The following is a 55,251-nucleotide window of genomic DNA, read 5'->3' as shown; positions in this document are numbered from 1 at the left end:
ATGGTTTCGCTGTTGAGGATGAAGCTGATCGCGTCGTTCATGCAATGCCCTGCTTTTTTTGACCGGCTGCCGAGCCGGTTTCTTGTCATTGTCCCTGCGCATCATATGCACGCCCGCAGGCGTATATCGATTTCCGTTTTGGCAATTCATTGTTTCCAAAACGGAAAGAAAATTCGGCAATTATTGCGCCGTCCAGCCGCCATCAACGGAAATATGGGTGCCGGTGATGTTGCTTGCGGCATCGCTTGCCAGAAACAGTGCGGCGGCGGCGACGTCATCGACGGTGACGAACTGCTTGGTCGCCTGCAGCTCCAGCATCACGTCGTTCTTCACCGCCTCTTCGCTGATGCCGCGCACCTTCGCCATTTCCGGTATCTGCTTTTCGACAAGCGGGGTGAGCACATAACCCGGACAGATGGCGTTAACAGTAACCCCGGTCTGCGCAAGTTCGAGCGCTGCCGTCTTCGTCAGTCCCATGATGCCGTGCTTGGCCGCCACATAGGCCGATTTGAACGGCGAGGCGACGAGACCGTGGGCGGATGCGATGTTGATGATACGGCCTTTACCGGCCTTCTTCATCAGCGGTATCGCAGCGCGCATGGTATGGAAGGAACTGGTCAGATTGATGGCGATGATCCAGTCCCATTTCTCCGGCGGAAATTCCTCGATGGGTGCGATATGCTGGATGCCGGCATTGTTGACGAGCACATCCACCGAACCGAGTTTTTCGTGCGAGGATTGAATGAGATCGGCGATCTCATCCGGTTTCGTCATATCCGCGGGGTGATAAAGCACGCGCCCGCCGCTTTCCGCTTCCAGCAAAAGGCGCAATTTTTCGATCTCGTCCTCATCGCCGAAACCGTTCAGCACAATATTGGCGCCCTCCCGCGCAAATCGCTGCGCAATCGCAAGGCCGATACCGCTTGTAGAGCCCGTCACGATAACTGTCCGATGCATGCTTTCCCCTTTTTGCATTACTTCGCACATGTTTAAGCAAGGTATGCCCAAAGGGGGCGGGCTGGCAATCGCCATTTCGGGCGCCATTTAAGGGGAGCACGGTTGCGCGGTGAAACGGGCCGCGCCCATCCATTTTTCCGAAGCTAAGCATCCAGATTTTGCGCCAGATTCTGCATTTGCCTGCGGAGGCTTCCGTCCCTATCTCTGAGACAAGCAAACAGAGGTATCATCTATGGAACTCGGTCTTTACACATTCGCGGATGTCAATCCCAACCCCGCCGATGGCCGTGGGCCGGAAGGCGCGCGCCGGCTGCGGGAACTCATCGAAGAGATCGAGCTTGCCGATCAGGTCGGGCTCGATGTCTTTGGCCTCGGGGAGCATCACCGTCCGGATTATGTCGTCTCCTCGCCCTCCACCGTTCTCGCGGCGGCGGCGGTGAAGACGAAGAATATCCGCCTGACGAGCGCCGTTTCGGTTTTGAGTTCGGACGATCCGGTGCGGGTGTTCCAGCAGTTTTCGACCGTCGATCTTCTCTCGAACGGCCGCGCCGAGATCATGGCCGGGCGCGGGTCCTTCATCGAATCCTACCCGCTGTTCGGTTACGATCTCGAGGATTACGACGTGCTCTTTGCCGAAAAGCTCGATCTGCTTTTGGCGCTGCGGGAGCAGGAAATCGTGACCTGGTCCGGCACCAAGCATCCCGCCATTAACGGGCGTGGCGTTTATCCGCGGCCGCTGCAGGACCGTCTGCCGGTGTGGATCGCGGTTGGCGGCACGCCGCAATCGGTGGCGCGGGCAGGCGCCATGGGTCTGCCGGTGGCGCTTGCCATCATCGGCGGTGAATATCGCCGCTTTGCGCCGCTGTTCGATCTCTATCATGAGGCTGCGCGCCGCGCCGGGCAGGAAAAGACCAAGCTGCGCACCAGCATCAATGTGCACGGCTTCATTGCCGACACCACCGACAAGGCGGCGGACCAGTTTTACGGCCCGCAGGCGGAGGTGATGAACCGCATCGGCCGCGAACGTGGCTGGGGGCCGACGAACCGCGCGCATTTCGACGCCGCACGCGGGCCGGAGGGCAATCTCTTCCTCGGTGAGCCGGAACTGGTGGCGGAAAAGATCATCAAGGCGCATGGCGTGTTCAGGAATGACCGCTTCCTGCTGCAGATGGCCATCGGCCTGATGCCGCACGATCAGATCATGCGCGGCATCGAGCTTTATGGTACGAAAGTCGCCCCGATCGTCAGAAAAGAATTGACGGGGAGCGCCGATCCGGTGAAAGCCACGGCCTGATGATTGCCAAGGCGGGCGTTTTGAGACCCGCCATACAGAACGACGGACAGAGACATGGTCATTTCCACCGAAGAAGAACTGGTTCTGCTGAAGGACATCGGCCGTTTATGCGCCGTCGCGATGCAGACCATGGCGGACGCGCTGGAACCCGGCATCACCACGGCCGAGCTGGATGCCATCGGCCGCAAGGTGCTGGAAGACAATGGAGCGCAATCGGCGCCGGAATTCTGCTACAAGTTTCCCGGCGCGACCTGCATCAGCGTCAATGAGGAAGTGGCTCACGGCATTCCGGGCCCGCGCATCATCAAGGCGGGTGATCTCGTCAATATCGATGTCTCGGCGGTGAAGAACGGCTTTTTCGGCGATACCGGCTCGTCTTTCGCCGTGCCGCCGGTGAAGAAGGACATCGAGCGCCTTTGCCGCGATGGCAAGCGCGCCATGTGGACGGGCCTGCAGCAGGTGAAGACCGGCCGGCCTTTCGCCGATATCGGCAATGCCATCGGCGCTTTTGCCAAGAAGAACCGCTATACGCTCATCACCAATCTCGCCAGCCACGGCATCGGCCGCTCGCTGCACGAAGAGCCGAAGGAACTGGCGACCTGGCCGGACAAGGACGAGCGGCGCATCATGCAGGAAGGCATGGTGTTCACCGTCGAGCCGTTTCTCTCGACGGGCGCCTATTGGGCCGAAGATGGCGATGACGATCCCTGGACACTCTATAGCGATCCGAGCGCGCCGACGGTGCAGTATGAGCATACCGTGGTTGCGACCAAGAACGGGCCGCTGGTGCTGACGCTGGCTGAGTGAGGAGAGCATTGCAGACGTTTGCGATGCCCAGGCGTATAGCCCGCCTAGCAGTGCGGACTTGCCGTATTCAAAACTCTTCCATCTCCTCATCCCTGTGCTTGTCACAGGGATCCAGCCAGCCCAAGTCCTTGGGCTGAAAGGAGTCTTTTCGCCGCGCGGACGCGCGTCGGCTGGATTCCTGTGACAAGCACAGGAATGAGGGTTGGAGGGCGCGGCGCGGTATCCTTCACCTTAGGTCTTGCACCGATAACGACCGCTTATAACGCCGATCAAAATAACTCGCTTGTCCCTTATCCGCCCCGTTGCGATAAGCCATGCATGAGCATCGACAAGCCACTTTCCGCCAAACATCTGACCGCACTCGGATTTTCCGGGGCGCTGATGATGGCCTCCGCCATGGGTTTCGGCCGCTTTTCCTTCACCCCCATTCTGCCCGGCATGATGGCGGATGTTCCGCTTTCGGCGGGGGATGCGGGGATCGTGGCGGCGGGTAACTTCGCCGGTTATCTGGCCGGGGCGGTTCTGGCGGCCTATTCGTGGGGTTCGGGGCGGGAACGGCTGGTGGCGCTTTGCGGCCTGTTTTCCACCGGGGCATTGTTACTTGCCATGGCGGCTTTCAATTCCGTCGCGGCTTTCACCGTCATCCGGTTTCTGGCCGGTGTCGCGAGCGCACTGACCATGATCTTCACCTCGCAGATCGTTATCGGCCATGCCGTCAAGGCGGGCAGGGACAGTGTTCAGGCGCTGCATTATGGCGGCGTCGGTGCGGGCATCGCGATCTCCTCGCTTGCGGTCTATCTGATCGGCGTCGTTTTTGACGGCGGCGGTTCCTCATGGCGGGAGGAGTGGATCGCAGGTGCCGTCTTTTCCTTCATCACATTCATTCTCGTCTGGCGGGTGCTGCCCGCAGGCCCGCCGCGACATGCATCCTCGGTGGCGGAGCCGCCGCTCAACTGGACGCGGCCGCTCTTCCTGACGACGCTGGCCTATGGGCTTTTCGGCTTCGGTTACGTCATCACCGCCACCTTCATCGTGGCGATTGCCCGCATGGCCGCCGCCGGTGCTTTCGTGGAGTTTCTGGCCTGGTTCATCACCGGCTGCGCCGCCGCCATTTCGCTTTTCCTCTGGAAACCGGTCTTGAAATCGCAGGGGTTGAAACGCGCCTTCGTCATCGTTCTTGCCGTCGAAGCCGTCGGTGTTTTCGCTTCCGTCATGCTGCCGCCGGTGCCGGGTGTTCTCGCCGGAGGCCTGCTTCTCGGGCTGACCTTCATGGTCATCACCGCTTATGGCCTGCAGCTCGGCCGGGAATTTGCCGGGCCGAGCCCGCGTCGCGCCTTTGCGCTGATGACGGCCGCTTTCGGCACGGGCCAGATTGTCGGGCCGCTTGCCGCCGGCTGGATTGCCGAGGCGACGGGAAGTTTTACCGCGCCCAGCATTCTCGCTTCCGCCGTGCTTGTCGTCAGCATTCTGCTGATGCTGCCGGTGCTCGCGACGGAGCGGCGGCGCTAGGCTGCGGCTGTCTTTTCCTGCCTTTCATCCGGTGTTTTCGGTGGCCATCACCCGCCATCTGCGCCTTACATCTTGTTAAGGTCAGCGCTTCTTCATTGCTGTGCACAAATTTCTGCCCTAGGTTCGGGCCAATAAGTGCTTCGCCAATAGTGGCTGATTTCAAACGCGCGTGAGTTCGAAACGTGTTTCATTCCTTCTTTCCCAAACCGAAAATCTTCTTCACGTCGGCCATTATCTGGGCTTTTTTCGCAATTCTCGGATGGTACTTCATCGTTGAAGGATTAGGTCGGTCTTGGGGCTATGTAATGCCTGAACAGGAACCCTACGATCTCAGCTACTTCCTGGTGCCGGCTAACCTGTTCTTTTACGCCTATCTCGCATTGTGTCTGGCGGCGTTCGGCGGCGTGTGGACCGTTATCGCCAAGGATCACCCCTGGAAATTCTGGTCCATCTGGGGATCTTTGCTGATTATCGCGGTGACCTATTTCGGCGTTCAGATTTCCGTCGTCATCAATAATTTCCGGCGGCCTTTCGGCGACCTTTTGCAAAATGCCCTGTCGAAACAGCCGGGCATCGAGGTCTGGGATTTTTACAGCCTCCAGATCGTCTTTGCCAAGATCGCCTTTCTCAGCATGGCCGTTTCGATCCTGACGGATTTCTTCACCAGCCATTATATCTTCCGCTGGCGCACCGCGATGAACGACTTCTACATGTCCAAATGGGAAAAGCTGCGCCACATCGAAGGTGCCTCCCAGCGCGTTCAGGAAGATACGATGCGGTTCTCCTCGACGCTCGAAGGGTTGGGCATCACGCTCATCAATTCGGTAATGACGCTCGTCGTCTTCCTGCCGATCCTGTTTGCGCTGTCGTCCTATGTCTCCGAATTGCCGATCCTCGGTGAAGTGCCGCATGCGTTGTTCTGGCTGGCAATCGTCTGGTCCATCTTCGGTACGGTGCTTCTGGCGACAGTCGGCATCAAACTGCCCGGCCTGAACTTCCGCAACCAGCGTGTGGAAGCCGCCTACCGCAAGGAGCTTGTCTATGGCGAGGACCACGCCGACCGCGCCCAGCCGCCGACAGTCAAGGAGCTTTATTCCAATGTGCGGAAAAACTATTTCCGCATGTACTGGCACTATCTCTATTTCAACGTCGCACGGTATTTCTACATTCAGGCCGATGCGGTGTTCCTGCTTCTGATGCTCGTTCCGACCATCGTGGCGGGCAAGATCACCTACGGTATCTACCAGCAGATCGCCACGGCCTTCGGTCAGGTCAGCAATTCGTTCCAGTATCTGGTCAATTCATGGACGACGATCATCGAGCTGCTTTCCATCCACAAACGTCTTGTGGCCTTCGAGGCCGCGATCGACGACAAGCCCCTGCCGGATATCGACGAGCGTTACCTCCAGCGGGAAGCGGAAGCCGGAGAACTGGCGGCTAACAAGCCCTGACGAAAAAAGGCGGTCGATTGGCCGCCTTCAGGTCTTGAGCACGTCCTACGGAGACGTGAACTGTCTCATCCGCACCCGTCACCCCGGACTAGATCCGGGGTCTAGCGCGATCAAGTCCTTGATCGCAAAAGACTCTTATCACGGCGCAGACGCGCCGTGGCTGGATGCCGGGTCATCCTGGGCTTGTTCCGGGGACCGGCATGACGGAGTAGGGGTGTTCGACCTTTGTCACGAACAGGAGAGTATGAGGAAGTTTACCCCTCGGTCTTCTGCTTCTTCCGCGCCTCGATCATCGGCATCGCCTCGGCATAGCTCACACAGGCGACATCCTGCCTGCCGCAGACTTCGCGCAGCAGCCGCTCATAGGCATTCCAATAGGCGCCGCCATTCATCTTCACGAAGTGAAAGCCCATCTGCAGCGGAATGCGCTCGCCATTATATTGCCTGTCGAATGCATTGCGGAAGGCCGTATAGGCGCGCTCCTCGAATTCTTTCGAACGATCCGGCGTCTCGACGCCGATGGAGTGGCGGATGAAGAGATTGTAGTCCATGGCGATGATCGGGCGGTTGCCCGGACCTTCGGGAATGAGCGGCAGGCCGAAATGCTCTATGCCGTCGCGCTCCACCGGCCATTCCGGCCCCTTGGTGATGCTGGTGGCGTCATAAACGAAACGGTGCTTTTTCTGCGCTTCGGTCAGCGCCGGCCCCTGCGAGAGATAGGGCGCGCGAAAACCATCGATCTTTTTCACCATCTCGCGCCAGCCTTCAGGTTCCTCGCCCTTCTTGCCGATCATCTGCCAGGCGTTTTCCAGCGTGCTGGTGAAGGTGGTGAATTCGCCGTCCCATTGTTCGGCGGTCCATTGCCCGCCATCGAAATGGCCGCAGGTGTGGTTGCCGATCTCGTGACCTTCGCGATAGGCCGCCCAGATGTTCCTCAGCCTTGCCTCCACCTCTTCGGGTGACTGGCCGAAACCGACATTGGAACGACCCGCCTTCTGGCCGGGTCCCTGATAGGTCTTGGCGCTGGTCTTCCTGTCCATCACCAGCGTGCAGGCTAGGAAATAGGTGAAATGCGCGCCGACTTGCTTGCCTGTCGCGCGGCTTCTTTCCCACAGCGTATTGTCGCCCGCACCGTCGAAGGACACGATGACGAGCTGCTTCGGCTTCTCAGCCTCTTCGGCAAAAGCGGGAAGGGCGGTAAGAAGCGACAGGGAAAAGGCGGCAAGTGAGCGAAACATCAGTTATCCGTCATATGAAACACCGTGGCCTTTTGCGGGTGGAATAAGGCGAAGCTTTGAATAGTCTGGCGTTTTCGTGACTTTCGGCCTAATTCCTGTTCTCAACTGCGGTGATAGGGCCGCTTCGTTCCACCGGGGGACCGTGTTCCATGCTTTTTCTCGCACTCTGTCTTGCCTTGTTCCTGCTGACGCATCTTTTGAAGGTGGTCGCACCGCAATTTCGCGCGCGGATGATCGCGACGATGGGGGAAGGGCCTTTCAAGGGCGTCTATTCCCTCGTCAGCCTCATCACGCTCGGCCTCGTCATCTATGCCTTCGGTGAAGCGCGGCAGGAAACCGGAATGTTGTGGTATCCGCCGGTCTGGATGAGCCACATTGCCGTGACCCTGATGCTGCCGGCGATGATCTGTCTTATCGCCAGCCTCATCCCGGCTGGCCACATTGCGACGAAGACGAAACATCCGCTCATCCTCTCGGTCAAGATCTGGGCGCTTGCGCATCTTCTGGCCAATGGTGAGACGTCTTCGATCCTTCTTTTCGCATCGTTCCTTGCCTGGGGCGTGGTGATGCGGATTTCGCTGAAGCGCCGGGAACGGGCGGGCGAAAAAGTGGTCCGGGACTTCGTTTCAGGCCGCTACGATCTGGTGGCCATTGTCGGCGGCATCGTCCTGTGGGGTGCTTTCATTCTGAAACTGCACGAATGGTTGATCGGCGTTCAGCCCATCGTCCTGTAGGAAATCAACGTTTCCCCCTTACATATCAGGCAAAATAGGCTAGAAGGCCGACCATGACCCGGTCGGCCTTGCTTTTGCTGACCCGGGTAAGCGGCTTGGTATGTCCGCGAACGGATGGATCGGCGACGATCTCCGCGCGGGTAACGGAGAATTTGATGGCAAACGAAAATGATACCTTTATCCGCGAAGTGAACGAGCAGATCCGTTCCGAGCAGCTGTCGCGCTTCTGGGGCCGTTACGGTATCGTGGTCGTGGGTGCGGCCGTTCTCGTGGTTCTCGGCGCCGCCGGCGCCGGTATCTACGAATACTGGAACACCAGCCGCGCTTCCAATTCCGGCGACCAGTTCCTTGCGGCGCTGAAGCTCGCTTCGGACAACAAGACGGATGAGGCGCTGAAGGCCTTCGCCGATCTCGAAACCTCCGGTCATGGCAATTATCCGGTTCTGGCGAAGTTCCGTTCCGCGACGCTGCTGTCGCAGAAGGGTGATGCGGCCGGCGCTATCGCCGCCTTCACCGCCATCGGCAACGATACGTCCGCGCCGCAGGTTTTCCGCGATACCGCCAAGGTGCGCGCGGCCTGGCTGCTGGTGGATAACGGCACCTATGATCAGGTCGTCGCACTGGCTGAGCCGCTCAGCACTGAGGGCCAGACCATGCGTGCTTCCGCCCGCGAAGCTCTGGGTCTCGCCGCCTACAAGGCTGGCGATTTCGCCAAGGCCAAACAATGGTTCGAGCAGATCGTCAGTGACACACAGGCGCCGCGCAACGTGACGAACCGCGCGCAGATCATGCTCGACAATATCACCGCTTCGGGCAAAGCTGCCTAACACGGCTGCCCGACAAAGATCGCGCCGGCATTCTCCGCATTGCCAAAGCGATCCAACTCATTATTTTACGCATGTCCTTTGCCCAAAACAGGTAACGTTTTGGGCAGACGTGCTTTAAGGAACCAGGATCAATGAGCTTCACCGTCGCCATAGTCGGGCGCCCTAATGTCGGCAAGTCCACGCTTTTCAACCGTCTCGTCGGAAAGAAGCTGGCGCTGGTGGACGATACGCCGGGTGTGACCCGCGACCGCCGCCCCGGCGAGGCGAAGCTTGTCGACCTGCGTTTCACCATCATCGATACCGCCGGTCTGGAGCAATCCGGGCCGGAAACGCTTCAGGGCCGCATGTGGGCGCAGACCGAAGCGGCGATTGACGATGCCGATGTGACGCTGTTCGTCGTCGACGCCAAGGCGGGCCTGACGCCGGCCGACGAGACGCTGGCCGAGATGCTGCGCCGTCGCGGCAAGCCGGTGGTGCTGGTGGCCAACAAGTCCGAAGCGCGCGGTTCCGACGCCGGTTTCTACGACGCCTTCACGCTCGGTCTTGGCGATCCGTGCCCGATTTCGGCCGAACACGGTCAGGGCATGATCGACCTGCGCGACGCGATTGTCGAGGCAATCGGCGAAGACGTCGCTTTCCCGCCGGAAGTGGATGAGGCGGAGACGGATATCGTTCTGCCGCGCGGCGAACCGGGCAGCGAGGATGAAGAAGACGAAGAGCCGGTTTATGACGAGACCAAGCCGCTGCGTGTCGCCATTATCGGCCGGCCGAATGCGGGCAAGTCCACGCTGATCAACCGTTTCCTCGGTGAAGACCGGCTGCTGACCGGCCCGGAAGCGGGCATTACCCGCGACAGTATTTCGGTCGAATGGGACTGGCGCGGCCGCACCATCAAGATGTTCGATACGGCCGGCATGCGCCGCAAGGCCAAGGTGACGGAGAAGCTGGAAAAGCTCTCGGTCGCGGATTCGCTGCGCTCCATTCGTTTTGCGGAAACGGTGGTGATCGTGTTCGACAGCACCATTCCCTTCGAAAAGCAGGATTTGCAGCTCGTCGACCTCGTCATCCGCGAAGGCCGCGCCGCCGTGCTGGCCTTCAACAAATGGGACCTGGTGGAAGACCCGCAGGCCTATCTGGCGGATCTGCGTGAAAAGACCGAGCGTCTGCTGCCGCAGGCGCGTGGCATTCGCGCGGTGCCGATTTCCGGCCAGACGGGTTATGGCCTCGACCGGCTGATGCAGAACATCATCGATACCGACAAGGTCTGGAACCGCCGCATCTCCACCGCCCGCCTCAACCGCTGGCTGGATTCGCAGACGACCCAGCATCCGCCGCCGGCCGTTTCCGGCCGCCGCCTGAAGCTGAAATATATGACGCAGGTGAAGGCCCGCCCGCCGGCCTTCATGATTTCCTGCACGCGGCCGGAAGCTATCCCGGAAAGCTATACGCGTTATCTGGTGAACGGTCTGCGCAAGGATTTCGACATGCCGGGCGTGCCGATCCGCGTGCACTATCGTGGGTCTGACAATCCGTTCGAGAGCAAGGCGAAGAAGAGGCGTTGATTTTGACGTGAAGGGTCGCCGCGTATTTCTTCTCCCCATCGGGGAGAAGGTGGCCCGAAGGGTCGGATGAGGGGGCACCCTCTCCGTATATCTCGACCGTCGCCCCCTCATCCCGCTGCCGCGGACTTCTCCCCCTCGGGGAGAAGAAACAAGGGGCGCCCGCTCGCTCCAATTTCACGGTTTTGAAGAGTAAAAGACCATGCTGATCAAGCAGACCGACTACCACCGGATTTACCGCGTCATCAACAGCCTGCTCATCAGCCAGAATGCCGATCCCGCCTCGGCCTCCATGTATTTCAGCACCTTCGGCGCCTTCATCCTGCAGCAGCATTATAAGGTGAAGGCGGTGCCGAAGGGCGGGCTTGCGGCCTATAATCTCGGTGGAACCGTGCTGCTATTCGCCGATCATCGCGAAGACGGTTATGTGACGGGTGCGGGCGAGAATTTCCATTGCTGGATCGAGGCGGATGGCTGGGCGATCGATTTCATGGCGCCGGCATTTTCGGAAGGCGCCGATGGGCTTTCCGTGCCAGCGAAAATGTTCCAGCGACCGCTTGCCGCCATGGCGGCATCCATCAACGATCTCGGACGATCCGGCGATTTCTTCTATCGCTCCGAACCCGAAGCCACGGCCAAGCGCTTTGCCGACTGGCACAGGCAGGCGATGATCGGCGATATGGCGAGCGTTGCCGCCAGCTGGTTCCGCAAGTCGCCGAAACAGATGGCCGCATCGCTTTCGGTAACGGATCGCGACGGCAAGGCGCGGACTGTGCCACTGTCCGGCCAGATGCTCACCGGAGCATGGTGAAGGCAGGTTACGCCGCGCAGTGTCGATCCCGAAGGTTTTGTCAGCAAAAGGTCTTTTGATTTATAAGGCCAATGTTGCTACGCAGACTGGGCTTCAACAGCGACGGGATTGACGTGTTCCTATGGCCGATGACACCATTTCAATAAGCTTCACGCCCGATCCGAAACATGTGCCCGACTATGTCCACGGCTATCAAAATCAGGCCTATGAAAATTACAGCATGATTTGTGACAAGTCCTGGAAGCGCCATTTTGCCTCGGCCAGAGCACATCTATCCTCGTTTGCGGGACTTGCTGCCGGTTTCATCTATTCCTTAAGTCTGCCGTGGTTTCCGGGCGTCTGGCCTGTGGTCGGTTATTGGGTGTTTGCACCCGCACCGTTTGTGGCCCTCGCCATATGGTTCATTATCGCGCGGGGCTCGAGAAAAGAGATGAAATCCTATTACGAGGTCCTGGCACATTGGAATATTGCCAATGATCGGATGTATTCGCCTCACACGGAGGTCGAGATAGGACCCGAGGGTTACAAGCAGGTCACAAGACTGGACACCGTGCAGCTGAGCTGGGCGCGCTACCATCTCGCACTCACGCCGCCGGACAGTCTGGTGCTGGTTTTCCACGGGACGGTGGCTGTCATACCCAACAGCGCCCTGCCGATTGCTGCAAAGGACATCATCGAGAAGATCAATCACTGGTGCGCAGCCCAGCAGAAAGAGCTTCTTCCCTTATCCTGAAGCGGCATCTCAAAATGGCGGTATCATCAGGAAACATAGGACGGCCAGCGTGTTCTCGCGGCAGCCGCCTGACGTCAATCAGCAGCCCGACCCCGTTCTAAAGATAACGGAAGTCGCGTCCTGATTGCCTTGTGACATTCCCGCTTCGTTTCGTCCACCGTTCCCGAACAGAATCTCGGGGATCGCCTCATGCAAGTTGAGAACGCGACAGCAGCGGCAGGGATTTTCCCGCCGCGTGAATGACATTGTCGAGGAATTGCCGCGAGGCTTTTTCCCAGCTGTAGCTTCTGGAAAGCGCCAGAGCCTCCTGCGGCGAACAATGAAGCGCCGCAAGACAGGCATCGCGAAGATTGTCGTCCAGCGCACCGGCTGCCGGGTTACCGCCGAGAATATCGATCGGCCCGGTGACGGGGAAGGCGGCCACGGGCACGCCGCTTGCCAGCGCTTCCAGAATGGTGTTGCCGAACGTATCGGTCTTGGAGGGGAAAACGAAGACATCGGCCTGCGCATAGGCATCGGCCAGCTCCTCACCGGTCTTGACGCCGGTGAACAGCACATCAGGATATTTCTCCTGCAATTCATGGCGGGCGGGACCGTCGCCGATGACGACCTTCGAACCCGGCAGGTCCAGTTCCAGAAATTCCGGCAGGTTCTTCTCCACCGCCACACGTCCCACCGTCATGAAGATCGGGCGCGGCAGGTCGAAAGGCAGCTTTGCTTTCGGGCGGGGATGGAAAAGCTCGGCGTCGATGCCGCGGCTCCAGCGCTTCAGATTGCGCACGCCGCGCGCTTCCAGTTCGGTCTCAAGGCTCGGCGTCGCCACCATGCAGGTGTTGCCGCCATTGTGGAACCAGCGCACGAAGGCATAAAGCCAGCTTTCCGGCACAGGGAAACGCGCCGCCACATATTCGGGAAAGCGGGTGTGATAGCTGGTGGAAAAACGCATGCGGTTCTTCACGCACCAGCGCCGCGCCATGAAGCCCAGCGGGCCTTCCGTCGCAATATGCACGAAGGAAGGCTGGCTTTTTTCGATCTCCGCCGCCACACGGCGATAACCGGCAACCGAGAGGCGGATTTCCGGATAGGTGGGGCAGGGGATGCTGTAAAAACTCTGCGGCGTGACCATGCGCACATCGACGCCGAGCCGCGCGAGTTCGGTATTGGTATTTTCTATGGAGCGAACCACGCCGTTGACCTGCGGGTGCCAGGCATCTGTGACAATCGTGATTCTCGTCATGAAACACTGATCCTGCTCATCTGCGCGCGGGCGAATCCCCATTGCCCGGCTTCTGCCCGTATATGCGGCGTGCGTGTTACAGGATCATGTCAGGGTGTGTGACGGCGGGGAAGCGTGGTTTGCGCGCAGAAGTTTGCGGTTGTCCACGGCGCTCCCCCGGTGCGGCGGAGCCTTATCCCACCAGCGGCAGCAACTCGGGGCTGATCAGCGCGCCGTGGTGACCGATGACGGTTGCGGCCGCCCTCGCTGCAAAGGTGGCCGCTTCTTCCGGCGAACTGCCGGTCACGTAACGGGCGAGGAAGGCGCCGTTGAAGCTGTCGCCGGCGCTTGTCGTATCCACCACGTCCACGGCCTTCACCGCCGGGGCGTGACTGCGGCTGCCGCCGAAATCGAGCGTCGCGCCCTTCGCGCCGTCCTTCACGACGATGTTTTCGACGCCAAGCGAACGGTAGCGGTCGATGGTCGCTTCCACGGAGACATCGCCGAAATGGCTCGCCTCGTCATCGAAGCTCGGCATGACAAGCGTTGCGGCGCGTGCGCCGTTGGAGATGGTCTCAAGCATCGTATCTCTGTCGGCCCACAGGCGCGGGCGAATGTTGGGGTCGAAGACCACCAGCTTGCCCGCCGCCTTGGCGCGGCGCAGTTCGGCGAGGAACGTATCGACATCATGGGCGGAGGCGAGAATGGCGAGCGTGATGCCGGAGAAATAGACGACATCGGCGCTTTCCACCGTCCTGCGCAGATGATCCGCATCTGCGGCGAGCTGCCTTGCGGCGGCGGCATTGCGCCAGTAGCTGAAGGTGCGCTCGCCATCCTTCAGGTTGATGAGGTAAAGGCCGGGCGTGCCACCCTTGATGCGGCGGATTTTCTCCGTGCCGATGCCGGCATCGGCAATGAAGGCCAGCATGTCTTCCGAAAGCGGATCGTCACCAAGCGCGGTGAAATAATCGACCGACCAGTCGCCCGGCAGGCAGGCCCGGGCATACCAGGCGGTATTGAACGTATCGCCGGCAAAACCCTTGCGCAGCAGCCCGTTGCCGGCCTGCGACAGTTCCACCATGCATTCGCCAATCGACAGAAACCGTCCGCCCACGCCGTCATCCTCCCGTTTTTTCCAGCCATGCGGCTTACGACGAGTGCGCGCCGCTGACAAGGGCGGTTGTGGCCGTTTGTGCATGTGCGAAGTTCCGGTTTACGCGGCGGCGCGGGCTTTATATTCTCGTGCCACGGCGCTTTCGCTTTTCTTCGAATCGCGAAAGCGCCGTGTCTCTTTTTTGCGCATGTCTCTTTCCCAAAACCGCGTCACACTTTTGGGAGACATGCGCCGGCCACCATCAGGAGATCGCCCATGCCGCTAACCCATGCCCCGGTCCACAAACCCCAAGTGCAATCGGACTGGTGGAAGGGAGCGGTGATCTATCAGGTCTATCCGCGTTCGTTTCAGGATACGACCGGCGACGGTTTCGGCGATCTTGCCGGGGTAACGAAACGCCTGCCCTATATTGCCTCGCTCGGTGTCGACGGCATCTGGCTCTCGCCCTTCTTCACCTCGCCCATGGCCGATATGGGGTATGACGTTTCCGATTACTGCAATGTCGATCCGATGTTCGGCACGCTTGCCGATTTCGACGCGCTGATGGCAGAGGCGCACCGGCTGGGGCTGAAGGTCATCATCGATCAGGTCATCTCGCACACGTCGGACCGGCATCCCTGGTTCGTGGACAGCCGGGCGAGCCGCACCAACAGCAAGGCCGACTGGTATGTCTGGGCCAATCCCAAGCCGGATGGCACCGCACCCACCAACTGGCTTTCCGTGTTCGGCGGCCCGGCATGGGAATGGGACGGCGTGCGCAAGCAATATTACATGCACAGCTTCCTCGCCTCGCAGCCGGATTTGAACTTCCACAATCGCGAGGTTCAGGATGCGCTTCTCGAAACCGTGCGTTTCTGGCTGGAGCGCGGCGTGGACGGTTTCCGGCTCGATACCGTCAACCATTATTTCCATGACAAGCTTTTGCGCGACAACCCGCCGCTTTTCGACGAGGAAAGTTTCGGTCTCGATGCCTCCGACGTCAATCCCTATGGCATGCAGGACCATCTCTACGACAAGACGCGGCCGGAAAACGTGGCTTTCCTGAAGCGTTTCCGTGCGCTGCTCGACGACTATGAGGGCCGCGCCACGGTGGGCGAGGTGGGAGACGGGGCGCGGTCGCTGAAGACGGTGGCGGCCTATACGTCCGGCAACGACAAGCTCAACATGTGCTACACTTTCGACTTGCTGGGGCCGGATTTCAGCGCGAAGCATCTGCGCGCCTCGGTCGAGACCTTCGGCAAGGTGGTGACGGATGGCTGGGTGTGCTGGGCCTTTTCCAACCACGATGTGGTGCGCCACCTCAGCCGTTTTTCCGAAAGTGCGGAGGAGCAGGTGCGGGTGGCGAAGCTTGCCATCTGCGTTCTCGCCAGCCTGCGTGGCTCCATATGCCTCTATCAGGGCGAGGAACTGGGTCTGACCGAGGCGGAACTTGCCTTCGAGGATCTGCGCGATCCCTACGGCATCCGCTTCTGGCCCGCCTTCAAGGGGCGGGACGGGTGCCGCACGCCGATGGTGTGGGAAACCGGCAAGCCGAATGCCGGTTTTTCCAGCGCTGAAAAGCCGTGGCTGCCGGTGCCCTATGTTCATGCCATGCAGGCTGTGGATGCGCAGGAGCGCAAACTGGACTCGGTTCTGAACCATTATCGCGCGGTTTTGTCCTTCCGAAAAGGTCACGGCGCGCTGCGCGATGGCGACATGCATTTTATCAAGACCAATCTCGATGTGCTGGCCTTCACGCGCCAGAAGGGCGATGAAAAACTGCTCTTTGTTTTCAACCTCACACGCGAACCGGTGGAATTCCCGATACCGAAGGCCATGCGGGTCACCGATATACTGCCGATGCCGGGTTTCGCACCGCTATTCGATGCGGGGATCGTGAAGCTCGAGGGGCTGGATGTGTTTTGTGGGGTCGTTGCATGAGCGGGCAATTTGTCATCGAGACGGCTGGTGAAGCATCGCTCGGTGAGTGGTCCCTCCTGCGGCACCGCTTGTGGCCGGATGCTTCACCCGCCGAACACCGGGCGGAATTGCAGGACGTCTCCGACAATGAGGTTGGATTTATTGCCTATGATCCGGCGGGCATGGCCATCGGTTTCGCCGAAGCCAGCCTGCGGCATGATTATGTCAACGGATGCGACACCTCGCCCGTGGCGTTTCTCGAAGGCGTTTATGTGGAGGAGGCCTTTCGCAAACAGGGCGTTGCGGCTGCATTGATTGCCGAAGTAACCCGTTGGGCGACGAGCAAGGGTGTGAGCGAACTTGCTTCCGATGCCGATATTTCCAATGTCGATTCACACCGCATGCATGCGGCGCTGGGATTTGAGGAAACGCAGCGGGTGGTTTATTTTCGCAAGTCTCTGCCTCTGGGTTCATGACCTCCCGGCACTGTTCGGCCATGGAATAATATCAGACATTGCAGGTGCGTTCTGACGATCGAATGCGGCGCCATGATCGCGCCTTGGATGTTGAATAGTGCCATTTAAGTATTGGTGAATTTTATAATGTCTTCAATTTGAATTATTTCACGATTAAAAAAATTACATATATTCGTACTAATAAATATTGCTTAGTAATTTTTACAAATTTACTTAGATGTTGGCGAGTTTTGGGCAAGTTTCCAGTATTAATCATTGAAACCTACAGATTTTTCGGTCTCCACCCATAAAGTGAAGCAGGGATTGTCATGTCCGTTTCAATCAAGAATTTCAATCAGCCCAATACCGCGAATTCCACCTCGCCACGCGCCAAAGCTAAGGTCGCCCTTCCATCCATCCGAGAGGTCTTCCTTTCCGGACAATCGGCAGCCCGCGCATCGACACCGAAACCAGCCCCCAAAACCTCGTCAGCCGATTATATCGCATCGCCCGCCTTCATGCGGAATCTGAGGGCCAAGCTTTCTCTGGCGGGGGACGATCCGGCGCAATATCTGCGCGCCCGGTCGATGATGAGTGCTCTCGAGCGTGGGGCCTTGCAGGTTTCGAACCCCACCCAGGGCAAAACGATCAATGCGTGGGATCCGAACCAGAAAAACGCCAAGCCGACGACAGCCACTGACATTGCCAAGACCAACTGGGTGGATTTCCTCAACACGCAGCTGAAGCGCAGCGAAGACGGGGAGCTTTCCAGGGATGGAAGCGGCAGCTATGTCGACAAGGCGACGGGAAAACACGCCTATTTTGGCAGGGTCGCGGGCAAATATTATTACGTCACCTGGCCTTCGGAGACGAAAGCATGAGGCCGCTCTCGCGACCTCAAAACGCGGATTGAGCGTTTTCCACTGCCTCCGGTCGGCAATCCACCGTCAGATCAGCGCAAACCGGTCCACATCCACCATGCCCATATCGGAAATCTTCAGATGCGGGATGACGGGCAGGGGCAGGAAGGCGACCTGCAGGAAGGGTTCCTCCAGCGTCGTGCCGAGCGCATAGGCTGCTTTTCTAAGCGTGTGCAGCGTATCGCGAACGGTCTCATAGGGTTCGAGGCTCATCAGCCCTGCGACGGGCAAAGCGATCTCGCCCGTCACCCTGCCGTCTTCCACCACCACGAAGCCACCCTTGATTTCGCCGAGCCGGTTGGCGGCCAGCGCCATATCGTCTTCGCTCACGCCGACAACGCAGATATTGTGGCTGTCATGGCCGACGGTGGAGGCGATGGCGCCCTTTTTCAGGCCGAAGCCCTGAACGAAACCGTTGGCATGGTTGCCGTTCTTGCCGTGGCGTTCGATGACGGCGACCTTGATGATGTCGTTCGCAAGATCAACGGTGGTCTGGTTGCCATCCGTCGGCAGCCTGTAGCGGCGGTGCTCGGTAATGATCTTGCCGGGAAGCACGCCCATGACGGGGCTTTCGCCCTCCATGACCGGCACGCCGAAATGCGAGGCGAGCACGGGTCTTGCCTTGACGCTGTCGAGGCCGACGGGTGCGACCGGTTTGCGCGTGGCAAAAAGGGCGTCATCGACGATCCGGCCGCCGGAAAGCACCATGCTGGCCTTGCAGTTCTGCAGGCTGTCGACGATCACAAGATCGGCCCGCCAGCCAGGTGCGACAAGGCCGCGGTCGCGCAGGCCGAAGGCTTTTGCGGCGGAAATGGAGGCGGCGCGGTAGATGGCTAGCGGTTCCACGCCGCTGGCGATCGCCGTGCGGATCATATAGTCGAGATGGCCCTGTTCGGCGATGTCGAGCGGGTTGCGGTCATCCGTGCAGAGGGCCAGATAGGGCGACAGGCGCTCGGTAATGATCGGCATCAGGGCGTGCAGGTCCTTCGAGACCGAGCCTTCGCGCACCAGAATATGCATGCCCTTGCGGATTTTCTCCAGCGCCTCAGTCGCGCTCGTGCATTCATGTTCGGTGCGGATGCCGGCGGCGAGATAGCCGTTCAGCGCCGTGCCGGAGAGAAGCGGTGCATGCCCGTCGATATGCTGGCCCTGAAAGGCCTCGAGCTTCGCCATGCACACCGGATCCTTGTGGATGACGCCCGGAAAATTCATGAATTCGGCAAGGCCGATGACCTTCGGGTGCCCCCGGAACGGCAGCAGCTTTTCGATGGGCAGATCGGCGCCGGCGGTTTCCAGATGGGTGGCGGGCACGCAGGAGGAGAGCTGCACGCGGATGTCCATGATGGTTTCCATGGCGCTGTCGAGGAAGAACCGAAGCCCCTCAACGCCCAGAACATTGGCGATCTCATGCGGGTCGCAAATGGCGGTGGTAACGCCATAGGGCAAAACGCAGCGGTCGAATTCGTGCGGTGTCACCAGCGACGATTCGATATGGAGATGCGTATCGATGAAACCCGGAACGACGATCTTTCCGGAAATGTCGATTTCCTGTCGCCCCTTGTAGTTCTCGCAGGTGCCGACGATGGTGTCGCCACAGATGGCGATATCCGAAGCGACGAGTTCTCCGGTGACGAGGTCGAAGAAGCGTCCGCCCTTGAGAACCATATCCGCCGGTTCACGGCCCGTACCCTGATCGATGCGCGTTTCAAGTCTGGAATTCATGCGGGTTTCTTCGGCTCCTGATTTACGTCGTATGCGAGAATTTTCACTATTTACATTCTATGGTTGTTTCTTGGTCTATTCGGATTGATTCTTTGAGTTTTAAATATATCCAGAGTAAAAAATTTTCATATTTGTGTTATCTAATCTTCCGGGGTGCAAGTTTAGGCAGATTTGGGAAGGCTTGACTTCACCTTTATAGTTTAGCCGGTTGCGCACCGACATTTTTACGAATTACGGTTTCAGGTTATCATTCCCGGGAAGGAAAATAAAAGCATCTGATGCTCAAACGAATTTCCACCCAGCAACTGACGATTGGCATGTTTATCGAAGCGGTCGAAGGAACGCTTTCGAACCAGGGATTTTTAAAACGGCACCGCTTTCTTTTGCGGCACGAGGAATTAATGCGTCAATTGAAATCAAGCGGCGCCGAAAGCATCGTCATCAACACGGCCAAGGGATACGATACCGAAGGCAGCGCGCGTTCTGCGGCCGTTTCGCCGCAACCGGGCAATTGCCCGGAAACCGTCGCCGCCGTCACCCATGCCGTACGCTCGGCCGCCGATACGATTGCCGAGACCTTTGCTTCCGCAGAAGACGGCGGCATTGTTTCGCTGAAGGGCATGGCTGCGGCGGCGGGCAAGATTTCCGATGCCGTGCAGTCGAACCCGGCGATTTTCATCGGTGTCACCCGCCTGAAATCGAAAGATGAGACGACCTTCGTGCACTCGGTCTCCGTCAGCGGGCTGATGATCCTCTTCGGTAATTATCTCGGGCTCGACAGGGGAACGGTCAATCTGCTCGGCATCAGCGGGTTGCTGCATGATATCGGCAAGGTGGAAATCCCCTCATCGATCCTCAACAAGGCGGAAGGGTTGAGCGCCAGCGAGCGGGAAATCATCAATCTCCATCCCGCATTCGGCCGGGATATATTGTCGCGCAACGCGCAGATGCCGGAGATGGTGCTCGATGTCTGCTTCAATCATCATGAGCGGATGGACGGCGGCGGTTATCCGAGCGGCCGTGCGGGCAGCCAGATCAGCCTCTATGCGCGTATCGCGGCGATTTGCGACGTCTATGACGCCATTACCTCGGTCAGGCCCTACAAGAAGCCGTGGACGGCGAATGACGCGCTGACCTGGATGCTGCGGCGGGAAGGGCATTTCGACATGCAGTTGCTGAAGAAATTCGCGCTGTGCATTTCCGCCTCGCTGCCGAGGGGTTAGTTGCCGAAGATGATCGCCATGTTCAGGCTGTCGATGTAACGGCCGTCGATCAGAACGGTGTCACGGCCCCGGCCTTCATGCACAAAGCCGATCTTTTCATAAAGCGCAATTGCTCTCGCATTGTCCGCATGCACGCTGAGTTCGACACGATGCAGCCCGCATTGACGGGCGGCATCGAGCGTCTGCCGCATCAGCCGTCCACCCAGCCCCTTGTCGCGATAGGCGGGCAGGATGCCCATGCCGAGCGTGCCGCGATGGGCATGGGTGGGCCTGCTCTCGCGGCGAATATCGCACCAGCCGACCACCTTGCCATCCGCAATCGCCACGAATTGCGGATGGTCGTTTTCGATCATGTCGAGAACGAAGGCGCGGACCGAATCGAGCGGCGGCGCCTCCAGGAAGCTCAGATATTTCCGCTCACGCGATACCGCATCGAGAGCACGGTGAAAGCTTTCAACGTGCTCCGCCCGGATGGGTTCGATGCTGATGGCGTCGGCAGCGGCCATCATGCCGCCTTCGTCTTCGCCTTGCGGGTCAGATGCACCACAACATTTTCGATCATGCGCATGCCGGCGTCCTGGCCGAGCGTCATGATCGATTCCGGGTGGAACTGAACGGCGGCCACCGGCTCCTTGGCATGTTCGATGCCCATGATCGTGCCGTCCTCGCTTTCCGCGGTGATGATGAAATCACGCGGAAGGGTGGAGGGGTCGGCGAAGATCGAGTGGTAACGGCCGACGGTCACTTCCTTGCCGAGACCGGAGAAGACGAGACCCGGTTCCAGCACGCGGATGCGTGAGGGCTTGCCATGCATCGGCACCGCAAGCTGGCGAAGTTCGCCGCCATAGGCTTCCGCCAGCGCCTGAAGGCCGAGGCAGACGCCGAAGATCGGCAGTTCGCGGGCGCGGGCGGCCTTGATCGTCGCCTTGCAGTCGAAATCCGTCGGGCTGCCCGGTCCGGGAGACAGCACGACGAGATCGGGCTGGAAGCGATCGAACACTTCTGCCGCAACCGGCGTTCTGACGGTGGAGACGGTCGCGCCCGTCTGGCGGAAATAATTCGCCAGCGTGTGCACGAAGCTGTCTTCGTGGTCGACGAGCAGGATCTTCACACCGGTGCCCACCTTGGCGGCGTCGCGCTTGGTGGAAGCGGCGTTGGTGCCTTTGGCATCGCGAATGGCGGCGATCATGGCGGAGGCCTTCAGTTCGGTTTCGGCTTCTTCTTCCTGCGGATTGGAATCGTTGAGCAGTGTCGCACCCGCACGCACCTCGGCAATGCCGTCCTTGATGCGGATGGTGCGCAGCGTCAGGCCGGTATTCATGTCGCCGTTGAAACCGACCATGCCGATGGCGCCGCCATACCAGGCGCGCGGGCTCTTTTCGTGGCCCTCGATGAAGCGCATGGCCCAGAGTTTCGGCGCACCGGTGACGGTGACGGCCCAGGCGTGGCTGAGGAAACCGTCAAAGGCGTCCATGTCATCGCGCAGGCGGCCTTCGATGTGGTCCACCGTGTGGATGAGGCGCGAATACATCTCGATCTGGCGGCGGCCGATGACCTTCACCGAACCCGGCTCGCAGACGCGGCTCTTGTCGTTACGGTCCACATCCGAACACATGGTGAGTTCGGATTCGTCCTTCTTCGAATTGAGCAATTTCAGGATCTGCTCGCTATCGGCAATCGGATCGTCGCCGCGCTTGATGGTGCCGGAAATCGGGCAGGTCTCGATGCGGCGGCCGGAGACGCGCACGAACATTTCCGGCGACGCGCCGACCAGATATTCCTGATGGCCGAGATTGATGAAGAAGGAATAGGGCGAGGGATTGATCGCCTTCAGGCGGCGCGAAATCGCCGACGGATTGCTTTCGCAACGCTCCATGAATTTCTGGCCGGGAACGACCTCGAACAGATCGCCGCGGCGGAAGCTTTCCTTGGCCTCCACCACCAGTTCGGAATATTCGCCGGGACGGTGATCGCCCTTGGGCGGGATGGTATCGGTGGTCTTGAAGGGATCGGGCGCGATGTCGGAGGACTTGCCGTCCGTCGTCACACCGCCCTTTTCGAAATCGTAGCGGTCGATCCAGGCCTTGGCGGAATAGTGGTCGACGACTAGGATTTCGTCGGGCAGGAACAGCACCATGTCGCGCTGGTCTTCCGGGCGCGAAAGCGACAGCTTGATCGCGTCGAACTGGAAGGCGAGATCGTAACCGAAGGCGCCGAACAGGCCGATGGCCGAATCCGCATTCGAATAAAAGAGGTCGACGATGGCGCGCAACGCCGTGAAGACGGTCGGGATTTTCGAGCGTTCTTCTTCGGTGAAAACGCGGTCCGGTTCGTTGACGGTCAGATCGAGACGGCGCGTGGTGGAAGCGCCAAGCGTGAGATCGGGCGTCGCCTTCAGCTTCTCGGTGATGAAGGAAAGCAGCACTTCGCCGCGACCATTATAGGCCTCGATCCACATCTTGCGGCCGAAACAGGAAATGCCGAGCGGCGGATCGACGATGGCCGTATCCCAGCGGGTGTAACGGCCCGGATATTCGTAGTTGGACGAAAAAACCGCGCCGCGATGGGAATCGAGCTTTTCGATATAATTATCGATGGCGCTGGCGTAATCGGCGGGCCGACGCTTTCGGCTGACCTTGATGCCGCCTTTCGTCTCGTAGGTTTCCGCTCCGTCATCCTGAATGATCGTTACCATTTCTCTCATACTTCCCGTTGTTCAGGCCCGATGACAGGCGGCATAATAACAAAAAAGCCGCCTGAAAATTCGGGCGGCTTGGACTTTGTCTGAAGACATGACTGGTCAAGGCCGCGAAAAGCTGCCCCACCACCAGTTAGCAATGTTCTTAGACACGATGTTCATGGGAAAATTGTTAGCGCGCACGATCCGCCTTGGCAAGCGGATTTCGGTGAGGGAATGAACCTTACGGGCCGTCGCGGCGTTGCACTCCTGCCGAAACGGTCAGGAGTGCCCCGAAAAATGCTTCATCGCCTGTGTCTTCTGGTAACCACCCTCGCATTGATTTCCGCCTCTGAACCGCCGGCGCAGGTGCCGGTGCCGCAACCGAAACCGGGTGAGGGGCAATCCGCCACCCCCTCGGACAAGCCATCGGACGAGTCGCCGCAAAGCCCGGCGGAAGCGCCAAAGCCGGCCCCGAAACCACAGGTCCCGGAAGAGCGGAAACCGGATGACGGCAAGACGCCGGCAGACAAGGGGTCCGATGACAGCAAGAAAGGCGTCGAAGGCAAGGCGGGTGAGGGCAAAGAGGAGGGCGAACCACGGAAACCGGACGTTGACGCCGCAAAACCGGAGGAGAAGCCGCCCGAGCCGGTGAAGCCAGAAGATCCGGCCGCGCTTCAGGCATGCCTTGGCGCGTTGAAGGATATCGGCGCCGAGTTCAAGCAGCTCGAGCCGATCCGCGATGCGGAGCAGGGCTGCGGCATCGAAGCGCCTGTCGAGCTTTCCGTGGTTCTACCCGGCATCAAGCTGGAACCATCGGGCACCATGCGCTGCGAAACCGCGCTTGCGCTTTCCCGCTGGACAAAGGAAATGATGGTGCCGGCGGCGGCCCTTGCGCTGCCGGAAAAGAAGGTGACGGCCATCGCCAATGCCTCGACCTATATCTGCCGCAACCGCAACAGCGCGGAAAACGGCAAGATTTCCGAACATGCCAAGGGCAATGCCGTCGATATTTCCACGATCGCCTTCGATAAGGGCGAGCCGCTGGTGATGAAACCGCGCGGTGAGGACGGAACGCCGGAAGGCGCTTTCCAGCGCACGATTACCGCCGCCGCCTGCCTGTTCTTCCGCACGGTTCTTTCCCCCGGCAGCGATGCCACCCATCAGGACCACCTGCATCTCGACGTGCTGGAGCGAAAAGGCCGCTATCTCTATTGCCGCTGATAAAAAAGGGGCGACCCGAAGGCCGCCCCGACTGGAGATGATGTTTCTGCCCGGTTTTAGAATTTCTGGGTCAGAGAGATTTTGAAGGTGCGTCCGGCTTCCGTATAGAAGTCCACCGGCTGGTTGACGGTGCTGACGGAATTCGGGTTCACGTCGCGAACGCCGACGGCATTCCAGTATTTCCTGTCGAACAGATTGTAGATGCCGGCCTGGATGCGCAGGCCCTTGGTCTGTTCCGGTTCCCACCAGCCGGTCAGGTTGAAGACGCCGTAGCCGGGGGCGTCGAAGGTGTTGGCCACCCTGTCGTCACGCATGCCGGAGGAGAAGACACCGGTAAGTTCCGTGCCCCAGACGTCCTGCTCGTAGCCGATGCCGACGACGGACTTGAAGGGCGCGACCGTGCGAATGAATTCGTTGGTGTCGGTGTCCTTGCCATAGGCGTAAGCGAGCGAAGCATGGGCGAAGAAGCCGTTTGCGAGGTCCTTGCGGACCTTGGCTTCGACACCGGAGATTTCGACATTGTTACGGTTGCGATAGGTGAAGAGCGATCCGTTGCCCCTGCCGCCGAAGCCGGGGAAGAGCGTCGTCGAGGTCGTGTACTGCTCGATGAAGTTCTTGTACTTGTTGTGGAACAGCGTCAGGCTTCCCGTGAGGTCGCCGGAGGCGTAGTTCGCGCCGATTTCGAAACCGTTGCTGGTCTCGGGGTTGAGGGCGGAATTGCCGACCACCGCGTAACCGGAGCTGATGTTGGAGAAGTTCAGGTACAGTTCGTTGATCGTCGGGGCGCGATAGGCCATCGACCATTGCGCGAAGAGCTGCAGTTCCGGCGTGACGTCATAGGTAGCGAGAAGCTTCGGCGAGAAGCGCGAGCCGCTGTTGCCGGTCGGCAGGCTGAAGGTTCTGTAGCCGCCATTGCTGGAAACCGAGCCGTCCGGGTCGTAGTCGTAGGAATCGAAGCGCAGGCCGGGGGTCAGGCGGAAGCCGTTGCCGAAGGCGATTTCGTCATCGAGATAAAGACCGAGGCTCTTGCCGCTCACGTCAGGCATGTCGGACTGGGACGCAGACGTCACGCCGGCCGTGTTGGCGTAAAGCTCCTGGCTGAAATCGGTCGTCATGGCGTTGCCGCCGAAACGGACCGTGTGCTGCACACCGCCAAGCTCGAAGCCGGATTCAAGGCCGCCGACGATGCCGAATGCGCTGTTGCGCATGCTGTCTTCGCGAATATAGAGCGAATTGTTGGTCAGGCGGTCACCGGCGCCGGATTCCTTGGAAAGACGCGTCCAGTAGAGCGAGAGATTGGCGGCGTCGATGAAGCCGTCGGTCGAGGGCGCTTCGTATTCGTAATCGAGCGATACGCGATCGCGCTCGGTATCCTCGTAGCCCCGGTAGTCGCCGATCCGGTAGGTTGAGCCCGAAACGCTGACGCCCTGCAGGGTCTTCATGTCGCTGCGGTTTCTCACCGAGTAACGCTCGGCCGTCAGCCCGATGCGGTGACCGCCTTCAAGATCCTGACGGATCTTGAACATCAGGTTGCTTTCATAGGTGTCGGCGGGATTGGGCTTGGTGCGGCGCGTGCCGTAGACATCGGCCGTGCCCTTATTGTCCGTCTCGTTGCCGCGCTTGTAGGAGCCCTGGAACAGGACCGAGGTATTCTCGATCTTCTTGGCGACGGCGAGCGATCCGCCCACGCTTCTGTCTTCGCTGTCATAGGTGGTCTTGGCCACACCGCCCCAGTCCCTGCCTTCGCCGATCAGGTCTTCCGGCTCGAGCGTGCGCAGCACCAGCGCGCCGCCGAGAGCACCGGAGCCGATACGGCTGGAATCTGCGCCACGCACCACATCGACCGTCGAAAGCGAGGAAAAATCGAAGCTCGAATTCGTATTGCTCAATGTGGTGGTGGCCTGACCCTGCCGGGCAAAGTTTTCGAAGAAGGGAACGGGAATATTGTCGATCAAAGTGACGACGCGCGCGCCGCCGAGGCCGCGAATGAACAGGCCGCCGGGCCGGCCGGGCTTGGCGTCGACGTAATCGACGCCCGGTTCCGTGCTGTTGCCGAGGTCCTTGATGCTGCCGATGTCCTTCTTGCGGATGTCTTCCGCCGTGGTCTGGCTCGCCAGCGGCGTGTCGGCGGCGGCATTGGCGCTTTTGACGCGCTTGCCCTTGACGACGATCCTTTCAAGCGTGGTGGCGCCGTCCGCCTCCGACGCGGCATCCTGTGCCAGCGCGGGGCCGGCAAGGGGCAGAAGAGAGATGGCAGTGCACAGAAGCAGCGCGGAATGCGTGCGCGAAATGGACATTAAGTACCCCCAGGTAGGCGCGCGAATGGGCCACGGCGTGCGAAAGCACGCCGCGCTTGCCGCCGCGGCTGAAACTGTTTTGATTGTTACGGGCGAGCCGATAAGCGAGGACTAAAAAACATGACGATAACTGTCAACATATTATATATGACTTTTTACATCATGTTTTAAAGCATAACAGTATGTTGCAAAAATATGACGCTTATCCGCTCTCGAACCTGACTGGTGAATGGGGTGTGAAAACGCCACGGTACGGTCAAAGTCCCGACATTGCCGCTTGCTAGGATATTCGCAGCCAGTTTACATGGCGAAACAAACCATGCCCCAACAATAAACAGATTATTAATCGGATACGGAAATGAAGTCTCTTGAACTGCTCGTCGAGCGGATCATCCTCTCCAGCCGCTGGCTGCTCGTCGTTTTTTATCTCGGGCTCGTCGCGGCACTGGCGGTTTATGCGTTTTCCTTCGCGCTCAAGTTTCTGAAAGTTGCGAAGAACGTTTTCACCTACGACGAAGCAGACATGATCCTTGCCATGCTGGGTCTGATCGATGCGGCGCTGGTCGCCAGCCTGATCGTCATGGTGATGATTTCCGGTTACGAGAACTTCGTCAGCCGCTTCGACGATGCCGATGCCGAGGTTTCCTTTCTGGGCAAGCTCGATTCCGGCAGCCTTAAAATCAAGGTCGCGTCGTCGATCGTGGCGATCTCGTCGATCCACCTGCTGCAAATCTTCCTCAACGCCAGTCAATATTCGGACAGCAAGCTGATGTGGTTCACCATCATTCATCTGGCTTTTGTCGTCTCGGCGGTCATGCTCGGTTTCCTGGAAAAACTGATGGCCAAGCCGAAGGACAAATCCGAAAAGCCGGTGCTTTGATCAGGATGGTCCAGCCGATATGAAGGTCGCAACCCCGTTCTGGCCATGCCGCATGTTTCTCGCTCCGGGCGCTGCGTCCCGGCGTGTCGAGGGTGCGTGAATGGTGAACACGGAGCGTCAGGCCAGACTTTGCGACGATCTGTCGGCTGCGGCCGACAAATCCCAATGGCTGGAGGCGCTGCGGGAAGTGATGCGCGCCTTCGGTTACGCCTATGTGACCCTTTTGCGGTTACCCGGCGGCCAGAATGCCTATGCCTTGCCGACGGTTGTCGAAAGCAGCCTGCCCATCTGGGTCGTGAATGCGATGACCAGGGACGGCGCGCTTGGGGACTGTCCCGTCATCAAGCGCGGGGCGTCGTCGATGATGCCGCAATATTGGTCGCTGCAGGATCCGGATATTGCCTGCGGACCGCTGGTGGATGCGGCGGCCTCGCTGAGCAGCATGGGCATTACGTCCGGTCTGATGGTGCCGGTACACGGCATGTACGGCAACCGGCATCTGATGAATTTCGCGGGCGATCGCGATATCCTGCCGCAAGCCGCGCTCAACGAGCTGAGCATGATCGTGCTGCATGCGCTGGAGGTTTATGACCGGCTTTGCCGCACCAACTCAAAAGGTCCGTCGCCGCTGACGAAGCGGGAACTAGACGTCGTGCGCTGGACGGCGCAGGGAAAGACTTCCGTGGAGATCGCCGAGCTTCTGTCCATCTCGGAACATACCGTCAATGCCTATATGAACAACGCCATCCGCAAGCTCGACTGCGTCAACCGCACCCAGCTGGTGGCCAAGACCATACGCCTTGGCCTGATAGACTGATCGACCCTGTCGTTCCCGGCAGGCCTCGCCTTACCGGTCGAGAACCGAGCGAAGCTCGACGAGATTCGAGCGAACCCGCAAAACGTAAAATCCCATGGTGGCGAGGTGCGAAGGCATGATCCAGCCGCTTTCCTCACCATTGGAAATGATCGCCGGCTGAATGCGCAGGGCTGCGCGGGTCTGCAACAGCGTGTCGTTCCAGAGATTGGTCAGGTTACGCTCGCGGATGACCTGTGCGAAGTCCGATCCGGCGGCGGAAAGCACGCCGTAATAGCCGTAGAGCTGTCCATAAGCGAACCAGAAGCGGTCGTCGGCGCGCGTATCGAACCAGCCGCCATTATAGTTTTCCGAACGCTCGCGCAGAATTGCAGATGTGGAGCCGATATCGCCGGCGATACGGTCGATGAACTGGATGAGGTTGTCGGCGCGGGTATCGAAGACAGCCTTGCAGGCGGCAAGCTCGCCGTTGAAGGCCTGGAAGCTGCGGATGGCGGCGCGGTAATAGGCCGGCGTCGGCGTCTTCGGGCCGAACGGATCGAGACCGAAATACCAGGAATATTCGCTGAACTGCATGTTCCCGCGCGCTTCCTGGAGATTGTTGTTGATGCCGGAGGTTCCGCGCACGCGGCCGAGCGTATCCACCAGTTCCACCGAGGTGCGGCGCACGGCCTGGTTTACGCCACGCTGGAAAGACGCCTTGTTGTCCAGAAACGGCGTGCTGTCCCAGTCCATGCCGAAAAGTCCGAGACGATAGAGCAGCATGGAGGAAATCCATGCGTTCTGGTTGACGTTGAAATCGGTGAGATCGGCGGCCGCGTCGACGATGGCCGAACGCTGGCAGACCGGCGCGGATGTGTTTGCGGCGGCGCCCGTCGCGCCACCCGCCGGGGCGGCAGCGGGCAATTCCTGCCCGGCAGGCACGGTGCGCTCTTCAAGCTTGTAGCGCGCGACGTAATCCGGGTCGAAATTCGTCCAGACCTGGGTTTGCCAGATGAAATATCCGTAAAAGCCGGCAAGAAGAATGACGATGACGGCGATCGGGCCCTTGATGAGCCAGTTGCGGCCGCTGTACCAGCCATGGGCGGCCATGAAGGGCCACAAAAGCCAGGCGACGAGAAGACCGGCGGCCCTGCCGATGGCGCTGAAGGCTGCCTGAATCAAAGCGGTGATCCGGTCGATCATGTCGTCATAGTCTCCTCTGCCCGTGGGGCTGGACGCCGGAAGAAAAACACGCGGCCTGCCCGCGCCCTTCGGCGCTTCGTATAAACCGCGGTCATTTACTGTCTTCCAGATATGTCCCGGTCAACCGGGATACAACATGATTGCGAAACTTTTCTCAACCTGCGGTCCGCGCCGGCCATTATGGCTTTCCACACCGATTGTGGAGCAACAGCCGCCGCGGAACCGAAGGGATATGCGCCTAGAGGCCGAGCTTGGCGATCTCGTCGTTCAGCCGGTCGCGTGCCTTTTTCGGCAGTTTGCCGTTCTTGACGGCGTCCAGATTGGCCGGCGCGGCATCGCCGACGACAACGAGCGCGATCATGCCCATGCCGAGATGCGGTGTGCATTTGACGACGTAGGCGCCTTCCTTCTCGACCGTCAACTTCACCGTCTCGTTCATCTTGCCCTTGAAGTCTGCGACACCCTCGGGGATCATGTCCTTCACGGCTGCCGCATCATGGCCCTTGTCGACCGGGACGAAGGTGATGACGTCGCCGACGGCGGCCTTGACGGTTGCGGGCTCGAAGACCATCGCCTGACCGTCGCTGCCCTTGTTGAGCATCTTCACTTCGATTTCGGCAGCAAGGGCGGGAAAGGCGAAAAGACCTGCGAGAATGGCTAGGCCGGCGAATTTGGCAGTTCTGTTCTGCATAGTTTTGCTCCTGAGAGAAAGCACATCCACGCGAATGTGTCGCCGTCGTCTTAGCCCAGGAGCGGGGGAGCCATCTTTGCGGAAAATCAAATGCGGCAACCGGACGCAGATGTTCACTCGCCCTTGAACGTCTCCACCCAGTGGCGGCGGCAGAAGGAAACATATTTCTCGTTGCCGCCGACATCGATCTGCGCGCCCTCCGTCACGACCTTTCCTTCATTGTCGAAGCGGGCCACCATCGTCGCCTTGCGGCCGCAATGGCAGATGGTGCGGATTTCGCGAAGCTCGTCGGCAATGGCGAGCAGTTCTTTCGAGGCGGGGAAAAGCTTTCCCTGAAAATCCGTGCGCAGGCCATAGGTCATGACCGGGATGTTCAGCCTGTCGACAATGTCGGCAAGCTGCCAGACATGGTGTTCGGAGAGAAAGTTGGCTTCATCGATGAAAACGCAGGCGACCGGCGCTTCGGCAGTGAGGGCCGATACCTCCGCGAACAGGTCGGTATTGTCATCGAAGGTCAGGGCGTCGGAGGAGAGGCCGATGCGCGAGGCGACACGGCCGACGCCGGCCCGGTCGTCAAAGGCAGCCGTGAAGATCAGTGTGCGCATGCCGCGCTCCTGATAATTATAGGATGCCTGCAGCAGCATGGTCGATTTGCCGGCGTTCATCGTCGAATAATTGAAATAGAGTTTTGCCATTATCCACTCCCGGAGCGCCCTTGCGTCCTTCGGACGCTTCTCAACAATGCTCCAACCTGTTGAATCGGCACATCGCGACTCACGGAGCCGATTCTTGTTTATGCCGATGCTGCAGCCAGCGTCTTTTGACGGCGAAGAAGCGGATTGAAAAGTGCCGCAGCGGGAAAAACACAGATTTCCGCAACCGGACTGTTTGTCGCATTCGGGCGTTGAAACCCGGTGATTTTCACGATTTTGTCGCAAACGGTGCGCCAAAGCACGCAAATGCGCGCGAGTTGATTGTGTCCGGCAGATATTGATAATGGCAAGGGAACGAAAAAACAGGGAGCAAGCCATATGTTTGCAAATAGAAGCCGCTGTCTGGCCTTGGCCGCAGCAATCTCCTCCATGACGTTCAGTGCGGCCGGTGCTGCGGAGCCGGCAAGCTGTGGCACAGTGCGCTTTTCCGATGTGGGCTGGACAGACATCACCGCCACGACGGCGACTGCCACCGTGCTTCTGAAAAGCCTTGGCTATGAAACCGACGTCAAGCTTCTCTCCGTACCCGTTACCTACACATCCCTGAAAAACAAGGACATCGACGTCTTCCTCGGCAACTGGATGCCGACCATGGAAGGCGATATCGCGCCCTATCGCGAAGACAAATCCGTCGAGACGCTGCGCGAAAACCTGACCGGCGCGAAATACACGCTGGCGACCAACGCCAAGGGCGCCGAACTCGGCATCAAGGATTTCAAGGACATCGCCGCCCACAGCGCCGATCTCGGCGGCAAGATCTATGGTATCGAGCCGGGCAATGACGGCAATCGCCTGATTCTCGACATGGTGGCCAAGGACAGTTTCGGTCTGAAGTCATTCGAGGTGGTCGAGTCGTCCGAACAGGGCATGCTCTCCCAGGTGGCCCGTGCCGAAAAATCCGGCGAGCCCATCGTCTTCCTCGGCTGGGAACCGCATCCCATGAATGCGAATTTCAAGCTGACCTATCTGACCGGCGGTGACGAGGTCTTCGGCCCCAATCTCGGCGGCGCGACGATCCATACCAATGTCCGCAAGGGTTACGTCGAGGAGTGCCCGAATGTCGGCGCGTTCCTCAAGAACCTGCAATTTTCCCTGCCCATGGAAAACGAGATCATGGGCAAGATCCTGAATGACGGCCTTGAGGGCGAGGCGGCTGCAACCGCCTGGCTGAAGGCCAATCCGACGGCGATCGAGCCCTGGCTCGCCAACGTCAAGACCAAGGACGGCAGTGCTGACGCCCTGCCTGCCGCCAAGAAGGCTCTCGGCCTCTAAGCCGCAAGACGATGCATGACTGCATCCGGCCTGCGCGGCAGGCCGGATCAGCGGGAAATAACGATGCCCATGCATGACCTTGCCTGTGAATTTTCAGACATTGAAGGTCATGCGCCAGCACCGCGTCCGGCAGTTTCGCTGCCGGCCGTCATTTCTGCATTGGAGCAATCCCGGTGAAACGGGATGACGATGCTCTATTTCTTTGTTGTCTGCGCAATTCCGGACGCAAAACCGCTCTGCACTTTTGCCGGAATTGTTTTAGTTCACGAAAGGTCTTTTCTTACCGTGGAATGGCTCAGCGCTCCTGAAAACCGCCTGCCCGTCGGCCGATATGCCAAGGAGGCCATTGACTGGCTGACCGGCAATCTCGCTTTTTTCTTCGATTGGCTTTCCTTCATTTTCCAAAGCGTCATCAACGCCCTGCTTTATGTGCTGCAGGCGCCGCATCCGCTCATCATCGTGGCGATCCTGACGGCGCTTTCCGCCTGGACGCGCCGCTCCGTCGGCATGCCGGTCTTCACGGCGCTCGGCCTGCTGCTCATCATCAATCTGGGCTACTGGAAGGCGACGACGGAAACGCTGGCGCTCGTCATCGCCGCCAGCGCCGTGTGCATGATCATCGGCATACCGCTCGGCATATTGGCGGCGCGGCGCAAGTGGATCTATGCCGGCATGCGCCCGGTGCTGGACCTGATGCAGACCATCCCCACCTTCGTTTATCTCATCCCGGCGCTGGTGCTGTTCGGTCTCGGCATGGTTCCGGGGCTCATCGCCACCGTCATCTTCGCCATTCCGGCTCCCGTGCGGCTCACCCGCCTCGGCATCGTTTCGACGCCGCCGGCGCTGGTGGAGGCGGCCGTCGCCTTCGGTGCCACGCCGTCGCAAGTATTACGCAAGGTGGAGCTTCCCTTCGCCGCGCCGCAGATCATGGCCGGCCTTACCCAGACGATCATGCTGTCGCTGTCGATGGTGGTCATTTCCGCCCTCGTCGGCGCCAATGGTCTCGGCGTACCCGTGGTGCGCGCCCTGAATACCGTCAACATCGCCATGGGCTTCGAAGCGGGACTGTGCATCGTCATACTGGCGATCGTTCTCGACCGGCTTTTCCGCCTTCCCGGCGCGGAGGATGATCTATGAGTGACGCCATCATCTTCGGAAATGTCGATATCGTTTTCGGCGACCGGCCCGATGCGGCGCTGCCGCTGATCGACAAGGGCAGCACGCGTGACGAGATCAATGCCGAAACCGGACTGGTTCTCGGTGTCGCCAATGCCTCGCTCTCGGTCAGCGAGGGCGAGATACTCGTTCTCATGGGGCTTTCCGGTTCGGGCAAGTCGACCCTGCTCAGGGCCGTCAACGGGCTTGCGCCCGTGGTGCGCGGCAATGTCGGCGTGAAGACCAAGTCAGGCTATGTCGATCCCTATCGCTCGACGGCGAAAGCGCTGCGCGACCTGCGCATGCACACGGTCTCCATGGTCTTCCAGCAATTCGGCCTTCTGCCCTGGCGCAATGTGGCCGACAATGTCGGTTTCGGGCTTGAGCTTTCCGGCGTGCCGGAAGCCGAGCGCAAGCGCATGGTGGCCGAGCAGCTGGAACTGGTCAATCTCTCCGCCTGGGCTGATCGCAAGGTGGGAGAGCTTTCCGGCGGCATGCAGCAGCGTGTGGGGCTGGCGAGAGCCTTTGCCACGGGCGCGCCGATCCTGTTGATGGACGAGCCGTTCTCGGCGCTCGACCCTCTCATCAGAAGCCGCCTGCAGGACGAGCTTCTGGAGTTCCAGAGCCGGCTGAAGAAAACTATCCTCTTCGTCAGCCACGATCTGGACGAGGCCTTCCGCATCGGCAACCGTATCGCCATGATGGAGGGCGGACGCATTATCCAGTGCGGAACGCCGCAGCAGATCGTCAAGCAACCGGCCACGCCCTATGTCGCGGATTTCGTGCAGAACATGAACCCGATCTCCATGCTGACCGCCGCCGATGTGATGAAGCGTGGGGTGGACGAACGCAACGGGCAGATGACAGTCGCCGCCACCGCCCGCCCGTCATCGCCGCTGATCGATATTCTCGATGCGCTGTCAAAACACTCCGGCGCGATCGGCGTTGTCGACAACGGTGCGATCGTCGGCACGATTTCGGCCGATGAAGTCGTGGCGGGTCTGACGCGTCACCGCAAAAAATAGTGATTCGCCTGTCTGAAAAAGAAAGGGCCTTCCATGGAGGGCCCTTTTTCTGTTTTCAGAAGATCTTCGCGGCGCAAGTTATACCTTCCCACGGTAGCAAAGAATATTTTTGATATCACAAGTTATGCATGAAAATAATTACTAATAAAAATCATATTGCAAACTTAGAGAAAATTGCGCAAAGTTAATCTAGATTCTTTAGCTCGCTGCTAAATTTAAGGTGGTAATAGATTGTCACCCCAAAATCCGGCGTCGGGCGTTAAGATCGAGGTGCTCAACTTTTGATCGTTTATTGCTTATAAATACTGCCGCTAATACATGTGTTTATCATCAAATTGACAAAAAGCAGGCAAAAAGCTGATAATTTGGTCACAATATTTTAAGTAAATAACCGGTGAAGAATAGTCTTTGAAAGGGACACGATATAAGCAAGATTTAGGTATATACAACGTATCGACTGAATTATAAAAACACCTTTTGGAACACCTATAATAGCCACCATGACCGTCTTTTTCGACTGTCATCAGGAGACTTGAGCGTATGGATAACCAATCTCTGTCGGAACATAGCATCGCCGCTGCAGACTTGCTCTCAGCCATGGCGAATCCCAAGCGCCTGATGATCTTGTGCACGCTGGTGGATACGGAAGTGCCGGTTGGTGTTCTCGCTTCACAGGTTGGTCTCAGCCAGTCCGCTCTCTCGCAGCATCTTTCGAAATTGCGTGCCCAGCGGCTGGTGAAGACACGACGGGATGCGCAGACCATCTACTATTCCAGCAATTCCGAATCCGTGAAAAAGATCCTCGCCTCCCTCGAGGAAATTTACTGCCAGGCGCAGAAGAGCAGCAAGACCGCTGCGTGATCCCACGGCCCTGTTAAGGCCCGGCAGCATCACTCGATTGAAACCGGCGCACGACGCCGGTTTTTCTTTTCAGCGGTTTTGGCTGTGTGCATCCAGCACAGGAATCGGGGCTGCGTATTGGCGTGGTTTTCAGGCCGGCGCAGCAACCCGCATCTGCTGCTTGAGACGGCTTGCCGCAGCCGCATATCCGCCGTCGGCGCCATCCACGAAATGCATATGGTCTCTCGAAAGCGGAGACGGAACGATACAGGTCATCAATGCGGCATCCTGTTCGTGCAGGCCGTAATAACAGCTTCCCGAGAGGCGGCCCTGTTCCAGCCGCGCGCGGATTTTTTCGAGCCGTGCGGCGTCGATATCCACCGTCATCTTCAGGCCGTCATCGAATTTCCTGAAATCGGTGTTGCTCGCAACTGAACGCCGGTAGCGTATCGCATTGAACGGTCCGAACGAGAGCCCCGTCACGCTCAAGAGATTGACGAGCAGGGACTCGCCGAGAATGCGAAACGAGCGGCGCATCTTGCCCCAGACATCGTGATAGGCAGCGCCGGCACGGGCTTCGAGGCCGAGACCCTCGCGCACGAAACCGAGTTTCGGCCCATCCTCCGGCACGGGGTGGCCGTGTCTCGCGTCCTGTTCGGCCAGATCGACAAGATCGACGACCAGTTGGCGAAATGCCGGCATATTCCGCGACGGCCCCGGCACGGCGATGATCGACACCACCTTGCCATGGGTGGCCGGAATGGGGTTCCAGCGGCATGAAAGACCGGTGAGATCGGGGCGCTCGCCCGTTTCGGCTGCGGGCAGGGCATATTGCCCCTCCTTCATCCGCGCTTCCGCCCAGCTGTTGCCGCCGCCGGAAAACATGGCGTAGGAAACGTCCTCGCTCGCCTGAAAGCGTGCGACACGAATATCGAAGCCATTTTCACGAATATCCTCGACGGGAACCAGCGCCACGCGCATGGCAAGATCGAGATCGTCCTTCACCCAGCGCTGCACATTCGAAAGCGCGGTGCGTGCGACAGACAGCCCCTGTGGCGGCACCGCGACGGCGGCGCCATCGCCGCCGAAAACGAAGGGCAGGTCGTGACGGCCGAGACTGTTCGATACGCCCGATATGACCGCCGCACCGGCCATGTTGACGGCCTTGTAGCGACCGGTGCCGATTGCCGAGGTCGAATCGATGATATCGGCGATGGCCAGCCCCCATCCCGGCGGCAGGGCGCGATAAAGCGCCGGGTCGGCCACGTCTTCAAAATGCCGGAAGACGGGCAGGCCCGTCAGAAATTCTTCATCTGCTGCGATCATGGCGTATTATCCTCCAGCGGCGGCCAAACGCCAAGCGTTTACGGAAGGTCGATGCGTCCATTCAGACGGCGCAATCACGGCCGATCCGGCGATTGATTTACCGCTAATAGAGCTAATCCAGCAAAGTGACTTGCATAAATCATCAAACCTTCCGTATGAGTTGAGTGGAAGGCTCGGAATTCAAAAATGGAACGAGTTTTCGCCGGGAGGCGTCCGATAGTTTCATTCGGTCGGCGCCCCATGGCGCTCACCGGGTCCCGCGACCCCCTTTAAGGAGACACCAGGATGAAACTGAAGACATTGACCAGCGTGACGCTTGCAGCGTCCTTCGCATTCGCACCCCTTGCTCATGCCGAGATCGTCATCGGCCTGATTGCGCCGCTCACCGGTCCTGTCGCCGCCTATGGCGACCAGGTGAAGAACGGCGCCCAGACGGCAGTCAATGAAATCAACAAGAAGGGCGGCATCCTCGGCGAACAGGTCGTGCTGAAGCTTGCCGATGACGGCGGTGAGCCGAAGCAGGGCGTTTCCGCGGCCAACCAGCTGGTTGCCGAAGGCATCCACTTCGTCGTCGGTCCGGTGACGTCCGGCGTCGCCATTCCGGCATCGGATGTCTTTGCCGAAAACGGCGTGCTGATGGTGACGCCGACGGCGACCGCGCCGGGCCTGACCAACCGTGGCCTTGCCAACGTTTTCCGTACCTGCGGTCGTGACGACCAGCAGGCCGAGGTTGCGGCGAAATATGTTCTCGCCAACCTCAAGGACAAGAAGATCGCCATCATTCACGACAAGGGTGCTTACGGCAAAGGTCTGGCGGACGCCTTCAAGACCACGCTGAATGCCGGCGGCGTGACCGAAGTTCTCTACGATGCGCTGACGCCCGGCGAAAAGGATCTCGGCGCGCTGACGGCCCGTCTGAAGTCCGACAATGCCGACATCGTCTATTTCGGCGGTTACCATCCGGAAGCGGGTCTTCTGGTGCGCCAGCTGAAGGATATCGGCTCCAAGGCTGCCGTCATCGGCGGTGACGGCCTGTCGAACAGCGAGTTCTGGAACATCGGTTCGCAGGCTGGCGAAGGCACGATCTTCACCAACGCTTCCGACGCGCTGAAGAACGACGATTCCAAGGCTGCTGCCGAAGCGCTGAAGGCCGCCAACATTCCGGCGGAAGCCTTCACGCTCAATGCTTACGCTGCCGTCGAAGTGCTGAAGGCCGGCATCGAGAAGGCCGGAAGCGCCAAGGATTCCGAAGCGGTCGCCACGGCCCTGAAAAGCGGCGACGCTTTCCCGACCGCAATCGGCAAGGTGACCTACGGCGAAAACGGCGACCTGACCTCGCAGGCCTTCTCGCTGTTCAAGTGGCAGGACGGCAAGATCGTCGCAGCCGAATAAGCTGATCCTACCGGCCGCACCCTGTGCGGCCGGTATCGTTTTACGGCCGGAAAAGGGGTTGGGGCAGCATGCGCGATGCCGGGAAACAGACTGTTGGAGACATCGGCTTCGGGCGGATATTCCCGATCGTCAGAATTTTCGACGAGGCCAAGGCGCGGGAGTTCTATGTCGATTTTCTCGGTTTCGAGATCGACTGGGAACACCGCTTCGGCGATAATTTCCCGCTTTACATGCAGGTTTCACGGGCCGGAATGGGGCTTCACCTCAGCGGCCATCACGGCGATGCGACGCCGGGCTCCAACATCTTTGCCACCATGCACGGCGTTCACGCCTATCAACAGGAACTGGCGGCGAAAGATTATCGCTTCTTGAAGCCGGGCGTTGAAGAACTGCCATGGGGCGATGTGATGGAAGTGACCGATCCGTTCGGCAACCGCATTCGTTTCTGCGAGCAGAAAAGCGAAGAGTGATGTTTTACGCGTGAGCGCAAGGCCCTTGACCTTGTTCTCCGTTTGAACGATAGAACGCGCAAACAGCGAACCGCGCGCACGGAGACCCCGTGCGCGCGGTTCGTGCGTTTTGGCAATCGGTCATGCAATTCGTTCGCATCCGCACGGGGGCAAAAATGAACAGTGAAGGCAATATGCAGGCCGGGGCGCTGGTCCGGAAGCTCGCATTCTGGAGCATTCCGCTTTCTTTCGGCGTGCTGGGCCTCAAGCTCGTGGCCTGGTGGGTCACGGGCTCGGTCGCGCTTTTATCGGACGGTCTGGAATCGACCGTCAACGTTGTCGCGGCCTTCATCGCCTATTTCGTCATTCGTTACGCGCAGAAGCCCGCCGATGACGACCACCAGTTCGGCCACCACAAGGCGGAATATATTTCCGCCGTCGTGGAAGGCGTGCTGATCGTCGTTGCCGCGCTCCTGATCGTGCAGGAGGCCTGGGGCGGTCTTTTCAACCCTCGGCTGCCGGAAGCGCCGGCCCTTGGTCTTGCCATCAATGCGGCGGCGGGCGTCATCAACGCCATCTGGGCGACGATCCTGATCCGTGTCGGCAAAAGACACGCCTCACCCGCGCTGGCCGCGGACGGCCATCACATCATGTCCGACGTCGTGACCTCGGCAGGCGTTCTCGTCGGCCTCGTTCTGGCGCTTCTGACGGGTTATGCCATTCTCGATCCGCTGCTCGCCATCCTGGTGGCCATCAACATCCTGTTCCAGGGATCCAAGGTCATTCTGCATTCGCTTGGCGGGCTGATGGATCGGGCCGTGGAGCCGGAAGAGGACGAGGCGATCAAGAAGGCCATCGCCGAACATTGCGGCGGTGTGATTGGCGTACACGATCTGAGGACACGCCGCGCCGGCTCGGCCGCCTTCATCGATTTTCACGTCGTGGTCCCTGCTGTCATGACGGTGCGCGAGGCGCATGATATTTGCGACCGCCTTGAAGATGCCATAAGGGACGTCATACCGGGCGCCAGCCTTGCCATTCACGTCGAGCCGGAAGGCGAAAAGGCGCATGGCGTCAAAGTGATTGTTTGAAAAACAGGAGTTTTCCATGTCCGTGACGGATGTTTCCGGCCTGTCGCAGCTGGGCACGAAGGTCGATACGCCAGAGAGCCCGGAAAAGGCCGTTCTCGAAAAGGTGCCGAACGGCAATGCCGGCACCGATTACGTGGTGCGCTTCACCGCACCCGAATTCACTTCGCTTTGCCCGATGACCGGCCAGCCGGATTTCGCCCATATCGTCATCGACTATATTCCGGGCGATTTCCTGGTGGAATCCAAGTCGCTGAAGCTGTTCCTGCAATCCTTCCGCAACCACGGCGCATTCCACGAGGATTGCTCGGTCTATATCGCCAGGCGGCTGGTGGAGCTGCTGCAGCCGAAATGGCTCAGAATCGGCGCTTACTGGTATCCGCGCGGCGGCATTCCGATCGACGTCTTCTGGCAGACCGGACCGGTGCCCGAGGGCGTATGGCTGCCGGATCAGGGCGTTCCCACCTATCGCGGTCGCGGCTGATCCGGGCTTCTACGAATTAAAGGTTCAGGCGAACGAACCGTCGTCGCCTGAATCGAAATCCGCGTCGTCGGCGCTGTCGTCATCGGCCTGCTGGATATCGTCGTCGTCGTTGTTCTGGGGGCTGGCGTTGTCGCCATAATAATTATTGATGACGGTTTCCTCGACAGGCGCGTTACCCGCGGCATTGCCGCCGCCGAAGGGCGAGCCAAGGCCGAGCGACGACATGTGGCTGCCGAAAATGCCGCTCAGCGAATTGGCGAGCAGCATGCCGCCGGCGACACCCGCAGCGGTCCCAAGCGCACCCTGCAGAAAACCACCGCCTGAAGAACGCCCGAATGCGGCGGACTGCTGGCTCCAGGGGCCGCCGGGTTGCTGGCCGGCGGGCGATCCCCAGGGACCGGCCGTCTGGCCGGCGGTATCGTTGCGCCATGAGGTTTGCGGGGCAGCCGGGGAGGGGGCGGGCGTGGGTGCCGGCGGCTGCGGCTGGCCGGTTCCGAAGATGGAACTCAGAAAGCCGCCCTGCGCTGCGGCCTGCGGGGCGCCGTTGCCGCTTTCCAGTGCGTGGATACGGTCTTCTAGCTGCTTGATATGGGCTGCCGCCGCTTCCAGGCCCTTTTCCTGAACGATCACCGCCTGGGCGAGATAATAGGGGGCTGCGGGCTGATCGCGCACGGCGTCTGCGATCAATGTTTCCGCCTCGCGGTCACGCGGGGTGGCGGATGCGGTTCTGGTCCTGTCGAACAGGGCCTTGAGAAGCTGGCTTTCTTCCGGTGACATATGATGCCTCCTTACCGTGAAGCGAAAATCCACGATAAGGAGGTAGGCCTCAATTCCGGCTTTTCAAAGCAGCCCGAATTTTAAATTTCGGTAATGATCGTCAGCCGCCGAAGGCGAGCGAGAGACCCGCAATCGCCGTCAACGCGCCGACGGTGCGGCTGGCTGCCGAACCGAAACGGGCAATGCCGAGGCCGAGCGCAATTCCGGCCGCATGCAGGATGGCGGTGGCGATCATGAAGCCGATGCCGAATTGAAGCGCGCCGGCGCTGCCGAGTTCACCGCCATGGGCGTGGCCGTGGAAAAGCGCGAAAGCACCGACCACGGCAGCGGCGGCTGCCGTCGGAAGCCTTGCCGCCATGGCAACGAGCAGGCCGAGACCGATGACGGAGGCGAGAATTGCCGGTTCGACGAAGGGAAGCCCGATGCCATAAACCGCCATCAGGAAGCCGGCGGCCATGGTGCCGACGAAGGCGGAAGGCACGATCCACAGCGCCTTGCGGTCGCCCTGCGCCACGGCGATCTGCGAGGCCCAGATGCCGACGGCCACCATCGCCAGAATGTGGTCAGCGCCGAAAAACGGGTGAGAGACGCCGGCCATGAAGGAGCCGTGTTCTTCCGGGTTCAAATGGGCGAAAGCGGGCAGGGCGGTAACACCCAGTGCGGCGGCGGCGAGACTTAGTCTTTTCAGCATGGTTCCCTCTTGAAATTATGGCCGTCCGCAACGGAATCTTGGGGCTTCCCGCGGCAGGCGGCGCGGCAATGAGGCGTCAACGATATCGCGAAGGCCGACTAGCTGTCCATGCGTCATCTGCCGGGGGTGCTGTTTATTGTTGGCGGGCAAACCTTGCCTTTTTCTCTCATTGCCTTACGTAACAAGTCGCACTATGTCCGAAGGGCATGCACGAATTTTGCTGGAGAGAGCCGTTGATGAACGAAGACGAAGACGACAAGAGCAAGGAACTGCCGATCGGCAAGGAAACGGAAGCGAATCTTTTCAAGTCGCGTTCGATCTTCATCTATGGTGGCATCACGCAGGAACTGGCGCAGAAGGTCTGCACGCAGCTCGTGGCTCTCGCCGCCGCCAGCGACGACGACATTCGCGTTTACGTCAATTCGCCGGGCGGCCATGTCGAATCGGGTGATTCCATCCACGACATGATCAAGTTCATCAAGCCGAAGGTCTATATCATCGGCACGGGCTGGGTCGCTTCCGCCGGCGCGCTGATTTACGTTTCGGTGCCGAAGGAACGCCGCCTCTGCCTGCCGAACACCCGCTTCCTGCTGCACCAACCCTCCGGCGGTACGCGCGGCATGGCATCCGACATCGAAATCCAGGCCCGCGAAATCATCAAGATGAACCAGCGCCTGATCAAGATCTTCTCCAAGGCCACCGGCCAGAGCGAAGAAAAGATCGCCAAGGATATCGATCGCGATTACTGGCTCGGCGCGGAAGAGGCCAAGGATTACGGCCTCGTCGGCAAGATCGTCGAGAGCCAGTCGGAACTCTGAATTTTCGATTTTTCAGTTGAGAAAGCCCGTATCGGTGAAAACCGGTGCGGGCTTTTTCCTTTCAGGCCGGTGTTATTTCATCATGTCGCAGGCCTTCATCATGTCGGCCTTTTTCATCTTGTCCATTTCCATGCCGGCCTTGTGCATGCAGTCCTTCTTGCTGGCCTTCTTGCCGGTCATGGACATGCCATCCTTTTTCATCGTCTCCGTCTTCATCGTGTCGTTATGCATGGTATCCTTCTTCATCGTATCGGTTTTCATGCTGTCGGCATGGGCGATGCCTGCGAAGGAAAGAGCGGACAGAAGGGAAGCGGCGGCGATGGCGGTGAAAATGCGGGTCATGAAGGGTCTCCTCTGGACGTCGTTGAATGTCCGCCGACATCGTGCCGGGGCTCACGATTGTCCATTCGTCCGGGAAAGGCCGGCCGTTACATCTTCACGCGCTTGTGACGACAAGTTCGGGCGAGATTTTTTTAAAGCCACTATGTAACAATATCCTGCCGATTGCGAATAACCCGATAGTGACGATGACAGGCAGCCCTTCGGAAGAAACACTGAAAATGCTGATGCTGCGTTCCCTCGATGGGGACGAAGGCGCCTACAGGCATTTGCTTCATGCCCTGAGACGGCTGCTGATCGCCTATTACGGCCGGCGCATGGCTGCCGCCGCCAGAGGCGATGTCGAAGATCTTGTGCAGGAAACCCTGTTGTCGCTTCACGCCAAGCGGGAGACCTATGACCGTGCGCGACCCTTTACGGCCTGGTTCTTTTCGATAGCGCGCTACAAGCTCATCGATCACTATCGGGGCCGGGGTGCGCGCCTGCTGGCGGAAGTGGAACTCGATGAAACGCTGGAGGCGGAACCATCCGTCGATGCGGTCACGGCCCGCATGGATGTGGAGCGGCTGCTCGACGAGTTGCCGGAACGGCAACGGGATCTCATTCGAAGAGTGAAGCTCGAAGGTCACTCAATTGCCGAAGCGGCGCAAAAATCCGGCCAGACCGAGCTTGCGGCGAGGGTCGGTATTCACAGAACGCTGAAAGTCCTGGCGGCAAAGTTGCGGGGGGACACGTGAGGAAGACGGAAGACATCATCGACCAACTGGCGGGCAATCTGAAACCCGTACCGGCTTTCGCGCTGGAGCGGAGGCTGGTGTTCGTGGCCTTGCCCGCGCTCGGCGTTTCGCTGCTGCTGATGGTCGTCATTCTGGGGCTTCGCAGCGATATGAATGACGCCATGACCGAACCGGGTTTCTGGGTCAAATCCGCCTATAATGTCCTGCTGGCCGTGGCCGCATTTTTTGCCGTCATGCGTCTTGCGCGGCCGGAGGGCGACAGGGGTGGCCTGTTTGCGTGGCTTGCGGTGATTTTTGTCGCCATGGCGGTCGTCGCGCTCGTCCAGCTTGGATTTGCCGTGCCCGGCACCTACAGGACCCTCATTATCGGATCGTCGGCGCTGCATTGCCCGTTTTTGATCGTTGCTTTCGCGCTGCCGCTGTTTATCGCAAATTTCGCGGTTCTCAAGCGTTCGGCTCCCGCTGATCCCAGGCTTGCGGGTTTTGCCGCAGGCATCGCCGCGGGTGCGGCCGGAGCGTGGGTCTATTCGTGGTTCTGCACCGAAAACGGCATGGCTTTCGTGTTGATCTGGTATTCGCTGGGCATCTTGTTGACCGGCATCATCGGCGCTTTTGCCGGTTCACGTCTGCTCCGCTGGTGAAGGCAAGATTGCCGATGCCGGCCCGGACATGGTCCAGAGCCGGCATTCTGCTTCATGCGGATTTCACTGACCCAGATTGGCGGGGATTGCGAATGCTGCAAACTGGGTGAACTGCTTGCCGGTGTTGAAATTGTCATCGGAGGCGATGACGAAGAGCTGCTTGCCATCCACCACCGGGCCGAAGGCGAAGCTCTCGATATTGTCGATATCGAGGCCGAAATCGCCTTCGTTGATTTCGAACCAGGCCGATTTGGACACGGCGGCCACGGATGCAGGATCGATCTTGTCCTTGCCGAGAATATTGTCGGCGCGGGACATGTCGGCGATGAAGAAGCGGATGTGATTGCCGACGCCGGAGGCGAAATTGCGCTCGACAGCGACGAAACGGCCATCCGGCAGGGCCGCGATGGCGGAAAGGCCGTTGTCGTTATATTTCGGCTCGGCGGCGGTCGGGGTCTTCGAGATCGCCTCGGTGACATAGACATGCTCGGCGACCGGTTTCAGCGTCGCCGTGTCGATGACGAGGATACGGGCCGGGCTGCCCGCCTGCGGGGTCGCCTTGGGGCCGTCCTGGGTGAGCGCATTTTCAGTGGCGGCGATCAGCCGGCCGGGCATCAGCGTCAGGCCTTCGAAAGCGAGGTTGTTCTGAACGCCCTTGGTCTTGGCGTCATCGACGAGATAGGCGTTTGGCAGTTCCAGCCGCTTCACATTGCTGCCGTCGAGGTCCGAGACGTAGAGCGCCGGCTGGTTCTTCAGGTCACGTTCGGAGGACCAATAGAGCTTGCCGCCCTTGCGGTCGAGCGCGATGCCTTCCGCATCGATGCCCTTCGGCGCAAAAGCGGCGCCGGTCTCGTCCTTCAATTCGCGCGTGGCGGCGATGTTGAGCGTGGCGGCGCCTTCCGTCACGGCCAGCTCCAGCTCGTAATAACGGGCCGGCCCTTTTTCCACGCGGTCATCGGAAATTGCGAGATAACGCCCGGTTTCGCTGTCAAAGGCGAGATCGGAAATGCCGCCGAAGGTGACGCCATCGATGGAGAGGCCCGATGGAACGACGATCTGGCCGAGAAAGGCCGGCGGCGGCGGGGTCTGGGCTGCGGCGGGCAGAGCCGCAAAACAGCAGGCGACGATGGTGACGATGCGGAGCATGGCGAGGGTCCCTCTTGTGGCGGATGACCGGTTGCGATGCAGGGAGGATTAGCGCCGTGCCGCTAAACTTTGATGACGTTTTCCCTGCCGCCGTACCTGAAGTCTGGCGGCTCATCTTGCCAAGCGATGTCTTTTTTGATCCTGAATATAATCACGCTTCATCCAAAGCGTGTCGCCATCCCCGGATTCGCGCGTCACGCTTCAGTTTTGTTTCTGCCTGTCGCCAATGCGGACCGCTGCGGTTGTTTGCGACAGACAGCAGGCCGCAGAGTGCTTCATGCTGAAAGATTTTTCCGTCCAGAGCCTGTTCATGGGCTGCCTCACCGCCTTTGTCGGTTTCGCCAGCTCCTTCGCCGTCGTGCTGCAGGGCCTGAAAGCTGTCGGTGCGACGGATTTCGAGGCGGCGTCGGGACTGATGGCGCTTTCGGTGGCGATGGGGCTTTGCGCCATTATTCTCTCCGCCGCCACCCGGCTACCCATCAGCATCGCCTGGTCGACACCGGGTGCGGCACTGCTTGCGACCACCGGCGTCATTGAGGGCGGCTTTCCGGCGGCTGTCGGCGGTTTCATCATCTGCGCCATTTTGATCATCATCGCAGGCCTGTTCCGGCCGCTGGGAAAGGCGGTCGCCTCCATTCCCGCGCCGCTTGCCAATGCCATGCTCTCCGGCGTCATCATCGGCCTGTGTTTTGCGCCCATCAAGGCGATCGGTTTCAACCCGGCGCTCGGATTGCCCATCATCCTCGCCTGGATCGTGGTGGGAGCTTTTAAACGGCTGTTCGCCGTGCCCGCCGCCCTTGCCGCCTTCGTGCTGGTGATGATTTTCGGCGTCGAAATTCCGGCGGGTGCGCTGGACAGCGTGGCCCAATCGCTGACACCGCCGATGGAGTGGGTAACGCCCGTCTTCAGTCTCCACGCGGTTGTTTCCATCGCGCTACCACTCTTCATCGTCACCATGGCCTCGCAGAATATTCCCGGTATCGCGGTGCTGAAGGTCAATCATTACGACCCGCAGCCCGGACCGCTTTTCGCCTCGACCGGCTTTTTCTCGCTGCTTTCCGCACCCTTTGGCGGCCATGCCGTCAATCTTGCGGCGATTACGGCGGCGATGTGCGCTGGCGAGGACGCCCATCCTGATCCAAAGCGGCGTTACTGGGCGGCGATCATCGGCGGTGTCGGCTATATTATTTTCGGCCTGCTGGCGGGCGTGGTCACCGCCTTCGTGGCGCTGGCGCCGCCCATTCTCATTCAGGCGGTGGCGGGGCTGGCACTGGTCGGCGCCTTTTCCGGCTCCGCAGTCGCAGCCTTCAGGGAGCCGGAAACCCGCGAGGCGGCGGCCATCACTTTCCTCATCACGGCCTCCGGCCTTTCCTTCGGCGGCATTTCCGGGGCCTTCTGGGGCCTGATCGGCGGCGGGCTGATGATGGCGTTGCAGCGGGTGGTGAAGCGTGGTTAGATAGTGGAAATGGTATAGTTTTTATATTATATTCTCATGGTATTCGAATTTGATCCGATAAAGAGCGCTGGCAATAAAGACAAACACGGCATCGATTTTGTCGATGCACAGGCATTGTGGCACGATAAATACGGTTTGACGGTTACAGCGCATAATATTGGAGAAGAGCGGTTTGCCCTCATCGCAATTCTCGGGGAGAAGTTGTGGTTGGCTGTCCATACAGTGCGGGGTGGCCGTATTCGCATCATTTCCGTGCGCCGTGTCCGAAAATTAGAGAGGTATCATTATGAAGACAATAAGCGCAGAAGAATTCGACAGGATGGCCGATGATGGCGAAGACATCAGCGAATATCTCGACTGGTCGACGGCGCGCCATCTGAACATCGAACCCAAGCGCGTGAACATCGATTTTCCGACGTGGGTCGTCAACGATCTCGACAACGAAGCACGTCGTCTCGGTGTGACCCGGCAATCGCTTGTCAAATTGTGGATCGCTGAAAGGCTGGAGACTGGCCGTCAAGCAAAATAAGCCTGCGCATCACAAGATCACTTGTCAGACTGCCAGCCGCTGTTTATACACATCGCCATGAGCAACAGCATCGCAACCATTTTCGGCATGAGCGCGCAGATTTCTGCGAAGGCCTCGCCGTGCGGTGCACTCTCGCTTCTTAGCCTCGACCTTACACGCGGTTGCCGGGTCCAGTGAGGAGCGCCCGGCGGCCGAAAGCCCGCTGGTGCAAACGCTCCTCATCTCGAAATCTCATTTTATACTGGATTTAGGCCCTCATGGGCCGCGCATCCGCCGATGGCGAAAGACGCCCGCGGACTGCGCAAGGAGGAAGCGAAATGGACGGCAAGATCACCAATATTTCCAAGGGCATGGCTGACGCGAGCGTGAAGTATCGCCCTTACCCGACCATCAATATCCCCGACCGTACATGGCCGGGCAAGACCATCGACAAGGCGCCGATCTGGTGTTCGGTGGACCTGCGCGACGGCAACCAGTCGCTGGTCAACCCTATGGGTCACGACCGCAAGGCCCGCATGTTCAAGCTGCTGCTCGAAATGGGTTTCAAGGAAATCGAGATCGGTTTTCCTTCCGCCTCGCAGACAGATTTCGATTTTGCCCGCTGGTGCGTGGAAGAGGGCAATGTGCCTGACGATGTCTCCCTGCAGGTGCTGGTGCAGTGCCGCCCGGAGCTGATCACCCGCACCTTCGAGGCGCTGGAAGGCGCTAACAAGCCGATCATCCACTTCTACAATTCCACTTCGGAATTGCAGCGCCGCGTGGTGTTCGGCAAGGATGTGCACGGCATCAAGCAGATCGCCGTCGATGCGGCCAAGATGATCACTGACATGGCGGCGAAGGCCGGCGGCGGCTACCGCTTCGAATATTCGCCTGAGAGCTTTACCGGTACAGAGCTGGAAGTGGCGCTGGAAATCTGCAACGCCGTGGTCGAGGTGGTGAAGCCGACGGCCGACAACAAGCTGATCCTGAACCTGCCTTCGACGGTGGAAATGGCGACGCCGAACATCTATGCCGACCAGATCGAATGGATGTGCCGCAACATCGACAATCGCGAAAACGTCATCATCTCGCTGCATCCGCATAATGACCGCGGCACCGGCATCGCCGCGACCGAGCTGGGCCTGATGGCGGGTGCTGACCGTGTCGAAGGCACGCTGTTCGGCAATGGCGAACGCACGGGTAACGTCGACGTCGTGACGCTGGCGCTGAACATGTATACGCAGGGTGTGGACCCTGAGCTGGATTGCCGCGATATCGAGCGCATCAAGGATGTCTACGAATATTCCAACGAGATGACGATCCCCGAGCGCCACCCCTATGTCGGCGAGCTGGTCTACACTGCCTTCTCCGGCTCGCATCAGGATGCGATCAACAAGGGCATGAAGGCGATCAAGGTCGCCAATCATCCCGTCTGGGAAGTGCCCTATCTGCCGATCGACCCGAAGGATGTCGGCCGCTCCTATGAGGCGATCATCCGCATCAACTCGCAATCCGGCAAGGGTGGCATCGCCTATATTCTCCAGCAGGATTACGGCATCAACCTGCCGCGCAACCTGCAGGTGGAATTCCGCGAGGATATCCAGCGCATCACCGATGAAGAGGGCGTGGAGCTGCCGGCCAAGCGCATCTACGAGCGCTTTATCGAGCGTTATGTGACGCAGCCGAATGCGCGCATCAAGTTCGTGGATCACCACACCTATCCGGCCGGCGATTTCAAGGGTGTGCGCATCGTGGCTGCCGAAATCACCGATAATGGCGAGGTGAAGCGTATAGAGGGCAAGGGAACCGGTCCGATCGACGGGTTTATCAATGCGCTGTCGGTCTATCTCGGGGTTGACCTGTCGGTAAATGATTATTCGGAGCATTCGCTGCAGCATGGCTCGAACGCTTCGGCCATCGCCTATGTCGAGATGGAGCATCCGGGCGGCAAGCTGTTCGGGGCAGGCGTCAATACGAATATCGTGGCGGCGTCGCTGGAGGCGATTGTTTCGGCGGCCAATCGGGTGCTGGAAGAGCGGGCGAAGTGAGTTTGCTTTGAGGGTGGGGCTTTACCCCCCTCTGCCCTGCCGGGCATCTCCCCCTCAAGGGGGGAGATCAGCAAGAAGCGCTACCGGCACTTCATCCGCAAATGTTGAGATGGGCGAGACCCAACCACGAGTCGATCTCCCCCCTTGAGGGGGAGATGCCCGGCAGGGCAGAGGGGGGTGAATCTCACGCTCCAACCTCACCGTAGCGAACCTACTACCCCAGCAGCGAAAACCCCAGCGGCCGCCCGTTTTCATAAAACACCCGCACATCCTCCAGCGCTATACCCGTTCCCGTCTCATTGAGGCTGTGGCGCTCACAGGCGACATTCCAGGTGCCGGGGCCACCGGAAATATGGAAGAGATTATAGGCCGCGCGTGGTTTTTCACCGCCCGGTCCCTGGCTGGCGGAGGAAATGCCGACGACCGGGATGTGGTCTTCCCCGTGGTGGGTGTTCAGCCAGTAGACTGTGTTGAGATGGGTATGGCCATGCAGCACCAGATCCGCTCCGCCGACGCCCAACGCTGCGGCGAAACGGCGGATGCCGATCATGCGCTTGTGGGTGGGGGCGGCGCCGCGGATCGGTGGGTGATGGATCATCACAACGCGGAATAGGCCCTGCTCGCCGGCTTTTTTCAAAAGCTCCGCGGTGGCGCGGGCCTGCCGGTTGCCGAAGTAGCCGGTTGCCGAAAAGGGCGGCGTCGCAATCGAGGTGGAGCAGCCGATCAGTGCGACGGGACCGCGCACGCGCATATAGGGGAAAATCTTGCGGTCGTCGTCCCATTCCAGCGGGTCGCCATCGCCGCGCACGTAAGGATACCAGGCCTGCATGGCCTTGTCGTGCGCGCCGGAAACATAGGCGTCGTGATTGCCGGGAACGACGGAGGTTCTTTCGGGATCGCCCACCTCCTCGAGCCAGTCGGCGGCGGCGCGGATTTCAATGCCGGTCGCAAGATTGACGAGATCGCCGGTAATAGCCAGATGATCCGGCGACTTTGTCTCCAGATCGTCGAGCAGTTTTTCCAGCGTATCGGTGAAGAGATGCTGGCGGCGGTTGCGGTGCCAGTTGACAAAACCGGTGATACGCTTGGATGCAAGTTCGCGGAAAGTGAGTTTTGGCAGTGGCCCCAAATGGACGTCTGAAATATGCGCAAGTTTGAACATGGCGGCAGAGATAACCTATGATATGCCGCGCGTCCAATAAAAGCCGGCAGGCGGGGAGAAACCAGGGTGAATGACGAAACAACCGGGCGGCAGGCCCGTCCGTTCCATATGCGTGTCTTCATCCGCTTTCTGCATTTCGTTTTTCTGTTCACGCGCGGCGCAACTCTTGGCGTGCGTGCGGCCTGTTTCGATGAAAAAGGCAGGATTTTTCTGGTGCGGCACACCTATCTTCCGGGCTGGTATCTGCCGGGCGGCGGGGTGGAGCGCGGCGAGACCCTGCTGATGGCGCTGCACAAGGAAATCCGCGAAGAAGGCAATCTCGAAGCGGCCTCCAAACCGGAGCTGATCCATGTCTATCTCAATCTGGAAGGCAGCAATCGCGATCATGTGGCGCTGTACCGGCTTGACGTCTCCCAGACCAAACCGAAAAAGCCTGATCATGAAATTGCCGAAAGCGGCTTTTTCGACCTGTCGGAGCTGCCCGAAGGGGTGACGGCCGCAACCCGTCGCCGCCTTGCCGAGCTTGCCGGCGAAGCGGCGATCGCCGACCACTGGTAGTAACGGCTTTCCGTCAGGAGAACGCCTCGCGGCCATGGGCCATTGTCAGGTCCAGTTCCGGGCCGACGGGCACGATGCCGGTCGGGTTGATGGTGCGGTGGCTGCGGTAATAATGCTCCTTGATGTGGCGCATATCGACCGTCTCCGGCACGCCCGGCGTCTGGTAAAGATCGCGCAGGTAACCCGTCAGGTGCGGATAGTCGTGGATGCGGCGGATATTGCATTTGAAATGGCCGACATAGACGGGGTCGAACCGCACCATCGTCGTGAACAGGCGCCAGTCCGCTTCCGTCTGTTTTGAACCGAACAGGAAACGCCGGTCCTTCAGGCGATCCTCCAGCATATCCAGCGTTTCGAACACCTTCACGGCATTCTGTTGATAAGCATCTTGCGTGGTGGCGAAACCGGCCTTGTAGACGCCGTTATTGACGGTGTCGTAGATGACGTCGTTCAGCGCATCGATCTCGGCGCGTAGCGCTTCGGGATAATAATCGGCCTGCGAGCCGGTGAGATCGTTGAAGGCGGAATTGAACATGCGGATGATTTCCGCTGATTCATTGGAGACGATGGTGCCGCGCTTTTTGTCCCAAAGCACCGGCACGGTAACGCGCCCCGAATATTTGGGGTCTGCTTTGGTGTAGACCTGCCAGAGCGTCGAGGAGCCTAAGAGGTGATCCTCGGTCGCGCCCGGCGTGCGCTCGCCCTCAGGCTTAAATTCCCAGCCGTTTTCGAGCATCAGCGGATCGACGACGGAGACGGAAATCAGGTCCTCCAGCTTTTTCAGCTTCCGGAAAATCAGGGTGCGGTGCGCCCAGGGGCAGGCGAAGGAGACATAGAGGTGGTAACGGTCCTTCTCCGCCTCGAACCCGCCCTCTCCGGAAGGGCCGGCTGCGCCATACGCTGTGATCCAGTTGCGGAATTGCGAGGCGCTGCGCTTGAAGTGCCCCTTGGTTTCCTTGGTGTCATACCAGACGTCTTTCCATACGCCTTCCACCAGCATGCCCATGACCATCTCCTTGATTGTTTCCTTTTGAGCGATCCTAACCGTTCTGCACTCTCCCGCGAACCCGCAAGGCGTTGAACAATGCGTTTCCGGTCCTGTGGAAACTGAATGGGATAGCGCAGAGATTTGTTCTGGACGGGTGGGAATTTTCCTGATAACTGCAATTTTCACAAATCTGAGGAAATTGCTGACTATGATCGAACCACGGATGCTCCGACGACGCTGACGCTCCTGAACGCCCTTACCGGCGCAGCCGTCACCTATTGTCGCATCCGCATTCTGGAAGTTTCGGTCTCTTCATGTCCAAGCACGATCTTGTCTACCTCACCGAGGACGCGTCGCACGACGCCATCATCGACGTCATCAACGAAGAAGCATTCGGTCCCGGTCGGCACACCCGTGCGGCGGCGCGCATCCGTGAGCAGGGGTCGCATGACCGGGCGCTGTCCTTTGTCTGCGCCGATGATGGGGAGACCATTGCTTCTGTGCGCATGACGCCGGTTCTGGCGGGTGGGGTGAAGGGCCATATGCTCGGGCCCCTTGCGGTTCGGCCCTCGCACAAGAACAAGGGCATCGGCCGGGAACTCGTCCGGATCGCCATTGCCGCCGCCCGGCGGAAGGGCTCCGAAGCGGTGATCCTGATCGGCGATCCACCCTATTACATGCCGCTCGGTTTCGAGAAGGTCGCTTATGCGGCGCTCGATTTTCCCGGCCCGGTCGACCCGAACCGGGTGCTCGTTGTGCCGATTGGCGACGACGTGCACCAGCGGCTGAAGGGCAAGATCGGCTGGCGCAAATGCGAGGCCGTGATGCCGGCCGCCACGGCGGAAGATGAGGGTTTTGAGGAGCCGCTCAGGGTTTACGGCTGAGGGGGTATCCGAAGGGGCTTTGTGCTTTTTGGTGCAACATTAAACCCCGTCATTCCGGCCTTGAGCCGGAATCCAGCCAGCCCAAGTCTTTGGGCTGAAAGGACTCTTCCCACGGCGCAGACGCGCCGTGACTGGATGCCGGATCAAGTCCGGCATGACGGAAGGGGCGTTGCGCGCTATGGCAAACATCGAGACTGCCGTGCACGTCTTTTTGTGTGGTGAAATCTTCTTCCGGTAGCCTGTTTCGAAACAACGCGTCTCCCTCCACAGAATTCAATTCCGTTTCCTCCCCCTATACGATAGCAAGTCAAAGTCGATTTCTGCAAAGGGGCGGGGCATGACGGCTATCACCATGAACGATGCGCTGGAGCGCGCGGGCGCAGGCGCCTATCAGCGGCGGCTGATGGGCATATTCGGCCTCGTCTGGGCCGCGGATGCCATGCAGGTTCAGGCCGTTGGCTTCACCGCCGCCTCGATTGCCGCAACCTTCGGCCTGACGGTGCCGCAGGCGCTGCAGACCGGCACGGCGTTCTTTTTCGGCATGCTGCTGGGTGCTGCCGGTTTCGGGCGGCTGGCGGATCGTTACGGGCGTCGCCGTGTGCTGATCGTCACCGTGGCCTGCGACGCGCTGTTCGGCGTGCTTTCCGTGTTCGCGCCCGATTTCACTATTCTGCTCGTCCTGCGTTTTCTCACAGGCGCGGCCGTGGGCGGCACGCTGCCGGTGGATTATGCGATGATGGCCGAGTTCCTGCCCGCCAAAAATCGCGGCCGCTGGCTGGTCTTTCTGGAGGGTTTCTGGGCTGTCGGAACGCTGATCGTGGCGCTGGCGGCCTGGGGCGCCAGCCTTGCCGGTGTCGCCGATGCCTGGCGTTATATTTTCGCCGTGACGGCATTTCCGGCGGTTCTCGGCCTTGGCCTGCGCTTTCTGGTGCCGGAATCGCCGCTTTACCTGCTGCGCAGCGGGCGGTTGGAGGAAGCCAAGGCCGTCGTCAACCGCATGCTGGTGACGAATGGGCGTGCGCCGCTCGATGCCGGGACCGGGCTTTTCCAGCCTGACGTGGGCAAGGGGCAGGGGATATTTTCACCGGCGCTCCGGCAGCGCAGCATCATGATCCTCGCCATCTGGTTCCTTGTTTCCGTTTCTTATTACGGCGTCTTTACGTGGATGCCGGCAAAACTGGCCGGAGACGGGTTCGGTTTCGTGCGCGGTTATGGTTTTCTGGTGCTGGTTGCGCTGGCGCAGATCCCCGGTTATGCGCTTGCCGCCTATGGCGTCGAAAAATGGGGCCGCAAGCCGACGCTGATCGGTTTCTGCCTGCTCTCAGCGCTCGGTTGCCTGCTCTTCACGCTGGCTTCGGCGGGCGCGATGATCGCCGCCTCGCTTCTCATCATGAGCTTTGCGCTGCTCGGCACCTGGGGGGCGCTTTATGCCTATACGCCGGAGCTTTACCCGACGGAATCGCGGGCGACCGGCATGGGGGCCGCAGGCGCCATGGCAAGGCTCGGCGGCCTGCTGGCGCCGTCTCTGCTTGGTTATGCCATAGCGCAGGGTTTTGGCGTCGCAATCGGCATTTTCGCCGGTCTGCTGGTGCTTGCCGCCATTGCCGCGACGATGATCAACGCGGAAACGCGGCAGGTGGCGCTGACCTGACGCGTCGTTTTCGCGCAATGGCCTGACCCGTTGAGGATCAGGCCAGGCTGTTTCGCACCTTACAGCGCCGTGTAGTTGACCGGCAGCCAATCGTAATTGGTGCTGTCGGTGCGCACATGGCCGATGCCGGGAAAGGCGATATGCGCGCCGGCCACCAGATATCTGCCTTCCACCGCCTGCCGGAATGCCAGATCGCGCGCCACGACGGCGGCCTTCTGGTCGACGTCGAATTCGATGGCCACGTCAGGCTCATCGAACTGGAGGATATCGCCATGGGTGATATCGCCCCAGAAGACGATTTTCTGGCCGTCGCTTTCGAGAACGACAGCGCTGTGGCCGGGCGTGTGGCCGGCATAAAGGATAGAGCCGAGACCGGGAACCGGCGCAGCATTGTCGCCGAATGTCTCGAACTTGCCGGCATCGATATAGGGCTGGATGCTTTCCTTCGCTTCGGCATAACCCTTCTTCAGCGCTTCAGGGGCCGCCTTGGCCTTTGCCGCATCGAGCCAGAAAGCGGCTTCACGCTCGTTGACGTGAAGGGTCGCATTGGCAAAGACGCGTTTGCCATCGGCCGATAGCCCGCCGGAGTGGTCGGTATGGATATGGGTGAGGACAACGTCATCTATATCCGCGGTTTTATAACCGGAGGCCTCGATATTGGTGACGAGCCTGCCAAGGGACGGGCCGAGATAGGCGCCGGTGCCGGCGTCGATCAGCACCAGCCTGTCGCCGGTGTTGACGAGAAAGGCGTTGACCGAGGTGGGCGTCTCTTCCGGCAGGAAGGCTTCCTGTAGGACCTTCGAGGCGTGTTCCGGCGTGGTGTTGGTGTAAATCTTGGCGAGCGGCAGCGCGATGACGCCGTCCGA

Annotated in this window: 56 protein-coding genes (2 of these 56 cut by a window edge); 34 read left to right on the top strand and 22 right to left on the bottom strand. The window is 59.7% G+C overall.

All coding sequences use genetic code 11. The annotated features are described in order from the left end of the window. Together xdhA and CFBP4996_RS09915 are read right to left on the bottom strand one after the other, a co-directional pair. A protein-coding gene (xdhA, locus tag CFBP4996_RS09920) for a xanthine dehydrogenase small subunit (protein ID WP_080851103.1) crosses the window boundary here: on the bottom strand, positions 1-41 show its 5' portion. Its footprint begins 1,429 nt before the window's first position; only the first 41 of its 1,470 coding nucleotides appear in the window; its start codon is at positions 39-41; its stop codon lies beyond the left edge, outside the window. A gap of 139 nt (positions 42-180) precedes the next feature. Then, positions 181-957, bottom strand: coding sequence for a 3-hydroxybutyrate dehydrogenase (locus CFBP4996_RS09915; protein WP_003524233.1), 777 nt, complete (start codon positions 955-957; stop codon positions 181-183). 232 nt (positions 958-1,189) lie between these two features. On the opposite strand from CFBP4996_RS09915, the gene CFBP4996_RS09910 reads away from it, so the two are divergent. The 4 genes from CFBP4996_RS09910 to sbmA all read left to right on the top strand — a co-directional run bounded on the left by CFBP4996_RS09910 (position 1,190) and on the right by sbmA (position 6,018). After that, positions 1,190-2,251 carry an LLM class flavin-dependent oxidoreductase gene (locus CFBP4996_RS09910; protein ID WP_080816120.1) on the top strand — a complete coding sequence of 354 codons (1,062 nt, stop codon included), beginning with the start codon at positions 1,190-1,192 and terminating at the stop codon, positions 2,249-2,251. A 54-nt stretch (positions 2,252-2,305) separates the two neighbouring features. After that, entirely contained in the window at positions 2,306-3,058 is a 753-nt protein-coding gene (gene map, locus CFBP4996_RS09905) for a type I methionyl aminopeptidase (RefSeq protein ID WP_065655656.1), read from the top strand. A 318-nt stretch (positions 3,059-3,376) separates the two neighbouring features. Next, positions 3,377-4,567, top strand: a complete 1,191-nt coding sequence (locus CFBP4996_RS09900) for an MFS transporter (RefSeq protein WP_080851106.1) — start codon at positions 3,377-3,379, stop codon at positions 4,565-4,567. Positions 4,568-4,749: 182 nt separating this feature from the next. After that, a complete protein-coding gene (gene sbmA / locus CFBP4996_RS09895; protein WP_035261556.1) occupies positions 4,750-6,018 on the top strand; it encodes a peptide antibiotic transporter SbmA in 1,269 nt (422 codons plus the stop codon). Between the two features lie 254 nt (positions 6,019-6,272). Here the strand turns inward: sbmA and CFBP4996_RS09890 are convergent, their stop codons facing one another. Then, positions 6,273-7,256, bottom strand: a complete 984-nt coding sequence (locus CFBP4996_RS09890; protein ID WP_080851109.1) for a polysaccharide deacetylase family protein — start codon at positions 7,254-7,256, stop codon at positions 6,273-6,275. A gap of 149 nt (positions 7,257-7,405) precedes the next feature. Between CFBP4996_RS09890 and CFBP4996_RS09885 the strand changes: the two genes are divergently transcribed. From CFBP4996_RS09885 to CFBP4996_RS09865, 5 genes are all read left to right on the top strand, one after another. After that, the gene (locus tag CFBP4996_RS09885) at positions 7,406-7,990 is read left to right on the top strand and encodes an NnrU family protein (protein ID WP_080851112.1); all 585 of its coding nucleotides are present in this window, start codon (positions 7,406-7,408) and stop codon (positions 7,988-7,990) included. Positions 7,991-8,145: 155 nt separating this feature from the next. Continuing rightward, the gene (locus tag CFBP4996_RS09880; RefSeq protein WP_080851115.1) at positions 8,146-8,817 is read left to right on the top strand and encodes a tetratricopeptide repeat protein; all 672 of its coding nucleotides are present in this window, start codon (positions 8,146-8,148) and stop codon (positions 8,815-8,817) included. Between the two features lie 131 nt (positions 8,818-8,948). After that, the gene (gene der, locus CFBP4996_RS09875) at positions 8,949-10,379 is read left to right on the top strand and encodes a ribosome biogenesis GTPase Der (protein WP_065113932.1); all 1,431 of its coding nucleotides are present in this window, start codon (positions 8,949-8,951) and stop codon (positions 10,377-10,379) included. A gap of 199 nt (positions 10,380-10,578) precedes the next feature. Continuing rightward, complete coding sequence (locus tag CFBP4996_RS09870; protein WP_080851118.1) at positions 10,579-11,187, top strand: DUF2026 family protein; 609 nt, start codon at positions 10,579-10,581, stop codon at positions 11,185-11,187. A gap of 121 nt (positions 11,188-11,308) precedes the next feature. Further along, the gene (locus CFBP4996_RS09865; protein ID WP_162935833.1) at positions 11,309-11,920 is read left to right on the top strand and encodes a hypothetical protein; all 612 of its coding nucleotides are present in this window, start codon (positions 11,309-11,311) and stop codon (positions 11,918-11,920) included. Positions 11,921-12,107: 187 nt separating this feature from the next. Here the strand turns inward: CFBP4996_RS09865 and CFBP4996_RS09860 are convergent, their stop codons facing one another. Then, positions 12,108-13,157, bottom strand: coding sequence for a bifunctional monoglucosyl/glucuronosyl diacylglycerol synthase (locus tag CFBP4996_RS09860; protein ID WP_035240305.1), 1,050 nt, complete (start codon positions 13,155-13,157; stop codon positions 12,108-12,110). Between the two features lie 172 nt (positions 13,158-13,329). Beyond that, positions 13,330-14,250 carry a sugar kinase gene (locus CFBP4996_RS09855; RefSeq protein ID WP_162935834.1) on the bottom strand — a complete coding sequence of 307 codons (921 nt, stop codon included), beginning with the start codon at positions 14,248-14,250 and terminating at the stop codon, positions 13,330-13,332. 255 nt (positions 14,251-14,505) lie between these two features. Here CFBP4996_RS09855 and bglA point away from each other — a divergent pair, with 255 nt between their 5' ends. The 3 genes from bglA (at position 14,506) to CFBP4996_RS09840 (ending at position 17,485) form a co-directional block, all read left to right on the top strand. After that, positions 14,506-16,170, top strand: a complete 1,665-nt coding sequence (gene bglA, locus CFBP4996_RS09850) for a beta-galactosidase BglA (RefSeq protein ID WP_080851120.1) — start codon at positions 14,506-14,508, stop codon at positions 16,168-16,170. Beyond that, a complete protein-coding gene (gene aac(6'), locus CFBP4996_RS09845; RefSeq protein ID WP_035262476.1) occupies positions 16,167-16,625 on the top strand; it encodes an aminoglycoside 6'-N-acetyltransferase in 459 nt (152 codons plus the stop codon). The genes bglA and aac(6') overlap by 4 nt, the downstream gene beginning before the upstream one ends. Positions 16,626-16,933: 308 nt before the next feature. After that, positions 16,934-17,485 carry a hypothetical protein gene (locus CFBP4996_RS09840; protein ID WP_080851122.1) on the top strand — a complete coding sequence of 184 codons (552 nt, stop codon included), beginning with the start codon at positions 16,934-16,936 and terminating at the stop codon, positions 17,483-17,485. 66 nt (positions 17,486-17,551) lie between these two features. Here CFBP4996_RS09840 and ade read toward each other — a convergent pair whose 3' ends face one another. Continuing rightward, positions 17,552-19,246 (bottom strand): adenine deaminase, encoded by a 1,695-nt coding sequence (ade, locus tag CFBP4996_RS09835; protein ID WP_080851124.1) that lies wholly within the window; start codon positions 19,244-19,246, stop codon positions 17,552-17,554. Positions 19,247-19,524: 278 nt separating this feature from the next. Here ade and CFBP4996_RS09830 point away from each other — a divergent pair, with 278 nt between their 5' ends. After that, a complete protein-coding gene (locus CFBP4996_RS09830) occupies positions 19,525-20,469 on the top strand; it encodes a cyclic di-GMP phosphodiesterase (protein ID WP_080851127.1) in 945 nt (314 codons plus the stop codon). Here CFBP4996_RS09830 and CFBP4996_RS09825 read toward each other — a convergent pair. Both CFBP4996_RS09825 and CFBP4996_RS09820 read right to left on the bottom strand, forming a co-directional pair. Further along, positions 20,466-20,978 (bottom strand): GNAT family N-acetyltransferase, encoded by a 513-nt coding sequence (locus CFBP4996_RS09825; protein ID WP_162935835.1) that lies wholly within the window; start codon positions 20,976-20,978, stop codon positions 20,466-20,468. The genes CFBP4996_RS09830 and CFBP4996_RS09825 overlap by 4 nt on opposite strands. Then, positions 20,975-23,164 carry an anthranilate synthase gene (locus tag CFBP4996_RS09820; RefSeq protein ID WP_080851132.1) on the bottom strand — a complete coding sequence of 730 codons (2,190 nt, stop codon included), beginning with the start codon at positions 23,162-23,164 and terminating at the stop codon, positions 20,975-20,977. Before CFBP4996_RS09820 ends, CFBP4996_RS09825 begins: the two co-directional genes overlap by 4 nt. Before the next feature lie 282 nt (positions 23,165-23,446). Between CFBP4996_RS09820 and CFBP4996_RS09815 the strand changes: the two genes are divergently transcribed. Beyond that, positions 23,447-24,370 carry an extensin-like domain-containing protein gene (locus CFBP4996_RS09815; RefSeq protein WP_080851133.1) on the top strand — a complete coding sequence of 308 codons (924 nt, stop codon included), beginning with the start codon at positions 23,447-23,449 and terminating at the stop codon, positions 24,368-24,370. A 56-nt stretch (positions 24,371-24,426) separates the two neighbouring features. Here the strand turns inward: CFBP4996_RS09815 and CFBP4996_RS09810 are convergent, their stop codons facing one another. Next, the gene (locus CFBP4996_RS09810; RefSeq protein WP_080851135.1) at positions 24,427-26,667 is read right to left on the bottom strand and encodes a TonB-dependent hemoglobin/transferrin/lactoferrin family receptor; all 2,241 of its coding nucleotides are present in this window, start codon (positions 26,665-26,667) and stop codon (positions 24,427-24,429) included. Positions 26,668-27,025: 358 nt separating this feature from the next. On the opposite strand from CFBP4996_RS09810, the gene CFBP4996_RS09805 reads away from it, so the two are divergent. Both CFBP4996_RS09805 and CFBP4996_RS09800 read left to right on the top strand, forming a co-directional pair. Beyond that, positions 27,026-27,547 carry a TIGR00645 family protein gene (locus CFBP4996_RS09805; protein ID WP_003524933.1) on the top strand — a complete coding sequence of 174 codons (522 nt, stop codon included), beginning with the start codon at positions 27,026-27,028 and terminating at the stop codon, positions 27,545-27,547. 100 nt (positions 27,548-27,647) lie between these two features. Beyond that, positions 27,648-28,364 (top strand): helix-turn-helix transcriptional regulator, encoded by a 717-nt coding sequence (locus tag CFBP4996_RS09800; RefSeq protein ID WP_080851137.1) that lies wholly within the window; start codon positions 27,648-27,650, stop codon positions 28,362-28,364. 30 nt (positions 28,365-28,394) lie between these two features. On the opposite strand, the gene CFBP4996_RS09795 is transcribed toward CFBP4996_RS09800, so the two are convergent. From CFBP4996_RS09795 to CFBP4996_RS09780, 4 genes are all read right to left on the bottom strand, one after another. Continuing rightward, positions 28,395-29,546 (bottom strand): DUF2333 family protein, encoded by a 1,152-nt coding sequence (locus tag CFBP4996_RS09795; RefSeq protein ID WP_080851140.1) that lies wholly within the window; start codon positions 29,544-29,546, stop codon positions 28,395-28,397. A 238-nt stretch (positions 29,547-29,784) separates the two neighbouring features. Beyond that, positions 29,785-30,237 (bottom strand): pseudoazurin, encoded by a 453-nt coding sequence (locus CFBP4996_RS09790; protein WP_003524080.1) that lies wholly within the window; start codon positions 30,235-30,237, stop codon positions 29,785-29,787. Between the two features lie 113 nt (positions 30,238-30,350). Beyond that, positions 30,351-30,932, bottom strand: a complete 582-nt coding sequence (locus CFBP4996_RS09785; RefSeq protein WP_080851141.1) for a thymidine kinase — start codon at positions 30,930-30,932, stop codon at positions 30,351-30,353. Positions 30,933-31,030: 98 nt separating this feature from the next. Further along, positions 31,031-31,321, bottom strand: coding sequence for a hypothetical protein (locus tag CFBP4996_RS09780; RefSeq protein WP_162935798.1), 291 nt, complete (start codon positions 31,319-31,321; stop codon positions 31,031-31,033). Here CFBP4996_RS09780 and CFBP4996_RS09775 point away from each other — a divergent pair. The 4 genes from CFBP4996_RS09775 to CFBP4996_RS09760 all read left to right on the top strand — a co-directional run bounded on the left by CFBP4996_RS09775 (position 31,320) and on the right by CFBP4996_RS09760 (position 35,263). Continuing rightward, positions 31,320-32,222, top strand: coding sequence for a choline ABC transporter substrate-binding protein (locus tag CFBP4996_RS09775; RefSeq protein WP_371259706.1), 903 nt, complete (start codon positions 31,320-31,322; stop codon positions 32,220-32,222). The genes CFBP4996_RS09780 and CFBP4996_RS09775 overlap by 2 nt on opposite strands. A gap of 285 nt (positions 32,223-32,507) precedes the next feature. Then, positions 32,508-33,359: a choline ABC transporter permease subunit gene (choW, locus tag CFBP4996_RS09770; RefSeq protein ID WP_059754593.1), complete on the top strand. Its 852-nt coding sequence runs from the start codon at positions 32,508-32,510 to the stop codon at positions 33,357-33,359. Beyond that, complete coding sequence (gene choV, locus CFBP4996_RS09765) at positions 33,356-34,402, top strand: choline ABC transporter ATP-binding protein (protein ID WP_035260963.1); 1,047 nt, start codon at positions 33,356-33,358, stop codon at positions 34,400-34,402. Before choW ends, choV begins: the two co-directional genes overlap by 4 nt. A 540-nt stretch (positions 34,403-34,942) precedes the next feature. Then, on the top strand, positions 34,943-35,263 hold the full coding sequence (locus tag CFBP4996_RS09760) for an ArsR/SmtB family transcription factor (RefSeq protein ID WP_003524068.1): 321 nt from the start codon (positions 34,943-34,945) through the stop codon (positions 35,261-35,263). A gap of 129 nt (positions 35,264-35,392) precedes the next feature. Here CFBP4996_RS09760 and CFBP4996_RS09755 read toward each other — a convergent pair whose 3' ends face one another. Continuing rightward, positions 35,393-36,568, bottom strand: a complete 1,176-nt coding sequence (locus CFBP4996_RS09755; protein ID WP_080851143.1) for a DUF3095 domain-containing protein — start codon at positions 36,566-36,568, stop codon at positions 35,393-35,395. A 285-nt stretch (positions 36,569-36,853) separates the two neighbouring features. Here CFBP4996_RS09755 and CFBP4996_RS09750 point away from each other — a divergent pair, with 285 nt between their 5' ends. From CFBP4996_RS09750 to queF, 4 genes are all read left to right on the top strand, one after another. After that, positions 36,854-37,960 (top strand): branched-chain amino acid ABC transporter substrate-binding protein, encoded by a 1,107-nt coding sequence (locus tag CFBP4996_RS09750; RefSeq protein WP_065655678.1) that lies wholly within the window; start codon positions 36,854-36,856, stop codon positions 37,958-37,960. Positions 37,961-38,028: 68 nt separating this feature from the next. Then, positions 38,029-38,430: a glyoxalase superfamily protein gene (locus CFBP4996_RS09745; RefSeq protein WP_080851145.1), complete on the top strand. Its 402-nt coding sequence runs from the start codon at positions 38,029-38,031 to the stop codon at positions 38,428-38,430. A gap of 155 nt (positions 38,431-38,585) precedes the next feature. Continuing rightward, positions 38,586-39,500: a cation diffusion facilitator family transporter gene (locus CFBP4996_RS09740; RefSeq protein ID WP_059754590.1), complete on the top strand. Its 915-nt coding sequence runs from the start codon at positions 38,586-38,588 to the stop codon at positions 39,498-39,500. A gap of 16 nt (positions 39,501-39,516) precedes the next feature. Further along, positions 39,517-39,981, top strand: coding sequence for a preQ(1) synthase (gene queF / locus CFBP4996_RS09735; RefSeq protein WP_078051763.1), 465 nt, complete (start codon positions 39,517-39,519; stop codon positions 39,979-39,981). 24 nt (positions 39,982-40,005) lie between these two features. Here the strand turns inward: queF and CFBP4996_RS09730 are convergent, their stop codons facing one another. Continuing rightward, positions 40,006-40,758, bottom strand: coding sequence for a DUF2076 domain-containing protein (locus CFBP4996_RS09730; RefSeq protein ID WP_080851147.1), 753 nt, complete (start codon positions 40,756-40,758; stop codon positions 40,006-40,008). Positions 40,759-40,858: 100 nt separating this feature from the next. After that, positions 40,859-41,449: a HupE/UreJ family protein gene (locus tag CFBP4996_RS09725; RefSeq protein WP_080851149.1), complete on the bottom strand. Its 591-nt coding sequence runs from the start codon at positions 41,447-41,449 to the stop codon at positions 40,859-40,861. Positions 41,450-41,685: 236 nt separating this feature from the next. Here CFBP4996_RS09725 and CFBP4996_RS09720 point away from each other — a divergent pair, with 236 nt between their 5' ends. Continuing rightward, positions 41,686-42,267 (top strand): ATP-dependent Clp protease proteolytic subunit, encoded by a 582-nt coding sequence (locus CFBP4996_RS09720; protein WP_003523060.1) that lies wholly within the window; start codon positions 41,686-41,688, stop codon positions 42,265-42,267. A gap of 72 nt (positions 42,268-42,339) precedes the next feature. On the opposite strand, the gene CFBP4996_RS09715 is transcribed toward CFBP4996_RS09720, so the two are convergent. After that, positions 42,340-42,609, bottom strand: a complete 270-nt coding sequence (locus CFBP4996_RS09715) for a pentapeptide MXKDX repeat protein (RefSeq protein ID WP_003523062.1) — start codon at positions 42,607-42,609, stop codon at positions 42,340-42,342. Positions 42,610-42,827: 218 nt separating this feature from the next. Here CFBP4996_RS09715 and CFBP4996_RS09710 point away from each other — a divergent pair, with 218 nt between their 5' ends. Further along, positions 42,828-43,343 carry a sigma-70 family RNA polymerase sigma factor gene (locus CFBP4996_RS09710; RefSeq protein WP_003523063.1) on the top strand — a complete coding sequence of 172 codons (516 nt, stop codon included), beginning with the start codon at positions 42,828-42,830 and terminating at the stop codon, positions 43,341-43,343. Next, positions 43,340-43,984, top strand: coding sequence for an NrsF family protein (locus CFBP4996_RS09705; protein WP_080851152.1), 645 nt, complete (start codon positions 43,340-43,342; stop codon positions 43,982-43,984). The genes CFBP4996_RS09710 and CFBP4996_RS09705 overlap by 4 nt, the downstream gene beginning before the upstream one ends. 63 nt (positions 43,985-44,047) lie before the next feature. On the opposite strand, the gene CFBP4996_RS09700 is transcribed toward CFBP4996_RS09705, so the two are convergent. Next, positions 44,048-45,130, bottom strand: a complete 1,083-nt coding sequence (locus CFBP4996_RS09700; protein ID WP_080851154.1) for an esterase-like activity of phytase family protein — start codon at positions 45,128-45,130, stop codon at positions 44,048-44,050. A gap of 277 nt (positions 45,131-45,407) precedes the next feature. On the opposite strand from CFBP4996_RS09700, the gene CFBP4996_RS09695 reads away from it, so the two are divergent. From CFBP4996_RS09695 to leuA, 4 genes are all read left to right on the top strand, one after another. Further along, entirely contained in the window at positions 45,408-46,586 is a 1,179-nt protein-coding gene (locus CFBP4996_RS09695) for a benzoate/H(+) symporter BenE family transporter (RefSeq protein WP_080851156.1), read from the top strand. Between the two features lie 36 nt (positions 46,587-46,622). Then, positions 46,623-46,916 (top strand): BrnT family toxin, encoded by a 294-nt coding sequence (locus tag CFBP4996_RS09690; RefSeq protein ID WP_080851159.1) that lies wholly within the window; start codon positions 46,623-46,625, stop codon positions 46,914-46,916. Then, a complete protein-coding gene (brnA, locus tag CFBP4996_RS09685) occupies positions 46,873-47,115 on the top strand; it encodes a type II toxin-antitoxin system BrnA family antitoxin (RefSeq protein WP_020808480.1) in 243 nt (80 codons plus the stop codon). Before CFBP4996_RS09690 ends, brnA begins: the two co-directional genes overlap by 44 nt. 317 nt (positions 47,116-47,432) lie before the next feature. Then, positions 47,433-49,142 (top strand): 2-isopropylmalate synthase, encoded by a 1,710-nt coding sequence (gene leuA, locus CFBP4996_RS09680; protein ID WP_080851161.1) that lies wholly within the window; start codon positions 47,433-47,435, stop codon positions 49,140-49,142. 214 nt (positions 49,143-49,356) lie between these two features. Here leuA and CFBP4996_RS09675 read toward each other — a convergent pair whose 3' ends face one another. Further along, positions 49,357-50,304 carry a metallophosphoesterase family protein gene (locus CFBP4996_RS09675; protein WP_080851163.1) on the bottom strand — a complete coding sequence of 316 codons (948 nt, stop codon included), beginning with the start codon at positions 50,302-50,304 and terminating at the stop codon, positions 49,357-49,359. 66 nt (positions 50,305-50,370) lie between these two features. Here CFBP4996_RS09675 and CFBP4996_RS09670 point away from each other — a divergent pair, with 66 nt between their 5' ends. Further along, on the top strand, positions 50,371-50,862 hold the full coding sequence (locus tag CFBP4996_RS09670; RefSeq protein WP_080851165.1) for an NUDIX domain-containing protein: 492 nt from the start codon (positions 50,371-50,373) through the stop codon (positions 50,860-50,862). 13 nt (positions 50,863-50,875) lie between these two features. Here CFBP4996_RS09670 and CFBP4996_RS09665 read toward each other — a convergent pair whose 3' ends face one another. Next, positions 50,876-51,868, bottom strand: a complete 993-nt coding sequence (locus tag CFBP4996_RS09665; protein WP_080853113.1) for a glutathione S-transferase family protein — start codon at positions 51,866-51,868, stop codon at positions 50,876-50,878. A 296-nt stretch (positions 51,869-52,164) separates the two neighbouring features. On the opposite strand from CFBP4996_RS09665, the gene CFBP4996_RS09660 reads away from it, so the two are divergent. Continuing rightward, the gene (locus CFBP4996_RS09660) at positions 52,165-52,734 is read left to right on the top strand and encodes a GNAT family N-acetyltransferase (RefSeq protein WP_080851167.1); all 570 of its coding nucleotides are present in this window, start codon (positions 52,165-52,167) and stop codon (positions 52,732-52,734) included. A gap of 49 nt (positions 52,735-52,783) precedes the next feature. Here the strand turns inward: CFBP4996_RS09660 and CFBP4996_RS09655 are convergent, their stop codons facing one another. Beyond that, entirely contained in the window at positions 52,784-53,011 is a 228-nt protein-coding gene (locus CFBP4996_RS09655; protein WP_137396242.1) for a hypothetical protein, read from the bottom strand. Positions 53,012-53,071: 60 nt separating this feature from the next. On the opposite strand from CFBP4996_RS09655, the gene CFBP4996_RS09650 reads away from it, so the two are divergent. Continuing rightward, on the top strand, positions 53,072-54,385 hold the full coding sequence (locus CFBP4996_RS09650; RefSeq protein WP_080851169.1) for an MFS transporter: 1,314 nt from the start codon (positions 53,072-53,074) through the stop codon (positions 54,383-54,385). Between the two features lie 59 nt (positions 54,386-54,444). Here CFBP4996_RS09650 and CFBP4996_RS09645 read toward each other — a convergent pair whose 3' ends face one another. Beyond that, positions 54,445-55,251, bottom strand: the 3' portion of a protein-coding gene (locus tag CFBP4996_RS09645) for an MBL fold metallo-hydrolase (RefSeq protein ID WP_080851172.1). The gene runs 159 nt beyond the window's last position; 807 of the gene's 966 nt are visible here — the last part of the coding sequence; the start codon falls outside the window, past its right edge — the gene reads right to left on this strand; it ends in the stop codon at positions 54,445-54,447.

Source organism: Agrobacterium leguminum, assembly GCF_005144435.2.
GTDB classification, from domain to species: Bacteria; Pseudomonadota; Alphaproteobacteria; order Rhizobiales; family Rhizobiaceae; genus Agrobacterium; species Agrobacterium leguminum.
This window is presented reverse-complemented; position numbering and strand designations above follow the sequence as displayed.

Excerpts from the sequence above, each read along its gene's own strand:
- CFBP4996_RS09915 (WP_003524233.1), bottom strand. The coding sequence starts at position 957 with ATGCATCGGACAGTTATCGTGACGGGCTCTACAAGCGGTATCGGCCTT.
- CFBP4996_RS09910 (WP_080816120.1), top strand. The coding sequence starts at position 1,190 with ATGGAACTCGGTCTTTACACATTCGCGGATGTCAATCCCAACCCCGCC.
- map (WP_065655656.1), top strand. The coding sequence starts at position 2,306 with ATGGTCATTTCCACCGAAGAAGAACTGGTTCTGCTGAAGGACATCGGC.
- CFBP4996_RS09900 (WP_080851106.1), top strand. The coding sequence starts at position 3,377 with ATGAGCATCGACAAGCCACTTTCCGCCAAACATCTGACCGCACTCGGA.
- CFBP4996_RS09890 (WP_080851109.1), bottom strand. The coding sequence starts at position 7,256 with ATGTTTCGCTCACTTGCCGCCTTTTCCCTGTCGCTTCTTACCGCCCTT.
- CFBP4996_RS09885 (WP_080851112.1), top strand. The coding sequence starts at position 7,406 with ATGCTTTTTCTCGCACTCTGTCTTGCCTTGTTCCTGCTGACGCATCTT.
- CFBP4996_RS09880 (WP_080851115.1), top strand. The coding sequence starts at position 8,146 with ATGGCAAACGAAAATGATACCTTTATCCGCGAAGTGAACGAGCAGATC.
- der (WP_065113932.1), top strand. The coding sequence starts at position 8,949 with ATGAGCTTCACCGTCGCCATAGTCGGGCGCCCTAATGTCGGCAAGTCC.
- CFBP4996_RS09870 (WP_080851118.1), top strand. The coding sequence starts at position 10,579 with ATGCTGATCAAGCAGACCGACTACCACCGGATTTACCGCGTCATCAAC.
- CFBP4996_RS09865 (WP_162935833.1), top strand. The coding sequence starts at position 11,309 with ATGGCCGATGACACCATTTCAATAAGCTTCACGCCCGATCCGAAACAT.
- CFBP4996_RS09860 (WP_035240305.1), bottom strand. The coding sequence starts at position 13,157 with ATGACGAGAATCACGATTGTCACAGATGCCTGGCACCCGCAGGTCAAC.
- bglA (WP_080851120.1), top strand. The coding sequence starts at position 14,506 with ATGCCGCTAACCCATGCCCCGGTCCACAAACCCCAAGTGCAATCGGAC.
- CFBP4996_RS09840 (WP_080851122.1), top strand. The coding sequence starts at position 16,934 with ATGTCCGTTTCAATCAAGAATTTCAATCAGCCCAATACCGCGAATTCC.
- ade (WP_080851124.1), bottom strand. The coding sequence starts at position 19,246 with ATGAATTCCAGACTTGAAACGCGCATCGATCAGGGTACGGGCCGTGAA.
- CFBP4996_RS09830 (WP_080851127.1), top strand. The coding sequence starts at position 19,525 with ATGCTCAAACGAATTTCCACCCAGCAACTGACGATTGGCATGTTTATC.
- CFBP4996_RS09825 (WP_162935835.1), bottom strand. The coding sequence starts at position 20,978 with ATGATGGCCGCTGCCGACGCCATCAGCATCGAACCCATCCGGGCGGAG.
- CFBP4996_RS09820 (WP_080851132.1), bottom strand. The coding sequence starts at position 23,164 with ATGGTAACGATCATTCAGGATGACGGAGCGGAAACCTACGAGACGAAA.
- CFBP4996_RS09815 (WP_080851133.1), top strand. The coding sequence starts at position 23,447 with ATGCTTCATCGCCTGTGTCTTCTGGTAACCACCCTCGCATTGATTTCC.
- CFBP4996_RS09810 (WP_080851135.1), bottom strand. The coding sequence starts at position 26,667 with ATGTCCATTTCGCGCACGCATTCCGCGCTGCTTCTGTGCACTGCCATC.
- CFBP4996_RS09805 (WP_003524933.1), top strand. The coding sequence starts at position 27,026 with ATGAAGTCTCTTGAACTGCTCGTCGAGCGGATCATCCTCTCCAGCCGC.
- CFBP4996_RS09800 (WP_080851137.1), top strand. The coding sequence starts at position 27,648 with ATGGTGAACACGGAGCGTCAGGCCAGACTTTGCGACGATCTGTCGGCT.
- CFBP4996_RS09795 (WP_080851140.1), bottom strand. The coding sequence starts at position 29,546 with ATGATCGACCGGATCACCGCTTTGATTCAGGCAGCCTTCAGCGCCATC.
- CFBP4996_RS09790 (WP_003524080.1), bottom strand. The coding sequence starts at position 30,237 with ATGCAGAACAGAACTGCCAAATTCGCCGGCCTAGCCATTCTCGCAGGT.
- CFBP4996_RS09785 (WP_080851141.1), bottom strand. The coding sequence starts at position 30,932 with ATGGCAAAACTCTATTTCAATTATTCGACGATGAACGCCGGCAAATCG.
- CFBP4996_RS09775 (WP_371259706.1), top strand. The coding sequence starts at position 31,320 with ATGACGTTCAGTGCGGCCGGTGCTGCGGAGCCGGCAAGCTGTGGCACA.
- CFBP4996_RS09780 (WP_162935798.1), bottom strand. The coding sequence starts at position 31,321 with ATGGAGGAGATTGCTGCGGCCAAGGCCAGACAGCGGCTTCTATTTGCA.
- choV (WP_035260963.1), top strand. The coding sequence starts at position 33,356 with ATGAGTGACGCCATCATCTTCGGAAATGTCGATATCGTTTTCGGCGAC.
- CFBP4996_RS09760 (WP_003524068.1), top strand. The coding sequence starts at position 34,943 with ATGGATAACCAATCTCTGTCGGAACATAGCATCGCCGCTGCAGACTTG.
- CFBP4996_RS09755 (WP_080851143.1), bottom strand. The coding sequence starts at position 36,568 with ATGATCGCAGCAGATGAAGAATTTCTGACGGGCCTGCCCGTCTTCCGG.
- CFBP4996_RS09750 (WP_065655678.1), top strand. The coding sequence starts at position 36,854 with ATGAAACTGAAGACATTGACCAGCGTGACGCTTGCAGCGTCCTTCGCA.
- CFBP4996_RS09745 (WP_080851145.1), top strand. The coding sequence starts at position 38,029 with ATGCGCGATGCCGGGAAACAGACTGTTGGAGACATCGGCTTCGGGCGG.
- CFBP4996_RS09740 (WP_059754590.1), top strand. The coding sequence starts at position 38,586 with ATGAACAGTGAAGGCAATATGCAGGCCGGGGCGCTGGTCCGGAAGCTC.
- queF (WP_078051763.1), top strand. The coding sequence starts at position 39,517 with ATGTCCGTGACGGATGTTTCCGGCCTGTCGCAGCTGGGCACGAAGGTC.
- CFBP4996_RS09730 (WP_080851147.1), bottom strand. The coding sequence starts at position 40,758 with ATGTCACCGGAAGAAAGCCAGCTTCTCAAGGCCCTGTTCGACAGGACC.
- CFBP4996_RS09725 (WP_080851149.1), bottom strand. The coding sequence starts at position 41,449 with ATGCTGAAAAGACTAAGTCTCGCCGCCGCCGCACTGGGTGTTACCGCC.
- CFBP4996_RS09720 (WP_003523060.1), top strand. The coding sequence starts at position 41,686 with ATGAACGAAGACGAAGACGACAAGAGCAAGGAACTGCCGATCGGCAAG.
- CFBP4996_RS09715 (WP_003523062.1), bottom strand. The coding sequence starts at position 42,609 with ATGACCCGCATTTTCACCGCCATCGCCGCCGCTTCCCTTCTGTCCGCT.
- CFBP4996_RS09710 (WP_003523063.1), top strand. The coding sequence starts at position 42,828 with ATGCTGATGCTGCGTTCCCTCGATGGGGACGAAGGCGCCTACAGGCAT.
- CFBP4996_RS09700 (WP_080851154.1), bottom strand. The coding sequence starts at position 45,130 with ATGCTCCGCATCGTCACCATCGTCGCCTGCTGTTTTGCGGCTCTGCCC.
- CFBP4996_RS09695 (WP_080851156.1), top strand. The coding sequence starts at position 45,408 with ATGCTGAAAGATTTTTCCGTCCAGAGCCTGTTCATGGGCTGCCTCACC.
- CFBP4996_RS09690 (WP_080851159.1), top strand. The coding sequence starts at position 46,623 with ATGGTATTCGAATTTGATCCGATAAAGAGCGCTGGCAATAAAGACAAA.
- brnA (WP_020808480.1), top strand. The coding sequence starts at position 46,873 with ATGAAGACAATAAGCGCAGAAGAATTCGACAGGATGGCCGATGATGGC.
- leuA (WP_080851161.1), top strand. The coding sequence starts at position 47,433 with ATGGACGGCAAGATCACCAATATTTCCAAGGGCATGGCTGACGCGAGC.
- CFBP4996_RS09675 (WP_080851163.1), bottom strand. The coding sequence starts at position 50,304 with ATGTTCAAACTTGCGCATATTTCAGACGTCCATTTGGGGCCACTGCCA.
- CFBP4996_RS09665 (WP_080853113.1), bottom strand. The coding sequence starts at position 51,868 with ATGGGCATGCTGGTGGAAGGCGTATGGAAAGACGTCTGGTATGACACC.
- CFBP4996_RS09660 (WP_080851167.1), top strand. The coding sequence starts at position 52,165 with ATGTCCAAGCACGATCTTGTCTACCTCACCGAGGACGCGTCGCACGAC.
- CFBP4996_RS09650 (WP_080851169.1), top strand. The coding sequence starts at position 53,072 with ATGACGGCTATCACCATGAACGATGCGCTGGAGCGCGCGGGCGCAGGC.